The organism is Staphylococcus sp. SA22 (assembly GCF_054165785.1).
This window is the reverse complement of record NZ_JBSZQY010000002.1, coordinates 240,913-298,583: the sequence shown is the minus strand read 5'-3', so window position 1 is coordinate 298,583 and position 57,671 is coordinate 240,913. Positions and strand designations below refer to the sequence as shown.

Below are 57,671 nucleotides of genomic sequence, written 5' to 3'. Positions count from 1 at the left end.
CTAATGAGAGTAACAACATCACAAAGTAATGTAATAACGTCGTATTTAGACCACTCATTCTACTAAACGTTGGATCGAATGTAGAAATCATTAATGGACGATAGAAAATAATGATTAGAATAAGGACGATTGAACCAATCACAATAGTAGTTAAAAATGCACTATTTGTGATTGCCAGTAAATTACCAAACAGAATATGGTACAAATCTGTCGTAGTGTTTATTAAGCTAATAATAATAATCCCCGAAGCTAAGAAAGCGGTAAAACTAATTCCAATAGCGGCGTCAGGTTTCGTTTTACTACTAGATGTGATATAACCGATAAAAATACTTGCGATCATACCAGTTATAAGTGCGCCTATAAACATTGGAATACCAAATAAGAATGATAGGGCAACACCAGGTAATACTGCGTGACTCATTGCATCTCCCATTAATGAAAGACCACGTAATACAATTAAACTACCAACTGTACCACAAACTATCCCTACAATAATTGAAGTTATCAATGCTCGATTCAAGAATTGATATGTAAATAAATGTTCGACAAACTCTAACATGTTATATTGCTCCTTTGACTAGGGTCACTACAGTCAGTGCTACTCATAAATGTTTCGTTTAAGCGAGTGACACTCATAGCCTCTTCACTATCACCAAAGTATCGTAATGTTTGATTTAATAGAATAATGCGATCAAAGTATTGCTTTGCTTTTGATAAATCATGGTGGATGATAAGAATAAGTTTTCCTTGTTGTTTTAAGTTCTCGATTTTTGTCATGATTAATTTTTCGCTACTAAAATCAATTCCGACAAACGGCTCATCTAGAAAATAAACTTCACTTTCGGACATCAATGCTCTTGCTACTAGCACACGTTGTAATTGTCCACCACTTAATTCTGAAATTTGTCGATGACGTAAAGATTCTAATTCTAAATCGCTTAATAACTGTTTGAGTTTATCCCTTGCTGATTTATTAGGTCGTCTAAACCATCCAATTTCTTTGTAGCAACCTGATAAAATCACTTGTTCCACACTTATAGGAAAATCTAAATCAATATGTGCTTTTTGTGGAATATATGTAATATGTTGCAGTTGTTGTTGTATAGGTTTGTTATATAACAATTTAGTACCGGTAGCATTAAATTCACCAATTAAAGACTTGATAAGGGAAGATTTACCAGCACCATTCGGGCCCATGATACCAATTATTTCGCCGCGTACTGGTATCGATAAGGAAATGTTTTTAAGTACATGCTTATTACCTAAAAACAGATTTAAATCTTTTGTTTCTAACAAACGTTTATACCTCCTAATTAAAAGTTTAGGCTAACCTAATTAATTGTATAATAAACTGAGAATATTTATCATGTCAAGTAAATTCGTGATATAATATAGACAATGTATGTGAGGTGAAAGTATGTTAACTGAAGAAAAAGAAGACTATTTAAAGGCAATCCTTACGAATAATGGCGATAAAAACTTTGTAACAAATAAAATCTTATCTCAATTTTTAAATATTAAGCCTCCATCTGTAAGTGAAATGGTAGGACGTCTCGAAAAAGCAGGCTATGTTGAAACAAAACCGTACAAAGGTGTTAGATTAACAGAGGATGGTTTAACGCATACGCTTGATATTATTAAGAGACATCGACTATTAGAATTATTTTTAATAGAAATATTGAAATATAATTGGGAAGAAGTACATCAAGAAGCAGAAATTTTAGAACATCGAATTTCAGATTTATTTGTTGAAAGGCTGGATAGCTTGTTAAATTTCCCAGAAACTTGCCCGCACGGCGGTGTGATTCCTAGAAATAATGAATATAAAGAGAAATATATAACAACGATATTGAATTATGAACCTGGCGATATCGTTACAATTAAACGTGTGAGAGATAAGACTGATTTGCTAATATATTTGTCTAGTAAAGATATCTCTATTGGTAATGAAGTGGAAATTGTATCGAAAGATGAAATGAATAAAGTTATTATCATCAAACGTAATGATAATGTAATTATTGTCAGTTACGAAAATGCAATGAACATGTTTGCTGAAAAATAAAATAAAGAAGCCATAAAGATATCCATGATTGTACTGATAAAGACATATGAATAATTGCTTTAGGCTTCTTTTTTATTAGTTAATTTATCAAGTGAGTATATTTGAGTAAAATATTCACTGCATAAAGATTGAAGATAATCCAGATTGTACTATAAATGAAGATAGGTACATGACTGAGTTCTTTAAGTGCACTACCATCCCACTGTGGACTTGGACGCTGGAAAGTCAATTTAGCAATCGTCCAACTAGATTGTAGAACTTCGCCTAATAATACGCCTAAAATATATTGATAACTCATTGTGACAAGTAGTTGAATTTCTCCTATATTTTCATCTTTTAATATAAAATACAACATGATAGAAATTAAAGTTATAACAACAATGGGTGAGCCTTTTCTAGATGTTAATATTAAAAAATAAATAAATATCAATAAATAGGTAAATATAAAGAAACTAGGTATCTGATAATGGCTCGACGCTAAACCTATCAATAACATAATAGGTGGCATAAAATAACCACCAATCGTTGTAAGCCATTGGCCTGCTAGATGTCTAGATTGTGTAATTGCGAATCCTTGTTGTAATGTCTGTTGTCGCTCTCGTGGACTTGTTACAATGACTAAATCTTTTGCACGGCCACCAGCGAGTTTATTAAACAGTACATGACCAAATTCATGTGTTAAAACAGGGATATAGTTTAAAATGACATCTAAATAGTTCAAAACAGGCTTATGTCTATATTGATGAATAGCAATATAACAAGCTGCAACAATAACGATAATGTATATATTAAGTTGAATTGTCGTATTAAAAAAGTTTGATAAATAATTCATTGTTAACCTCATATAAGATAGTAATTTAAAGTTTGCTTATCATTTATTATAAATGATATTGGCATCAATAGCGTTAGACTTTAGACTTACCTTAGTTAAACTAATTTTAATTTTTGAAAAGGTGAATATGTGTTAAAATAAAGCAAAATCATTTCGATATAAATAGGATGAATATAAATACTGTTAATATTGATTACACTAACATAATAATGAAATAAGATAGGAGATTCCTGTTATGACTGTTGAAGAAAGATCCAATACAGCCAAAGTTGACATTTTAGGGGTCGACTTTGATAATACAACAATGTTGCAAATGGTTGAAAATATTAAAACCTTTTTTGCAAATCAATCAACGAATAATCTTTTTATAGTAACAGCCAACCCTGAAATAGTGAATTACGCGACGACACATCAAGCGTATTTAGAGTTAATAAATCAAGCGAGCTATATTGTTGCTGATGGGACAGGAGTAGTCAAAGCTTCGCATCGTTTAAAGCAACCTCTAGCGCATCGTATACCTGGTATTGAGTTGATGGATGAATGTTTGAAAATTGCTCATGTAAATCATCAAAAAGTATTTTTGTTAGGGGCAACTAATGAAGTTGTAGAAGCGGCACAATATGCATTGCAACAAAGATATCCAAACATATCGTTTGCACATCATCACGGTTATATTGATTTACAAGATGAGACGGTAGTGAAACGAATTGAACTGTTTAAACCTGATTACATATTTGTAGGTATGGGATTCCCTAAACAAGAAGAATGGATTATGACACATGAAAATCAATTTGAATCTACAGTGATGATGGGCGTAGGTGGTTCTCTTGAAGTATTTGCTGGGGCTAAAAAGAGAGCGCCTTATATCTTTAGAAAATTAAACATTGAATGGATTTATAGAGCATTAATAGATTGGAAACGTATTGGTAGATTGAAGAGTATTCCTATATTTATGTATAAAATAGCCAAAGCAAAAAGAAAAATAAAAAAGGCGAAATAGTCATGATGACAAAAATAAAACCGAGGAAATCCTTAAATGGAGATTCTCGGTTTTCTCGGTTTATTTAATAACGAAGCGGGACTCATCGAGTTTGTTTCTAAATTCTTTTTGTTCGGCTTTGGATTTCTTTTTAAAATCGTTTAGGAAAGCTTCATATTTAGGTAATACATCATCAAGTTCACCGTAATCTTTTAACTTTCCGCCTTCAATCCAAGCAATCTTAGTACAAAATTGTCTCACTTGGCCTAAGTTATGACTAACGAAAAAGATGGTTTTGTTTTGCTCTTTAAACTCGTAAATTTTATCTAAACATTTTTGTGCAAAAGTTTGGTCACCTACAGATAAAGCTTCGTCAATGACTAAGATATCTGGATTAACTGTGATATTAATTGAAAAACCAAGTTTTGCACGCATACCACTTGAATACTTTTTAACTGGTTGATAAATAAACTCACCAAGTTCACTAAATTCAATAATCTTAGGTGTCATCGCTTTAATTTCTTTACGCTTAAAGCCCATACATAACATTTTAAATTCGATATTTTCAATCCCTGTAAGTTGTCCGCTCAAGCCAGCACTAATTGCGATAACGCTGACTTCACCATTACGATCCACTTTTCCAACAGTAGGCGACAAAGAACCGCCAATGATATTACTCAACGTTGATTTGCCGGAACCATTGATGCCAACAAGCCCTATGACGTCACCTTCATATGCTTTTAAACTAATGTCATCTAAAGCGAAAAATGTTTTGTTTTTATGTTTGGGAATGAGCGCATCTTTCATACGTTCTTTATTTGTACGATAAATACGATATTCTTTTGTTACATTTTTAATGTTTACCGAAACGTTCATTTGTAGACCTTCCTTATTCACATTTATCTAGATTATAATATACTACTCAACAGTTGTTAAATTTTAAAACCTGTTGTAAAGTGTATAGAAGATTTTGTTATTATCAGAGTTAGTGTTTTGACACAAAATGTTAATCATCAATGATAACAATGATATTTAAAAACTAAACTTATTTCAACTTACATGATTGTATACTATAATGTATTTGTAATAAACTAATATTTTAAAGAACTAGACAATAATTTTGATAGCATCCATGTATAGTGATAGTATTTACAACAATTATTATAATACTATTTAGTTAAGTAGAGAAATAGTTAAACATTTGAAAGTGTGGTTTAATGGAATGTCAGCAATAGGAACAGTTTTTAAAGAACATGTAAAGAACTTTTATTTAATTCAAAGACTGGCTCAGTTTCAAGTTAAAATTATCAATCATAGTAACTATTTAGGTGTGGCATGGGAATTAATTAACCCTGTTATGCAAATTATGGTTTACTGGATGGTTTTTGGATTAGGAATAAGAAGTAATGCACCAATTCATGGTGTACCTTTTGTTTATTGGTTATTGGTTGGTATCAGTATGTGGTTCTTCATCAACCAAGGTATTTTAGAAGGTACTAAAGCAATTACACAAAAGTTTAATCAAGTATCGAAAATGAACTTCCCGTTATCGATAATACCGACATATATTGTGACAAGTAGATTTTATGGACATTTAGGCTTACTTTTACTTGTGATAATTGCATGTATGTTTACTGGTATTTATCCATCAATACATATCATTCAATTATTGATATATGTACCGTTTTGTTTTTTCTTAACTGCCTCGGTGACGTTATTAACATCAACACTCGGTGTGTTAGTTAGAGATACACAAATGTTAATGCAAGCAATATTAAGAATATTATTTTACTTTTCACCAATTTTGTGGCTACCAAAGAACCATGGTATCAGTGGTTTAATTCATGAAATGATGAAATATAATCCAGTTTACTTTATTGCTGAATCATACCGTGCAGCAATTTTATATCACGAATGGTATTTCATGGATCATTGGAAATTAATGTTATACAATTTCGGTATTGTTGCCATTTTCTTTGCAATTGGTGCATACTTACACATGAAATATAGAGATCAATTTGCAGACTTCTTGTAATATATTTATATGACGAAACCCCGCTGACCATTAATAAATGGAAGTGGGGTTCATTTTTGTTTATAATTTAAGTAAATAACATATTAAGTTGGTGTATTATGAACGTTTTAATAAAGAAATTTTATCATTTGGTAGTTCGAATACTTTCTAAAATGATTACGCCTCAAGTGATTGATAAACCGCATATCGTATTTATGATGACTTTTCCAGAAGATATTAAGCCTATCATCAAAGCATTAAATAATTCGTTGTATCAGAAAACTGTTTTAACAACACCAAAACAAGCGCCTTATTTATCTGAACTTAGCGACGATGTTGATGTGATAGAAATGACTAATCGAACATTGGTAAAACAAATTAAGGCTTTGAAAAGCGCGCAGATGATTATTATCGATAATTATTACCTATTACTAGGTGGATATAATAAGACTTCTAATCAACGCATTGTTCAAACGTGGCATGCAAGTGGTGCATTAAAAAACTTTGGCTTAACAGATCATCAAGTCGATGTGTCTGACAAGGTAATGGTTCAGCAGTATCGTAAAGTTTATCAAGCGACGGATTTTTACTTAGTGGGTTGTGAACAAATGTCACAATGTTTTAAACAGTCTTTAGGTGCAACAGAAGAGCAAATGTTGTATTTTGGGCTTCCGAGAATTAATAAATATTACACAGCTGATAGAGCAACGGTTAAGGCAGAGTTAAAGGATAAATATGGAATTACAAATAAGTTGGCATTATATGTACCAACATATAGAGAAGATAAAGCAGATAATAGGGCTATTGATAAAGCTTATTTTGAAAAATGTTTACCAGGATATACACTGATTAATAAATTACATCCATCAATTGAACATTCAGACATTGATGACGTATCTTCAATCGACACGTCTACATTAATGTTAATGTCAGATATAATTATTAGCGACTATAGTTCGCTGCCAATAGAGGCTAGCTTGTTAGATATTCCAACTATATTTTATGTGTATGATGAAGGAACATATGATAAGGTGAGAGGCCTGAATCAATTTTACAAAGCAATACCGGATAGCTACAAAGTGTATACTGAAGAAGATTTAATAATGACGATACAAGAAAAAGAACATCTATTAAGTCCGTTATTTAAAGATTGGCATAAGTATAATACTGATAAAAGTTTACATCAGCTCACAGAATATATAGATAAGATGGTGACAAAATGAGGCTTACGATAATCATACCTACATGTAATAATGAGGCAACAATTCGACAATTGTTAATATCTATTGAGAGTAAAGAACACTATAGAATCCTTTGTATTGATGGTGGTTCTACTGATCAAACAATTCCTATGATTGAACGGTTACAAAGAGAACTCAAGCATATTTCATTAATACAATTACAAAATGCTTCGATAGCTACGTGTATTAATAAAGGTTTGATGGATATCAAAATGACAGATTCTCATGATAGTGACGCATTTATGGTCATAAATCCAACATCAATCGTATTGCCAGGTAAATTAGATAGGCTAACTGCAGCATTCAAAAATAATGATAATATTGATATGGTAATAGGGCAGCGAGCTTACAATTACCATGGTGAATGGAAATTGAAAAGTGCTGATGAGTTTATTAAAGACAATCGAATCGTTACATTAACGGAACAACCAGATTTGTTAACAATGATGTCTTTTGACGGAAAGTTATTCAGTGCTAAATTTGCTGAATTACAGTGTGACGAAACTTTAGCTAACACATACAATCACGCAATACTTGTCAAGGCGATGCAAAAAGCTACGGATATACATTTAGTTTCACAGATGATTGTCGGAGATAATGATATAGTTCCACATGCTACAAGTAACAATGAAGATTTTAATAGATATATCACAGAAATTATGAAAATAAGACAACGAGTCATGGAAATGTTACTATTACCTGAACAAAGGCTATTATATAGTGATATGGTTGATCGTATTTTATTCAATAATTCATTAAAGTATTATATGAATGAACACCCAGCAGTAACGCACACGACAATTCAACTCGTAAAAGACTATATTATGTGTATGCAGCATTCTGATTATGTATCACAAAATATGTTTGACATTATAAATACAGTTGAATTTATTGGTGAGAATTGGGATAGAGAAATATACGAATTGTGGCGACAAACATTAATTCAAGTGGGCATTAATAGGCCGACTTATAAAAGATTCTTGATACAACTTAAAGGGAGAAAGTTTGCACATCGAACAAAATCAATGTTAAAACGATAACGTGTACATTGATGACCATAAACTGCAATCCTATGATGTGACAATATGAGGAGGATAACTTAATGAAACGTGTAATAACATATGGCACATATGACTTACTTCACTATGGTCATATCGAATTGCTTCGTCGTGCAAGAGAGATGGGCGATTATTTAATAGTAGCATTATCAACAGATGAATTTAATCAAATTAAACATAAAAAATCTTATTATGATTATGAACAACGAAAAATGATGCTTGAATCAATACGCTATGTCGATTTAGTCATTCCAGAAAAGGGCTGGGGACAAAAAGAAGACGATGTCGAAAAATTTGATGTAGATGTTTTTGTTATGGGACATGACTGGGAAGGTGAATTCGACTTCTTAAAGGATAAATGTGAAGTCATTTATTTAAAACGTACAGAAGGCATTTCGACGACTAAAATCAAACAAGAATTATATGGTAAAGATGCTAAATAAATTATATAGAACTATCGATACTAAACGATAAATTAACTTAGGTTATTATAAAATAAATATAAAACGGACAAGTTTCGCAGCTTTATAATGTGCAACTTGTCCGTTTTTAGTATGTTTTATTTTCTTTTTCTAAATAAACGATTGATTATCATATGAACAATTAGTGCTAATCCAGCGACAAGGCATGCACCACCAATGATAGTGAATAATGGATGTTCTGCCCACATACTTTTAGCAACAGTATTTGCCTTTTGAATAATTGGCTGATGAACTTCTACAGTTGGAGGCCCATAATCTTTATTAATAAATTCTCTTGGATAGTCCGCGTGTACTTTACCATCTTCGACTACAAGTTTATAATCTTTTTTACTAAAATCACTTGGTAAAACATCGTAAAGATCATTTTCAACATAATATTTCTTACCATTTATCCTTTGCTCACCTTTAGACAATATTTTTACATATTTATACTGATCAAATGAACGTTCCATTAATGCATTCCCCATCATATTACGTTGCTTCTCGCCACCAAGGTTTTTATAGTCTCCTGCACCCATGATAACTTGATTAATTCTAAATTTACCTCGTTTGGTAGTAATCGTATGGTTGTAATTTGCTGTATCACTTGATCCAGTTTTTAAACCATCTGTACCAGGCAAACTCATTTTTGCACCTTCTAATGAAAAGTTGAATGTGTAATACGTAACTGCATGCGTTGTTGGTGCTAACTGCTTTGTAAAGTCTAATATTTTAGGTGTCTCTTTAATCACGTGTAAATCTAAAATGGCATAGTCTCTAGCAGTTGTTACAGTACGTTCTTGGTCTTTATACTTTGTTGGTGCAAATGTACGTAATCTTGAATTTTCAGCACCTGTTGGATTGACGAAATGTGTATTTTTCATTCCGATAGCTTTAGCTTTGTTATTCATTAAATCAACGAAATCGCTGGTGTTTTTTGATACCTTCTTAGCTAAAATTAATGCCGCGGCATTGCTAGAATTAGATACTGTAATTTGTAATAGGTCTGCGATTGTCCATACTTGTCCAGGATATAGCTTCGTATTACTCAGCTCAGGTAGTGTAGACATAATATATTCTTTGTTCGTCATTGTGACAGTGTCATCAAGTGAAAGCTGCCCCTTATTTACAGCTTCCAATGTTAAGTACATTGTCATTAATTTAGTCATAGACGCTGGATTCCACTTAGTATCGATATTGTATTGATACAGTAATTGTCCAGTTTGACTTACATTAACAGCACTCGTTGGTTCGTATGCAGCCGACAAACCTGCATAACCATATTGATTTCCTGCTTGTACAGGGGTTACGTCACTGTTAGCAGCTTGTGCATATGGTGTCATAATACTTAATGTTAAACATAAAATGATGATAATAGATATTAAATTTTTCATAAAGCGTTAATCTTCCCTTTTCCAATTCTTAAATATTCCCTAAAAGCAATGGTCATTCCTACTTACGGAAATCATTGCTAATTCACTTCACCTTAATTAAATTGTTGAAAATAAAGTTTTCTGCAGTTAATTTGAAAAATAATGCAAATATATTACGTGCGTAGCTAAAGGTGTTATAATGTTTGTACGAAGAGCAAACTTACTCAAAAGCGATTAATTATCATGTTTTAATATAAAGACTTTGAGAAGTTATTACAAAAAATGCAATAGAAATATTCTATCATATAAATGTTATGAGCGGTATTTTGGGGCAATACTTTATTTGATTTTTAAAGTTTTGTTGGGAGAAAGTATATGATAGAAATGCATGTATCTATCTAAATGAATTAACTATAAATTTCAAACAGAAGAGGTAAAACTATGAAACGAGAAAATCCATTGTTTTTCTTATTTAAAAAACTAACATGGCCAGTGGGTCTTATCGTTGCAGCTATCACTATTTCATCACTAGGGAGCTTAAGTGGACTATTAGTGCCACTGTTTACTGGACGAATTGTAGATAAATTTTCCGTGAGCCATATCAATTGGAACCTAATCGCATTATTTGGTGGTATCTTTGTCATCAATGCTTTATTAAGCGGATTAGGTTTATATTTATTAAGTAAAATTGGTGAAAAAATTATTTATGCGATACGCTCAGTTTTATGGGAGCATATCATACAATTAAAAATGCCATTCTTTGACAAAAATGAAAGTGGTCAATTAATGAGTCGATTAACTGATGATACGAAAGTGATAAATGAATTTATTTCACAAAAGCTACCTAACTTATTACCATCAATCGTTACATTAGTTGGGTCACTAATCATGTTATTTATTTTAGATTGGAAAATGACATTATTAACATTTATAACGATACCGATATTTGTTTTAATTATGATTCCTCTAGGACGTATTATGCAAAAGATATCGACAAGTACACAATCTGAAATTGCAAACTTCAGTGGTTTGTTAGGGCGTGTCCTAACTGAAATGCGTCTTGTTAAAATATCAAATACAGAGCGACTTGAATTAGATAATGCACATAAAAATTTGAATGAAATATATAAATTAGGTTTAAAACAGGCTAAAATTGCGGCAGTTGTACAACCAATTTCAGGTATTGTTATGTTGCTAACAATTGCAATTATTTTAGGTTTTGGTGCATTAGAAATTGCGACTGGTGCAATCACTGCAGGTACATTAATTGCAATGATATTTTATGTTATTCAATTATCGATGCCTTTAATCAATCTTTCAACGTTAGTTACAGATTATAAAAAGGCAGTTGGTGCAAGTAGTAGAATATACGAAATCATGCAAGAACCTATTGAACCGACAGAAGCTCTTGAAGATTCTGAAAATGTATTAATTGATGACGGTGTGTTGTCATTTGAACATGTAGACTTTAAATATGATGTGAAGAAAATATTAGATGATGTGTCATTCCAAATCCCACAAGGGCAAGTGAGTGCTTTTGTAGGTCCTTCTGGATCTGGTAAAAGTACGATATTTAATCTGATAGAACGTATGTATGAAATTGAGTCAGGTGATATTAAATATGGCCTTGAAAGTGTCTATGATATCCCGTTATCTAAGTGGCGACGTAAAATTGGATATGTTATGCAATCAAATTCGATGATGAGTGGTACAATTAGAGACAATATTTTATACGGAATTAATCGTCATGTTTCAGATGAAGAACTTATTAATTATGCTAAATTAGCTAACTGTCATGATTTTATCATGCAATTTGATGAAGGATATGACACGCTTGTAGGTGAACGAGGATTGAAACTGTCTGGCGGACAACGTCAACGTATTGATATTGCTAGAAGTTTTGTTAAAAATCCTGATATTTTGTTACTTGATGAAGCAACAGCTAATCTCGATAGTGAAAGTGAATTGAAAATTCAAGAAGCTTTAGAAACATTGATGGAAGGTAGAACAACGATTGTCATTGCGCATCGTTTGTCTACAATTAAAAAAGCCGGTCAAATTATATTCTTAGACAAAGGACAGGTAACAGGTAAAGGTACGCATTCAGAACTGATGGCATCACATGCGAAGTATAAAAATTTTGTAGTGTCTCAAAAATTAACAGATTAATTTTATATATATAAGTAAGCTTGGAGCAAATACACATATACCATCGAGGAAATTAAAGTGTGGCACATTGATGGATATAGATGTTAATAAATTGCTTCAAGCTTTTGTCTATTTTAAATCATTTGAGAAGTTACGACATAATAATTCTTAAATTAATGAAATCGATATTTTAAGAAAAAAATGCTCATGGTATAATACAAGTTATAAGCAAACATACATATATTAAATACTGTAGCCACGAGTCATAATTCTTCATATTTTACATAGCAATTTAACTGATTTTAGAGTCCACGGTACAGAAGTTTGATATTTCAATGTTTCTAAATTTTTAAAAAATTAAATCATAGGTGGGTGCCAAATGTTTTTATTAATCAACATTATTGGTCTAATTGTATTTCTTGGTATTGCGGTATTATTTTCAAGAGATCGCAAAAATATCCAATGGCAATCAATTGGGATCTTAGTTGTTTTAAACCTGTTTTTAGCATGGTTCTTTATTTATTTTGATTGGGGTCAAAAAGCAGTAAGAGGAGCAGCCAATGGTATCGCTTGGGTAGTTCAGTCAGCGCATGCTGGTACAGGTTTTGCATTTGCAAGTTTGATAAATGTTAAAATGATGGATATGGCTGTTGCAGCCTTATTCCCAATTTTATTAATAGTGCCATTATTTGATATCTTAATGTACTTTAATATTTTACCGAAAATTATTGGAGGTATTGGTTGGTTACTAGCTAAAGTAACAAGACAACCTAAATTCGAGTCATTCTTTGGGATAGAAATGATGTTTTTAGGAAATACTGAAGCATTAGCCGTATCAAGTGAGCAACTAAAACGTATGAATGAAATGCGTGTATTAACAATCGCAATGATGTCAATGAGCTCTGTATCGGGAGCTATTGTAGGTGCGTATGTGCAAATGGTACCAGGAGAACTGGTACTAACGGCAATTCCACTAAATATCGTTAACGCGATTATTGTGTCATGCTTGTTGAATCCAGTAAGTGTTGAAGAGAAAGAAGATATTATTTACAGTCTTAAAAACAATGAAGTTGAACGTCAACCATTCTTCTCATTCCTTGGAGATTCTGTATTAGCAGCAGGTAAATTAGTATTAATCATCATCGCATTTGTTATTAGTTTTGTAGCGTTAGCTGATCTATTTGATCGTTTTATCAATTTGATTACAGGATTGATAGCAGGATGGATAGGCATAAAAGGTAGTTTCGGTTTAAACCAAATTTTAGGTGTGTTTATGTATCCATTTGCGCTATTACTCGGTTTACCTTATGATGAAGCGTGGTTGGTAGCACAACAAATGGCTAAGAAAATTGTTACAAATGAATTTGTTGTTATGGGTGAAATTTCTAAAGATATTGCATCTTATACACCACACCATCGTGCGGTTATTACAACATTCTTAATTTCATTTGCAAACTTCTCAACGATTGGTATGATTATCGGTACATTGAAAGGAATTGTTGATAAAAAGACATCAGACTTTGTATCTAAATATGTGCCTATGATGCTATTATCAGGTATCCTAGTTTCATTATTAACAGCAGCTTTCGTTGGTTTATTTGCATGGTAATATGTCGAAGAGAGACTATGATAATACATTTTAACTAATAAATAGGTTCAAGCATGTCGTCTATTGATATAGGTGAGATGCTTGGACTTTTTTATTATTGATATAAAGATATTTAAATATTTTTAAAGTTACCGAAATTGAAGCATTATAAAAACCAAGTGCACATGGTAATACACTTGGCTTTTATGGGAAATGAATATTATTGTACATATGACAGTAAGGACTAGGTACAGTCATAGTACTTCGAGCAAAATTTGTTTTGTTATTATAAACAACACAAAGGAGATAACTTCTCTATTGAAGAAGTTAAAAACATTATAGCAGACAATGAAATGAAAGTAAATTAAAAATTCAGAATATTTTTAATTATTGTATTGTGAGTGATATTTATTAGGGAAAGTTATTCTTCATATAAATTAGTTAAATAGTAAATCTTTGTTAGAACTCTTTCCATAGAGTTGTGACAGTATTTTTGTTATGCTACTATTTTTATAGTCTAATAAATATATAAAGGGGATGGTTTCGTGAATAAAACGGTTAAAGATTTAATACTAGTTGTCTTAGGTTCATTTATCTTTGCTGCAGGTGTAAATGCATTTATTATTTCTGGTAACTTAGGTGAAGGCGGGGTTACAGGTTTAGCAATTATTTTATATTATGCGTTTCATATTTCACCAGCCATCACTAACTTCTTGGTCAACGCAGTATTGATTGCCATAGGTTATAAATTTTTGAGTAAGAGAAGTATGTACTTAACTATTCTTGTAACAATTCTTATTTCAATATTTTTGAGTTTAACAGAATCATGGCAAGTAGAAACTGGAAACAGTATTGTGAATGCCATTTTTGGTGGTGTAAGCGTTGGACTAGGAATCGGAGTAATTATCCTTGCAGGCGGTACAACAGCAGGTACAACAATTTTGGCGAGAATTGCAACGAAATACCTCGATGTAAGCACGCCATATGCTTTGCTTTTCTTCGATATGATCGTTGTTGCAATTTCACTTACAGTTATTCCACTTGATAAAGTATTAGTAACAGTAATATCACTTTATATAGGAACAAAAGTGATGGAATATGTCATAGAAGGTTTAAACACTAAAAAAGCTATGACGATTATTTCAACTAATCCCGACAAACTTGCCAAAGCAATAGACGAGCAAATTGGAAGAGGTTTAACCATTTTAAACGGACATGGTTATTATACGCGTGAAGAAAAAGATGTCTTATACGTTGTTATTTCTAAAACACAAGTTTCCAAAGCAAAGCGATTAATTAAACAAATCGATAAAGATGCATTCCTCGTAATTCATGATGTAAGAGATGTCTATGGTAATGGCTTTTTTGCAGATGAATAAATAAATGGTATGAGCACACATACTTAAATAGAAGTCCACGGACAAGTTTTTGAATTATGAAGACTTATCTGTGGGCGTTTTTAATTTTATAAAAGTAATATACAAGACATAACAAATCGAGCTATCTAATTTAAAAAGTAATGTTAGTCAATAAGATTGAAAAATGTTATAATGATGTTCGTGATAATCATTATCAATTGGGATGCCTTTGAAAATTGATAATTTAAAAATAGAAATTATTTTTTATAAACAGAAAGAATTTTATTGAAAGTAGGGAAATTATGAATCGTTTGCATGGACAACAAGTTAAAATTGGTTACGGGGATAACACGATTATAAATAAATTAGATGTTGAAATACCAGATGGCAAAGTGACGTCAATCATTGGTCCTAACGGCTGCGGGAAATCTACTTTGCTAAAGGCATTGTCACGTTTATTGGCAGTTAAAGAAGGTGAAGTATTTTTAGATGGTGAAAATATTCATACACAATCTACGAAAGAGATTGCAAAAAAAATAGCTATTTTACCTCAATCACCTGAAGTAGCAGATGGCTTAACTGTTGGAGAATTAGTTTCATATGGTCGTTTTCCACATCAAAAAGGATTTGGTAGATTAACTGCTGAGGATAAGAAAGAAATTGATTGGGCAATGGAAGTTACAGGAACTGATACATTCCGACACCGTTCAATCAATGATTTAAGTGGTGGTCAAAGACAACGTGTTTGGATTGCAATGGCATTAGCACAAAGAACTGATATTATCTTTTTAGACGAACCAACAACATATTTAGATATCTGTCATCAATTAGAAATACTAGAATTAGTTCAGAAGCTAAATCAGGAACAAGGTTGTACAATTGTCATGGTTCTTCATGATATCAACCAAGCGATTCGTTTCTCAGATCATCTTATTGCGATGAAAGAAGGCGATATCATCGCTACAGGTTCAACAGAAGACGTATTAACACAGGAAATTTTAGAAAAAGTTTTTAATATTGATGTTGTTTTAAGTAAAGATCCTAAGACTGGAAAACCGTTACTGGTAACTTATGACTTATGTCGCAGAGCTTATTCTTAATTAAGTAAGTTAATATGATAAAAAGGACAATTAACATGACAAATAGAGAGAATCCAACGCCATTGAAGTTTTTATCCTATATTATAGGTTTAAGTATGATACTACTAATCACACTATTTATTTCTACATTAATAGGTGACGCCAAAATTCAAGCCTCTACAATTATAGAGGCTATTTTTAATTATAATCCTAGCAATCAACAGCAAAACATCATCAATGAGATTAGGATTCCCAGAAATATAGCAGCAGTAATTGTGGGTATGGCGCTTGCAGTTTCTGGTGCGATTATACAAGGTGTTACTCGTAATGGTCTTGCTGATCCGGCGCTCATAGGTTTAAATTCAGGTGCTTCATTTGCTTTAGCATTAACATATGCAGTTTTACCAAACACTTCATTTTTAATATTGATGTTTGCTGGATTTTTAGGTGCTATTCTAGGAGGTGCTATTGTATTAATGATAGGCCGATCTAGACGTGATGGATTTAATCCGATGCGTATTATTTTAGCGGGTGCAGCAGTAAGTGCTATGTTAACAGCGCTAAGTCAAGGTATTGCATTAACTTTTAGACTAAATCAAACAGTAACATTTTGGACTGCTGGAGGCGTTTCAGGCACAACGTGGTCACACCTTAAGTGGGCAATTCCATTAATTGGTATTGCGTTATTCTTTATATTAACAATTAGTAAACAACTTACCATTTTAAATCTTGGTGAATCATTAGCTAAAGGTTTAGGTCAAAATGTAACAATAATCAGAGGCATATGTTTAATTATTGCTATGATTCTAGCAGGTATAGCAGTTGCTATCGCTGGACAAGTTGCATTTGTAGGTTTGATGGTGCCTCATATAGCAAGATTTTTAATTGGAACTGATTATGCTAAAATTCTACCATTAACAGCCTTGTTAGGTGGGATACTCGTGCTTGTTGCCGATATGATAGCACGATATTTAGGAGAAGCGCCTGTTGGTGCAATCATTTCATTTATTGGTGTTCCTTACTTTTTATATTTAGTTAAAAAAGGAGGACGCACAATATGATTAGTTCAAATAATAAACGCAGACAATGGATAGCACTGGCTGTTTTTAGCATTCTACTATTTCTAGGTTGTACTTGGAGTATTACCTCAGGTGAATACAACATACCTGTAGAAAGATTTTTCAAAACTTTAATTGGACAAGGTGATGCCATTGATGAGTTAATCTTATTAGATTTCAGATTACCTCGGATGATGATTACTATTTTGGCTGGCGCAGCGCTTAGTATTAGTGGTGCAATAGTGCAAAGTGTCACGAAAAATCCAATAGCTGAACCAGGTATATTAGGTATTAACGCAGGCGGCGGATTTGCAATCGCATTATTTATTGCAATTGGTAAAATTAATGCTGACAACTTTGTTTATGTACTGCCGTTAATAAGTATACTAGGTGGTATCACCACTGCATTGATTATTTTTATTTTCAGTTTTAATAAAAATGAAGGTGTTACACCTGCGAGTATGGTATTAATAGGTGTAGGTTTACAAACAGCATTATATGGTGGCTCAATTACAATTATGTCAAAATTTGATGATAAGCAATCTGATTTCATCGCTGCTTGGTTTGCAGGTAATATTTGGGGTGACGAATGGCCATTTGTCATTGCATTTTTACCGTGGGTGTTGATTATTATTCCTTACTTACTATTTAAATCGAATACACTAAATATTATTCATACAGGTGATAATATTGCACGAGGTCTAGGTGTAAGGTTAAGCAGAGAACGTTTAATATTATTCTTTATCGCAGTGATGTTATCATCTGCTGCTGTAGCAGTAGCAGGTTCAATTTCGTTTATCGGATTAATGGGCCCGCATATTGCCAAACGTATCGTTGGACCACGTCACCAGTTGTTTTTACCAATTGCCATTTTAGTAGGGGCATGTTTACTTGTTATAGCTGATACAATTGGCAAAATTATATTACAACCAGGTGGGGTTCCAGCAGGTATAGTCGTAGCAATTATTGGTGCACCGTATTTCTTATATTTAATGTACAAAACGAAAAATGTATAGTGTCAAAGGACACAACTTATTGCTATGAAAGGCACTTTATTATAAGGCTTTTCATAGCATTTTTTATTTAATGAGCCACTCGATACTATTTATTTTTTCAATAATGAACCATTAAGTCATCAAGACGGTCTGATCAAAAATATATTTGATAACGGTATCAGGTTAATTCTTTATGATAGCGCATTCATTTATTCTGTTTTATACTATGACTGATAATACCAAGGAGGTACAACATGATGAAAAAGTTAATCAATAAAAAAGAAACATTTTTAACTGATATGCTTGAAGGATTGTTAATTGCGCACCCAGAGTTAGATCTGATTGCTAATACAGTTATTGTAAAAAAAGCTAAGAAAGAACATGGTGTAGCAATAGTCTCTGGAGGTGGAAGCGGACATGAACCTGCGCATGCCGGTTTTGTTGCAGAAGGTATGCTAGATGCAGCGGTTTGTGGCGAAGTATTTACATCACCTACACCAGATAAAATATTAGAAGCTATTAAAGCAGTAGATACTGGTGACGGTGTATTACTAGTTGTAAAAAACTATGCAGGTGACGTGATGAATTTCGAAATGGCACAAGAGCTTGCAGAAATGGAAGGTATAAATGTTGAAACTGTTATTGTTCGTGACGACATTGCTGTGACAAACGAAGCACAACGTCGTGGTGTTGCAGGAACGGTGTTTGTTCATAAGCTTGCCGGTTATCTTGCTGAAAAAGGTTATTCATTAACAGAGATTAAATCGCGTGTAGAAGCGTTGTTACCTGAAATTAAAAGTATTGGTATGGCAATTGAACCACCGCTTGTTCCAACTACTGGAAAATATGGCTTTGATATTGAAGACGACAAAATGGAAATCGGTATTGGTATACATGGTGAAAAAGGTATTCATAGGGAAGAAGTAAAGGATATTGATCATATTGTTGGAACATTGTTAGACGAATTGTATAAAGAAGTTACTGCCAATGATGTCATATTAATGGTAAATGGTATGGGTGGTACGCCGTTATCTGAATTAAATATCGTAACTAAATATATTCAACAAAATTTGGCTGCAAGAACGGTTAATGTTGCTAAATGGTTTGTTGGTGATTATATGACATCTTTAGACATGCAAGGTTTTTCTATAACTATCGTGCCTAATAAACCAGAATATTTGGAAGCATTTTTAGCACCAACAACAAGTCAATACTTTAAATAAGAAGTGAATATGAATAAATATACATTTATGAGGTGACACAAATGAAAGTGAATGATATGAAAGCACGTTTATTAAATTTAGAAGAAACATTTAAAAAACATGAATCTGAATTAACTGAATTAGATCGAGCAATTGGTGATGGTGACCACGGGGTTAACATGGTTCGTGGGTTTAGTAGTCTTAAAGACAAACTTGATGATAGCTCAATGCAATCATTGTTCAAATCGACTGGTATGGCATTGATGTCAAATGTTGGGGGTGCATCAGGACCACTGTATGGCTTTAGCTTTGTTAAAATGTCTGCAGTCGCCAAAGATGATATGCATAATCAAGATTTCATTACACTAATTCAGGCATTTGCCGAAGCGGTTGAATCACGTGGTAAAGTTACTTTAAATGAAAAGACAATGTATGATGTAGTAGCGCGAGCAGCAGAGAAGCTTAAAAATGGTGAAACTTTAACATTCAATGATTTACAGCAATTAGCAGATAATACAAAAGATATGGTAGCAACGAAAGGTAGAGCTGCATATTTTGGAGAAGAATCAAAAGGTTATATAGATCCAGGTGCTCAAAGTATGGTTTATATTTTAAACGCTTTGATTGGAGATGAAGATAATGACTAAAATTATACTTGTTAGCCACAGTAAAGAAATTGCAAGTGGTACAAAATCTTTGTTAAAGCAAATGGCTGGTGACGTTGATATTATACCAATAGGGGGATTACCAGATGGTTCAATTGGAACTTCATTTGATATCATCCAAGAAGTTTTGACTAAATTAGAGGATGATGCATTGTGTTTTTACGATATTGGATCTTCAGAAATGAATGTAGATATGGCAATTGAAATGTATGATGGGAATTATCGTGTGTTAAAAGTTGATGCACCAATTGTTGAAGGCAGTTTTATTGCAGCAGTAAAACTGTCAATCGGCGGTTCAATTGATGATGCATTAGCAGAAATCAAACAATCATTTTAGTTAAAATTTACTAATAATGAAAAATGTAAACCTTTTTCAAATGAAACTTTATAAAAAATATGATAGTATATATGTAAATGTTTAATAAAATCTGGAGAAATAGGAGGACATTGCCATGCAACACCTTATAAAAAAACATGTATTGAATGGCGAGTTTGATTTAGTACGACAATTGATGTCCGAAACAGATTTTATGGAATTTGAAGAAGCATATATTTCAAGTGCGCATGAAGTAGAAAGTATGATGTTTTATACATGTATTTTAGATATGATTAAGTACGAAGAATCATCTGAAATGCATGACTTAGCATTTTTATTGCTTGTGTATCCACTAAGTGAATATGAAGGTGCTTTGGATTCTGCTTATTATCATGCAGACGCTTCCATAAAACTTACTGACGGCAAAGAAGTTAAAAGTTTGTTACAAATGTTATTATTGCATGCGATACCAACACCTGTTATTTCAGATAAGAAGGCTTTTGATATCGCCAAGCAAATTTTAAAATTAGATCCTAATAATAATGTTGCTCGTAACGTCTTAAAAGACACTGCCAAACGTATGGACAACGTTGTTGTTGATATAAATGAATTACACCAACGTAATGCACGTTAATTACATTTCAATTATATTAGCTTAATAATAGTTTTAACATTTGGTTGGGTTGGGACATATGTTCCAGCCTTTTTTAATACTTAAAAACTAACGAAGTAAACTTGTGTGCACAAATGTTTTTTATACAACATTTTATAAATTTATACATTTTAATAAAGAACATACGATAGATAGTTTAAACCTTTTTAACTGAGAAATTTTGATATGTATTTTTCGAAATTTAACTAAAAATACGTAAGTCAAGAAGCACAATTATTAATCATTTTTCCTATACAAAAGTTCGTATGACTGCATTATAAAAGCATAAATTTATAATTTTTTTAAATGTCATTGAACGTGATAATGTGAATGGATTGAGCAATTTTGAAAAAGTGAAAAATAACCTATGCGACTTGCAATTAATTTTCAGTACGTTATAATGCACACTGTGCAAAATTAAGGAGGTCTATTATTCACATGATGATGAATAAAGAAGCAACAAAAATTGGATTTGCCTACGTCGGCATTGTAGTGGGCGCAGGATTTTCAACAGGACAAGAAGTTATGCAATTTTTCACTAAATATGGCTTGTGGGCTTATTTAGGTGTCATTATATCTGGTTTTATTTTAGCTTTTATTGGGCGCCAAGTAGCAAAAATTGGTACTGCCTTTGAAGCGACAAACCATGAATCAACATTACAATACGTATTCGGTGAAAAGTTTAGTAAAGTCTTTGATTATATTTTAATCTTCTTCTTATTTGGTATAGCTGTAACCATGATAGCAGGTGCAGGCGCAACATTTGAAGAAAGTTATAACATACCTACATGGCTAGGTGCATTAATTATGACATTAGCAATTTATGTAACATTGCTATTAGACTTTAATAAAATAGTACGTGCCCTTGGTGTCGTTACACCATTTTTAATTGTTTTAGTTGTATTAATCGCTGGCGTTTATTTATTTAAAGGTCATGTTTCATTAGCAGAAGTTAACCAAGTAGTGCCTGAAGCAAGTATCTGGAAGGGAATCTGGTTTGGTACAATATATGGTGGATTAGCTTTTTCTGTAGGTTTTAGTACCATCGTAGCAATCGGTGGGGATACTGAAAAGCGTACAGTGTCAGGTGCAGGCGCGATGTATGGTGGTATTATCTACACTGTATTACTAGCATTGATCAACTTTGCATTGCAAAGTGAATATCCAACTATTAAAAATGCCTCAATTCCAACATTGACGTTAGCAAATAATATCCATCCTTTAATAGCAACAGTGTTATCTGTTATTATGCTGGCGGTTATGTATAATACTATTCTAGGACTAATGTATTCATTTGCAGCACGTTTTACAGAACCATACAGTAAAAAATATCATATCTTTATTATTATAATGATGGTAGCAGGTTATTTATTAAGTTTCGTAGGATTTGCTGAATTAATTAATAAGTTATATACAATTATGGGATATGTAGGCTTATTTATTGTAGTAGCTGTAATTATTAAATATTTCAAACGTAAAAATGCGGATAAAAAACATATTGCTTAATATCATATGATGGATATCCGAAACTTTACAATTGAATCACTTTGTTTTAACCTTAAAAGCAATTCGTCTCTACTCTTATCGGGCGAATTGCTTTTTATATTTATTCAGTCTTTTAATATGAGCGTCTAACAAATAGAGAGGTACGATGTAATGAATAAAGATAATAAATGGACGATGATAACTGCGCTTTTTATAACTGTAATCAGTGTATTGTTAGCATTTCATCTGAAACAACATTATGACCAAACTACAAATGAGAACCATGCTAATAAAGACAAAATTAATATTAAAAATAAAAATGTGCGTATTTATCAAAACCTTACATACAATAGAGTTTTCCCTAACAGTAAATTAGATATTATTACACCTGTTGATATGTCTTCTAATGCCAAACTGCCAGTTATTTTTTGGATGCACGGTGGTGGTTATATTGCGGGTGATAAGCAGTATAAAAACCCATTATTAGCGAAAATTGCTGAACAAGGGTACATTGTTGTGAATGTAAATTATGCATTGGCGCCACAATATAAATATCCCACTCCATTAATTCAAATGAATCAAGCAACTCAATTCATTAAAGAAAATAAAATGAATTTACCTATTGATTTTAATCAAGTAATTATTGGCGGTGATTCTGCAGGTGCTCAATTAGCTAGCCAATTTACTGCAATACAGACAAACAATCAATTAAGAGAAGCCATGAAATTTGATCAGTCATTCAAACCATCGCAAATTAAAGGTGCTATACTATTTGGTGGTTTTTATAATATGCAAACAGTTAGAGAAACTGAGTTTCCAAGAATACAGTTATTTATGAAAAGTTATACTGGCGAAGAAGATTGGGAAAAGAGTTTTAAAAATATTTCACAAATGTCGACAGTAAAACAATCGACAAAAAATTATCCACCAACATTTTTATCTGTTGGAGATAGCGATCCATTCGAAAGTCAAAATATAGAATTCAGTAAGAAATTACAAGAATTGAATGTACCAGTAGATACTTTGTTTTATGATGGTACGCATCATTTACATCATCAGTATCAATTTCACCTTAATAAACCTGAATCGATAGATAATATCAAAAAAGTGTTACTTTTCTTAAGTCGTAATACATCTTCTAGTGGTATTCAAACTGAAGAGAAACCACAAATAGAAAATCCGAGTAATGAATTACCGTTAAATCCTTTAAACTAATGATAAACAGTAGTAATTTATTACTTAAGTAACATTTAAGATCTTCAAATTGAAAACGAAGAATTTAAAACATGTGGGGCTAATGTGTAAGAGTCTGAGATATAATAAATTGTTAGCGGTTCTTTATCATTTCTATCTCACCCTATTATGATGTGACATTTATTTTACAAACTAATTTGTTTTGAACCTGAAAATAACTTTTTACAACTAAATTGTCGAAAAACAGTGTGTACATGATATAATAAATTTATAAATTGAAAAGAATTCAAAAGAAAAATTAAAATATAGATTGAGCACGAAGTGATTTGAAATAAGGTTGTGAAAGGGAATGACAAGGTCAGCATTAAAACCATTTAAAAATAAACGCGTTATGGTTACTGGACGTATACAACGTGTTTTGTTTAAAAATTATTTAGATAGACATAGCACATTTAAGCCGAATGTAAGGATATTATTAAAAGATGTATTTGTTTCAGGTGTATCAATAGATCATTTATGGTTATATGAGACAAATAAATACTATGCATTGGCAATGGAACTTATTCATCAACGAGTAAAATTTAGTGCGAATGTTGTACCATATTACAAAATAAATAGAAATAATAATTTATTCGTACAAGATTATGGAATTAAGCGTAAAAGTAGGTTAATTACTGAAGAAGCTTACAATCAAAACAATCAGTATCAGGATAAGATATATGAAAAATTACCGGATATAGATTTTAGACTCGAAGATTTTTATAGTAAGGAAAACTAAACAACATATATAAAGCACCACTAATCGTAGTTGATAGTTAATCAATTACACATTAGTGGTGTTTTATTTTGAATTTAAATTTGATAAATGAATAAGAGTGCACGTATTTATTTGAGATTAGATAACATTGATAAGTATGAGTAATGTATTAGGTAACCATTAAATTCGTTGTTATACGATTCTGATACAAGATTATGATAAAATAGCTTTAATTAAGAATTTTAGCCATCATATAGTCATCATAATATTTACCATCGATAAATAACTTATCTTTTAAAACGCCTTCGATTTGAAAATCGGCACTTTTAAAAAGCTCGAGGGCAGGTTGGTTATTGAGTGGTACATTTGCTTCAATTCGGTGTATTTGATTATTTAAACACCAAGCCATAATGGCATCAAGAAGTGCTTGGCCAATTCCACGATGTTGATATAATTTCTTTACACCTAAATCAATTTTAGCAACATGTTTAATGCGTTGAAATGGTGTCGTATTAACAAAGGCAAAGCCAACGAGTTGTTCATCACTTTCAGCAACAAAGATGACTTTATGTGGAGAAGTGATATATTCTTCTAATTGTTTACTAGCTGATGTGACGCTAGGATCATATTCTCCTGGTGTGTAGAACATATACGGAGATTCATCGTATATTTTCGCTAACATTGAAATGAAATTTTCTACATCTTTGATACTAACTCTACGTATAATATGGGCCATAAAAAGCCTCCAGTATTTTGAAATTTTAAAACATTTGCTACTATTATAATATATATGTAACTAAAAGGTGGAGTAATATGTTTTTTGGTTACAGTTTAAAGGAGTATTTTAGATGAAACCTAAAGTTTTATTAGCAGGTGGAACAGGATATATTGGTAAGTATTTAAGTGAAGTGATTGAAAATGATGCTGAACTTTTTGCTATATCAAAATATCCAGACAATAAAAAAACAGATGATGTTGAAATGACTTGGATTCAGTGTGATATATTTCATTACGAACAGGTTGTTGCCGCAATGAATCAAATAGATATTGCTGTATTCTTTATCGACCCAACAAAGAATTCTGCCAAAATAACACAATCATCAGCAAGAGATTTAACATTAATCGCAGCAGATAATTTTGGTCGAGCAGCGGCTATCAATCAAGTAAAAAAAGTAATCTACATACCTGGGAGTCGTTATGATAATGAAACAATTGAACGCCTAGGTGCATATGGTACAACTGTAGAAACAACAAATTTAGTTTTTAAACGTTCTTTAGTTAATGTAGAATTACAAGTTTCAAAGTATGATGATGTTAGATCAACGATGAAGGTAGTTTTACCAAAGGGATGGACATTAAAGAACGTTGTAAACCACTTTATTGCATGGATGGGTTATACTAAAGGAACTTTTGTGAAAACAGAAAAATCACATGATCAATTTAAGATATATATTAAGAATAAGGTACGACCGCTCGCAGTATTTAAAATAGTAGAAACAGCTGATGGAATAATAACTTTAATTTTATTGAGTGGAAGTTTAGTGAAAAAATATACAGTTAATCAAGGGAAGTTAGAATTTAGATTAATCAAAGAGTCGGCAGTCGTTTATATACATCTATACGATTATATCCCTCGATTATTTTGGCCGATTTATTACTTTATACAAGCACCAATGCAAAAAATGATGATTCATGGCTTTGAAGTTGACTGCCGGATTAAAGATTTTCAAAGTCGATTAAAATCAGGAGAAAATATGAAATATACTAAATGATATTGGGTGATATGGATGCAAATACTACTAGTAGAAGATGACAATACTTTGTTTCAAGAATTGAAAAAAGAATTAGAACAATGGGATTTTAATGTTGCTGGTATTGAAGATTTCGGCAAAGTAATGGATACATTTGAAAGTTTTAATCCTGAAATTGTTATATTGGATGTTCAATTACCTAAATATGATGGGTTTTATTGGTGCAGAAAAATGAGAGAAGTTTCCAACGTACCAATATTATTTTTATCATCTCGTGATAATCCAATGGATCAAGTGATGAGTATGGAACTTGGCGCAGATGATTATATGCAAAAGCCTTTTTATACAAATGTATTAATTGCTAAATTACAAGCGATTTATCGACGAGTGTATGAATTTACTGCTGAAGAAAAACGCACGTTAACATGGCAAGATGCCATTATAGATCTATCAAAAGATAGTATACAAAAAGGTGATCAGACGATTTTCCTGTCTAAAACAGAAATGATTATATTAGAAATTCTTATTACCAAAAAAAATCAAATCGTTTCGAGAGATACAATTATCACTGCATTATGGGATGATGAAGCATTTGTTAGTGATAATACGTTAACAGTAAATGTGAATCGTTTACGAAAAAAATTATCTGAAATAAGTATGGATAGTGCAATCGAAACAAAAGTAGGAAAAGGATATATGGCTCATGAATAATTTGAAATGGGTAGCTTATTTTTTGAAATCTCGCATGAACTGGATATTTTGGATATTGTTTTTAAACTTGCTTATGTTAGGCATTAGTCTAATCGATTATGATTTTCCAATAGACAGTTTATTTTATATTGTTTCTTTGAATTTAAGTTTAACAATGATTTTTCTTATATTGACATATTTTAAAGAAGTAAAATTATATAAGCATTTTGACAAAGATAAAGAAATAGAAGAAATTAAACATAAAGATTTAGCGGAAACGCCATTTCAACGTCATACAGTTGATTATTTATATCGTCAAATCTCAGCGCACAAAGAAAAGGTTGTTGAGCAACAGTTACAATTGAACATGCATGAACAAACCATTACAGAATTTGTGCACGACATAAAAACACCTGTGACAGCCATGAAATTATTAATTGATCAAGAAGAAAATCAAGAAAGAAAACAGGCATTACTATATGAATGGTCTCGTATAAACTCGATGCTAGATACACAACTGTATATTACTAGATTAGAATCTCAGCGCAAAGATATGTATTTTGATTACGTGTCACTTAAACGCATGGTCATTGATGAAATACAATTAACAAGACATATTAGTCAGGTTAAAGGTATTGGTTTTGATGTTGACTTTAAAGTGGATGATTATGTTTATACAGATATAAAATGGTGCCGTATGATTATTAGACAAATTTTGTCAAACGCACTGAAATATAGTGAGAATTTTAATATTGAAATTGGGACAGAATTAAATGATCAACATGTTTCGTTATATATTAAAGACTATGGCAGAGGTATTAGTAAAAAAGATATGCCACGAATATTTGAACGAGGATTTACGTCAACGGCTAACAGAAATGAAACGACGTCTTCAGGTATGGGTTTATATTTAGTAAATAGTGTAAAGGATCAATTAGGTATTCATCTGCAAGTCACGTCGACTGTTGGTAAGGGGACAACTGTCAAATTGATTTTCCCATTACAAAATGAAATTGTTGAACGCATGTCGGAAGTGACAAATTTGTCATTTTAAACATGCGTTTTGTTACTTAGAATTGATACATCAATGCAGCTTCAACGTTATAATAAGATAGATGTTAGTCATATGTTAAATTGAAGATACAAGTGCCAAAGCCTAAAGGAAATGAAGTTAAGATAAATTATAGGAGTGTTAAAGTGGCAATTTTAGAAGTAAAACAATTAACAAAAATATATGGAACTAAAAAAATGGCACAAGAAGTGTTGCGAGATATCAATATGTCTATTGAAGAAGGCGAGTTTATTGCTATTATGGGTCCCTCTGGATCTGGGAAAACGACATTATTAAATGTTTTAAGTTCAATTGATTATATTTCACAAGGTTCTATTACATTAAAAGGAAAAAAATTAGAAAAGCTTTCAAACAAAGAATTATCTGATATACGCAAGCATGATATTGGTTTTATTTTTCAAGAGTATAATTTACTGCATACATTGACTGTTAAAGAAAACATAATGTTACCACTAACGGTACAGAAGTTAGATAAAGAACACATGTTAAATCGTTATGAAAAAGTAGCAGAAGCATTAAATATATTGGATATTAGTGATAAATATCCTTCTGAATTGTCTGGTGGACAAAGACAACGAACATCTGCTGCAAGAGCGTTTATTACATTACCTTCTATTATATTTGCTGACGAACCAACAGGTGCACTGGATTCTAAAAGTACTCAAGATTTATTAAAACGATTAACAAGAATGAATGAAGCATTTAAGTCTACAATTATTATGGTAACGCATGATCCTGTTGCAGCAAGTTATGCCAATAGAGTAGTGATGCTAAAAGATGGTCAAATTTTCACTGAATTATACCAAGGGGATGACGATAAACATACCTTTTTCAAAGAAATAATACGTGTACAAAGTGTTTTAGGTGGCGTTAATTATGACCTTTAACGAGATAATATTTAAAAATTTCCGTCAAAATTTATCGCATTATGCCATCTATCTTTTTTCATTAATTACGAGTGTAGTATTGTATTTTAGCTTTGTAGCATTAAAATACGCTCATAAACTAAACATGACAGAGTCATATCCAATTATAAAGGAAGGCTCACAAGTCGGAAGCTACTTCCTATTTTTCATCATAATTGCATTTTTGTTATATGCCAATGTGTTATTTATTAAACGACGAAGTTATGAGCTTGCATTATATCAAACATTAGGTTTATCTAAATTCAACATTATTTATATACTAATGCTCGAACAATTACTAATATTTATAATTACGGCAATATTAGGTATTATTATTGGTATTTTTGGTTCGAAACTGTTATTAATGATTGTCTTTACATTATTAGGAATTAAAGAAAAGGTTCCAATTATTTTTAGTTTGAGGGCGGTATTTGAAACATTAATGTTAATCGGTGTCGCTTATTTTTTAACATCTGCTCAAAATTTTATATTAGTGTTCAAACAATCTATTTCACAGATGTCAAAGAATAACCAGGTTAAAGAAACAAATCATAATAAAATTACATTTGAAGAGGTTGTTTTAGGCATCTTAGGTATAGTATTGATTACCACAGGATACTATCTATCTTTGAACATTGTTCAATATTATGATTCTATCGGTACACTTATGTTTATTTTATTGTCAACTGTGATTGGGGCATACTTATTTTTTAAAAGCTCTGTTTCTCTAGTTTTTAAAATGGTGAAGAAGTTTAGAAAAGGTGTTATAAGTGTAAATGATGTCATGTTCTCATCATCTATTATGTATCGTATTAAGAAAAATGCTTTTTCACTTACGGTCATGGCAATCATTTCAGCGATTACTGTTTCAGTTCTTTGCTTTGCTGCTATAAGTAGAGCGTCCTTATCAAGTGAAATAAAATATACTGCACCACACGACGTTACAATTAAAGACCAACAAAAAGCTAATCAATTAGCAAGTGAATTAAACAATCAAAAAATTCCTCATTTTTATAATTATAAAGAAGTAATTCATACGAAATTGTATAAAGATAATTTATTTGATGTAAAAGCGAAAGAACCATACAATGTAACAATTACTAGTGATAAATACATCCCTAATACTGATTTGAAACGTGGGCAAGCTGATTTGTTTGTAGCGGAAGGTTCTATCAAAGATTTAGTGAAACATAAGAAGCATGGTAAAGCGGTTATAGGAACGAAAAAGCACCATGTGAATATTAAGTTACGTAAAGATATTAATAAAATCTATTTTATGACAGATGTTGATTTAGGTGGACCAACGTTTGTCTTAAATGATAAAGACTATCAAGAAATAAGAAAATATACAAAGGCAAAGCATATCGTCTCTCAATTTGGATTCGATTTGAAACATAAAAAAGATGCTTTAGCATTAGAAAAAGCGAAAAATAAAGTTGATAAATCTATTAAAACAAGAAGTGAAGCGATAAGCTCAATATCAAGTTTAACCGGAATATTATTATTTGTAACATCATTTTTAGGTATTACATTCTTGATTGCTGTATGTTGCATTATATACATTAAGCAAATAGATGAAACCGAAGATGAATTAGAGAATTATAGTATATTGAGAAAGCTTGGATTTACACAAAAAGATATGGCAAGGGGACTAAAGTTTAAAATTATGTTTAATTTTGGGTTACCTTTAGTTATTGCACTATCACATGCATATTTTACATCATTAGCATATATGAAATTAATGGGTACAACGAATCAAATACCGGTTTTCATAGTAATGGGATTATACATTTGTATGTATGCTGTTTTTGCAGTGACGGCTTATAATCATTCCAAGCGAACAATTAGACATTCCATATAAAATATACAGATGGCTTTCAGTAGAGTAGTGGATTCGGATTCACGAACTATACTGGGAGCTTTTTATTATAAATGAAGAGAAGTTATATTTTTAGCATGTATAGTTGAATACTGGGTTAAAATACCATATTAATAATGAAGTAAAGGTATGAGTGATTATGAAAGTGTTTTGAATGAAATATATTTAATTGGTGATGCTTTTAATTGAAAAGATTAACAGGATTCAACTTTGTAAATTGTATTAAATGTGAGAAAATAAAAGTATATTCATTGAGAGATATATGAGTCAATGATCGTTTTAAACAAGATAAGTGTATTTTAATATGTAAAAGTTATGTAATAAATATTGTATCGTTGCAAATTTCCCAACTATATTCATTTACAATTTTTAGAGTTGTATAGATAAAAAATTGCCTATACAATAACTTTTTCAAAACAAATGCCTACTACTATTTAAATTTTATGTAAAAGTTAAGTTTCGGAATTGTTAAAAATTTGTAAATTGAATTGTGGGATTGTAAATTTTGTGCTATTTTCATATAAGGGCAAATACAGTAAATTGTTTACTGTGAGGCATTTTTGAAATTAATATCAGTACACTAAAATTATACTGACGATTGATAATAACAAATTTGTATCATTAGTTTGTAAATTCACTTGTCTTAATTTGAAACAAATTATAACTGAATGTGATTGGTGACAATCGCTTAAATGGAGGATTTTAAATGTTTAGTAAGAAAAAAGATAAGTTTATGGTTCAATTAGAAGAGATGGTTTTCAATCTGGATCGTGCTGCTATTGAATTCGGTAAAATGGATTTCAATACTCATTTAGATTTAAAAGCATACTCAGACAACATTAAAACTTATGAGTCACATGGTGACGAATTAGTACATCAAGTAATTACTGATTTAAATCAAACATTTATCACACCAATTGAACGTGAAGATATTTTATCATTATGTGATGCAATTGATGATGTTTTAGATGCAATTGAAGAAACGGCAGCTATGTTTGAAATGTATTCAATCGAATACACAGATGAATATATGGCTGAGTTTGTTGATAACATTCAAAAAGCAGTTGCAGAAATGAAACTTGCTGTCGGCTTATTAGTCGATAAAAAATTATCACATATGCGTATTCATTCAATTAATATTAAAGAATTTGAAACAAACTGTGATGGTATTTTAAGACAGTCAATTAAACATATTTTCAATAGCGAAACAGATCCAATCACATTAATTAAAATAAAAGATATTTATGAAAGCATGGAAGAAATTGCTGATAAATGTCAAATCGTAGCAAATAATTTTGAAACTATTATTATGAAAAATAGCTAAGGGGAGTATATATTTATGTCATATATAATCATCGTCACTATAGCTGTAGTTATTTTCTCGCTGATATTTGACTTTATCAATGGATTCCATGATACAGCCAATGCAGTAGCTACTGCTGTATCTACTAGAGCGTTAACGCCTAAAACGGCAATTTTAATGGCAGCAGTGATGAACTTTATAGGTGCTTTAACATTTACGGGCGTTGCAGGCACCATTACTAAAGACATTGTCGATCCATTTAAATTGGAAAATGGATTAGTTGTTGTGTTAGCTGCTATACTTGCGGCTATTATTTGGAATTTAGCTACTTGGTTTTACGGAATTCCAAGTTCGTCTTCACATGCACTTATAGGTTCAATTGCGGGTGCAGCAATCGCATCTGAAGGCTCATTTGGAGTGTTACATTACCAAGGTTTCACAAAAATTATTATTGTATTAATCGTTTCACCGATTATCGCATTTTGTGTTGGTTTCTTGATGTATTCAATTTTTAAAGTTATCTTTAAAAATGCAAATTTAACAAGAGCGAATCGTAACTTTAGATTTTTCCAAATTTTCACAGCAGCGTTACAATCATTCTCTCACGGTACGAATGATGCGCAAAAATCAATGGGTATTATTACGTTGGCATTGATTGTTGCTAATGTACAGAATGATGGTAGCGTTGAACCACAGCTATGGGTAAAATTTGCCTGTGCGACAGCAATGGGGCTTGGTACTGCAATTGGTGGCTGGAAAATTATCAAAACTGTAGGTGGTAATATTATGAAAATACGTCCTGCAAATGGTGCAGCGGCCGATTTATCATCTGCATTAACAATTTTTGTTGCGTCATCGCTACATTTCCCATTATCAACAACTCACGTTGTGTCATCATCAATCTTAGGTGTTGGTGCTTCTAACCGAGCTAAAGGTGTAAAATGGAGTACTGCACAACGAATGATCATTACATGGGTGATTACATTACCTATTTCAGCATTGTTAGCAGGTTTATTATTCTATATACTTAACTTATTTTTCTAATTGAAAATAAAACTAAACTGAACTTCAGTATCACAAAAATATGGTGGTATTGAAGTTCATTTTTTATGTAAATAGATAACATATTTTATAGAATTTACATAGAATGACCAAGACAAAGCATTTTAATTTGAGGCTATGTTATAAATGTATTCCATGGAACATAATCAGTTAGGTCATTAAATCATATGTAAGAGCAAAATAATGATTTAATAGTTTATATTCTTCAATGAATGAATAATTAAATAGCTATCAACTTGTTTAATTAACCTAAATTGTATTGGACTTTATTTAATATAAATTTGTATATGTAGACGAAAAAGCGTAAAATACTGGTATAACAAATTAAATCATTATATAGTCAGCTTAGTTGCATTATTTTGATTTTTAATATATTATGCATTTAATTTAATCAAATAGGTGGGTTATTATTTTTTACCTAACTACCATTCATACAAAATATAAATAAGTATGATAGGGAAGGGTGAGATAATTTTTTGTACCAAAATGAAAATTTTTTTCAAAAATAAAAAACTAGCAATCTCACATGATGTGAATTGCTAGTATATATCAGTACAATTTATTTAATTAATGGATGAATGCATAGCTAGAAACTTCTGAAGCTGGAATAGTACGATAGTTCATATTGTATGGACCATATGTGTAATTCATTTCAGAAATCAAGATACTACCATCACCATTGACACGTTCAACATAAGCAACATGACCATATGGACCAGGTGTGCTTTGCATAATTGAACCAACTGATGGTGTGTTGTTTACTTGGTAACCATCATTAGCTGCGTTACCAGCCCAATACTTAGCGTCTGACCAATATGTGCTAATTGGACTACCAGCTTGAGCACGACGGTCAAATACGTACCATGTACATTGACCAGCAGTGTATAAATTTTGGTGATTAAAAGATGATGCATTGCCATTGCTACCTGTTGTAGCTGTTGGTGTTGTACCACCTGATCCACCATTAGGAATTTGTAATGTTTGGTTAGGCATAATTAAATAACCACGTAAGTTATTGGCTGCCATTAATTGATCAACTGAAACACCATATCTGCTAGCAATGATATTTAATGATTCACCAGCTTGTACAGTATGAGATGATGCTGAACCAGCTTGTGGAGAAGTGTTTGACGTATTTTGAGCATCACTTCCACCTACTGAGATAACTTGACCAGGGAATACCAAGTTGTTATCTAATTGGTTATTTTGTTTAATACTCTCTACCGAAGTGTTGTATTTTTGAGCAATACTCCATAATGATTCACCAGATTGTACTGTATGTTGTGTAGAAGCTTGTGCATCATGATGCGTTAAAAATGCAGCTGCACCAGATGTTGCTGTTATTGCAAATGCTAATTTTTTCAAAGGGACTCCTCCTTAAAATTAAGATTTACTACTTTTAAAAATTATTAAGACAATTTATATAGTAAATTAAGTTTTCGTTTTATATTACGCTTTCCATATTATCAAAAATAAGTAGCTTTGTGTGGTTTGTTATTATCTTGTAATATTATTAACATTTTAGGATATCGGTTCATATTTTTATAAATGTTGATTTGATAGTGTATAAAAGCGTTTTAGTGATTTTAACTAATTATAAAAAATTATATTTTGTAACATTGTAAAATGTAAAATCACTATACTTGTTAAAGGTTATTTCTTTTGATGAAGCAAAATTTACTGTAAAATTTGACGCATAAAACGACAGTAGAAGGAGGAATTATTTTGTCGCAAAATACAAATCATTCATATTATCATCAAAACCAACATGCTCAATCAATAAGTAAAGTGTGGCTTTATTTTATGTATTACTGGATTATATTTGGTATAGGATGCTATCTAGGTCAGTTTTTACCATTAAGTTGGCGACAACCCTTGTCATTTGGATTACTGATTATTATTTTAGCAACACTTGTTTTTGAAAGAGCGAGACGGTTCGGTTTAATTATTTCACATATTTACGCTGTAGTAATTGGCTTATTGTCATACGCAACGTTTACCACGTATTTACAAAATTTAGGACCAGATATTTTCTATAAAAATATCGCATTAGCAATTTTTGCATTTATAGCATTTGGTATTATTGGTTATTTCTTCGTTGGAGATGCATCGAGTATAGGCAAGTATTTATTCGTTACATTAATAACATTAATTATTGCGAGTCTAATTGGTATTTTTCTTCAAAATCCTATTTTTTATACTATTATTACCGTCGTTAGTCTGTTGTTATTTCTACTTTATACTTTGTATGATTTTAATCGTTTAAAAAGAGGTGACTATTCACCAAGAGAAATGGGATTTAATCTATTTATTAATTTGTTGAATATTATTAAGGATATACTTTATCTTGCTAATATGTTCAGAAGATAAACAGTTAAATTAATAAAGAAATTTGTATAAAGTTTTGGAATAATCAATAATGAATATCAACCTTAATTTGGAGCGATTGTCATAATTTAGAAATTTAGATAGAGATTTTACTGATAAAGCAATAAAAATATATTACCTTAAATTGTAAAAATATTATTAATCATTGAAATGATTAACTGCTATAGTTCTAAAGTAAACAAATCTTAGAAGATAAACTTTAAACAGGTGTACTTGCCTTTCTAATTACACTTTTATTAGAAAAGTAAAGTATAGCTACGTATTAATTTTAAAATCGAAATATTAATAGGAATAAGTATAGATAATATAAACAATTTAATGTTAGTTTGAGCTCATCTCAAAAGTAGAATGTGATTTAAATAAGTGTTTATTTTTAAATTGAAAATGAATATAAAACTAACAAAAGATAATAGTAATACGTTGTAGATGTGGTCATTTAAAATTATTTTGAAAATACTAAAAAGTAGTGTGTTTTCAATTGGATAGTTTAATTAAACTGGCTACATCTATTTTTGTAATATTTAAATGATTGATATATAAGTTTAAAAATTACCCATTATATAGTTTTATTTATTTTTGATTTGGTATTCGTATTGTGTTAAATTTACGTTTAATTAAATAAGTTAAATATTATAGGGAATGATAAAAGTGGTACTTAAATATAGAAAGAGGTAAAGTTATGGCAAAATCATGCTTGCATATACTTACTAATAATGAATATGCGACAACGCGTTGCCAAGATGGCATAGTCTTATTTTGGCCAATTGACGGGGAAATCGAACTACAAAAATTTCGTAAAAGTAAAATAATTGAAGATGATATATATATTATTAATCATCTGGATGTATTTAGTATTAAGAATAATAAAAAAACGATCATGTTGTATTTGAGTAGCGATTGGTTTGCGGAATTAGGCTTTACTTTCTTTAATTACCACTATACAGCAAAGTTAATTAAATCATCCTATAATTTGAAATGTCTACTATTAAAATTGACTTATCGATACCTTGATAATCAACCTCTCAATGACGCTGATGTTAGAAAATTACAGGATATTATTAAAATTATTGCAAAAGAAGCAAGTATGGATAAAAAGATTGCGCAAAATCAATATCGATATGCCTATTATGGTGATTTGCGTGACGAGCTCGAATATATTTATCAAAATGTAAATCAACGATTGACATTAAAAAGTGTCGCTGATAAATTATTTGTTTCAAAGTCAAATTTGTCATCACAATTCCACTTACTTATGGGCATGGGTTTTAAAAAATATATTGATACTTTGAAAATTGGTAAATCGATTGAAATACTACTTACTACTGATAGTACTATTAGCAACATAAGTGAACATTTAGGTTTTAGTAGTAGCTCCACTTACTCTAAAATGTTTAAAAGTTATATGGATATAACACCGAATGAATATCGTAATTTATCAAAATATAATAAATGTTTAATGCTAAAGCCAGAACCACTAGTAGGCAAAATGGTGCAAGAAGTAAAAGAAATCATATTGAATTATATTGAACATTATAAAAACCACCTAACTGATGTTATACATATTGATGAAGACAAATTTGAAACACCTAAATTGTTTCAAACGGTTATTCAAATAAATACTTTTACAGAAATGAAATTAGTTTTCTTAGAAGGAATCTTTAAAACCTTATTGAATAAGAACAGTCAAGTTGTCTTTTTCATCATGCCATCGATTTTAAAAAGTAAAAATACCATGTCAGAAGAAGAAAAATTCGCAATCATTAAAACAATAATTGAAAGTGATTTAAAGATAGCATTTAATATAAATGATATTGAAACAACTTATTATGTTGAAGAAGCTTTTATGAGTGTTTTCAGACAAATATCTCCAAACGAATTAAGTAATCATAATAATTACGAAGTGCATTTTGTTTTTGATTTATCATTGATGGAAATTAGAACAATTTATCGAATGATATTAAAATTACATAACATCATGTTGAATGTAAAATTAGGATTGAATATTACCTGTTTATTTGAAAAACCTTCAGTTTTTAAATCACTAGTATCACAAATAAAGCGACTTAAATTCGATTCGTTAATAATAGATAATGCAAATTTAAGTAGCCCTTATTTGATGGGGGAAAGTGATGAGTTACTATTGAAAAATATTTTGCATTTTAAAAATTTAAAACAAGTAATTAATGAATTGGATATTGAACAAGAAAAGCTGATTTTTTTAAATGTTGAAAATCATAAACTGATTAATAATAAAGAACGAGATTTAAGTAATAGTGCCCCATTGATTTATAAGACATTAAGTGCGCTGTATCACAACTTTGATGGGTTTGGATTGAACATTTTTGACAATCATCAAGCATTTAATGCGATGCATCTATATGACAAAAATGGATTTAAGACAACACTAGGTCTTATATTGGAAAAATTTATCGAATATGTCTCGAAACCAAAATATGAAAACAGTTATTATTCTATTTTTGATATAGAGAATTATTATTGTCTTGTTATTTATGATTGGCGAGTGATAGAGAGCGAGACAATTATGAGTAATTTTGAGGATAGTCAAGTTTATATAAATTTTAAAAACAATGTTTTAAACGATAAATATCTAATTGTAATAGAAACATTGGACGAAAATAGTGGCAACATTAATCATTTGATTTCTAAAGAATTAAGAGATAAATATGAATGGAACCCTAGTTTACTATCTAAAATTGACAACTACCTTAAACCAGCAATCGAGATTAAAGAGCATAACTTTAGTAATAATTCCTTAAATATTAACGTTACTTTTAATGCGTTATACATAATTAAAATAGGAAAAAAATAACACCTTGATATGTATTGCAAAATTTAATTTGCATTTGTTGGTAATTTTGACAACGTATTAAAAACAAATGAGAAAGACAATGGCAGAAAAATTTAAGATAATAATGACAGAAGCATTGTCTTTATATATTTGGGGGTGCAACATTTTGAATACTGAGAAATTAGAAACATTGCTTGGCTTCTATAAACAATATAAAGCATTATCTGAATATATTGATAAAAAATATAAGTTGTCGCTAAATGATTTAGCAGTCTTAGATTTAACGATGAAGCATTGCAAAGATGAGAAAGTACTTATGCAATCATTTTTAAAAACTGCAATGGATGAGCTAGATTTAAGTAGGACAAAATTATTAGTTTCTATAAGAAGACTAATTGAAAAAGAAAGACTTAGTAAAGTTAGATCATCTAAAGATGAGCGTAAAATTTATATTTATTTAAATGATGATGATATATCTAAATTTAATGCTTTATTTGAAGATGTAGAACAATTTTTAAATATTTAATTGAAATTGAGTGTCGAAAGCATAGAAATTGCTTATCGGCACATTTTTTATATATACATATTTTAAAACTAAGTAACAGATTGAAGAAATCGTAATTCAATAATGTTAATTGTGAAAATGTATATAATCATAAAAAAATCATGTATAATATATGTTGTTAATTAAACAGTTCGAAAGCGAGATGACATTATGGGACGTAAATGGAATAACATTAAAGAAAAAAAGGCCCAAAAAGATAAAAACACAAGTAGAATATATGCGAAATTTGGTAAGGAGATTTATGTTGCAGCAAAATCTGGTGAACCCAATCCAGAATCTAACCAAGCTTTAAGGTTGGTGCTTGAACGCGCTAAGACATATTCAGTGCCGAATCATATTATTGAAAAAGCAATAGATAAAGCTAAGGGTGCTGGAGACGAAAACTTTGATCACCTAAGATATGAAGGATTTGGACCTAGCGGATCAATGCTAATTGTTGATGCGTTAACAAACAATGTAAATCGTACTGCATCTGATGTGCGTGCTGCTTTTGGTAAAAACGGCGGTAATATGGGTGTATCTGGATCAGTTGCTTATATGTTTGACCATGTGGCAACATTTGGTATTGAAGGAAAGTCTGTTGACGAAATACTTGAAACATTAATGGAACAAGATGTAGATGTAAATGATGTGATTGACGATAATGGATTGACAATAGTCTATGCTGAACCAGATCAATTTGCAGTCGTTCAAGATGCGCTTCGTGCAGCAGGTGTTGAAGAATTTAAAGTTGCTGAATTTGAAATGTTACCTCAAACAGATATTGAACTTTCTGAAGCGGACCAAGTAACATTTGAAAAATTAATCGATGCATTAGAAGATTTAGAAGATGTACAAAACGTATTCCATAATGTGGATTTGAAATAATGAAATCAGCAGAACAATGGATTGATGAATTGCAACTTGAATCACATCCTGAAGGTGGTTTCTATAGAGAGACAATCCGAGAAGTATTGAAAGATGGACGCAGAGCGCCGTTTAGTAGTATTTATTTTTTACTTACAGATGACAATATTTCGCATTTTCATCGAATTGATGCTGATGAAGTATGGTACTATCATGCTGGTGATTCTCTAACAATTCATATGATAAATCTGGATGGGGAATATACGACTGCAACATTGGGTACTGATATCCAAAATGGAGATGTATTGCAATATGTAGTGCCTAAAGGAACAATTTTTGCTTCTTCAATCGAAATTTCAAATACTTATAGTTTAGTAGGTTGTATGTGTCAACCGGCATTTGAGTTTAAGCAGTTTGAATTGTTTAAGCAATCTGAATTAATTACACAATATCCGCATCTTAAATCAGTGATTGAAAAATATGCTTTAAAATAAAAATGATCAATGAAGTGGTTTGAAGGTTGTTAATAAACCTTTGAGTCACTTCATTTTTGTATGTATTCTTGATTGAATCAGAATAGAATTGATGCTACAGCTTTTTCTAATGAAATTAACATTAAATGATTTTGAAAACGATAAGACCATATTATTTATAATTTTGAAAAATCATTGTTATGAAGAAGTATGTGTACTATCTAATTAATATTGTCTATTTTAAGTAAATTGAAGCGAGTTGTAGTAAAATAATAATAAATATTTTCATATGATTAACAAAAACTATAAAACTGTATCATGACATGACATCATTCATGTAGTTTTATATAATAATGACAAGGAGTTGGTGACTGTGAAAGTAAAGTATATAGATAAACGTCACTGGCGTCGCCTAATTGATAGGGAATACACAGAGGTAAAAGTTAATAATAATAGGTTCAAGGGTATTATAGGCTTAGTCACGATGAAAAAGGTTCGTGATCCTTTAGAGGTGACGGTAGTTGGACAAAATATTATTGTCGCAGATGACAATTATAAATGGTTGCAAATACTACCTGAAAAGAAACGTTATAGTATAACTGTAATGTTTGATAATAAAGGCAATCCATTAGAATATTATTTTGATATAAATATCAAAAATATAACGCAAAAAGGTAATGCACGTACAGTAGATTTATGTTTAGATGTTTTAGCATTACCAAGTGGTGAATATGAGTTAGTAGATGAAGATGATTTAATGTTTGCATTAGAAAGTGAGCAAATTACAAAAAAGCAATTTCATGAAGCATATATGATTGCGCATCAAATTATGGCAGAGTTAGAAAATGATTTTAAAGGATTCCAAAAGAAAATCATGTACTGCTTTAATAAAATTAATGCAAAGGCTCAAAAAAAATCATCAAAAGCCACAAAATAAAACTAATTTTGAAAAAAGCAAACAAATAAAACCTAAGCAATATAATCAAACTAAAAATCACCAACAACAAAAGAAAAAATAAGTAATTCAAGCTGCAGCCATACCAATAAAATTGGTGAAATTATTCGTTAGTAATGAACTCTTGAATGCTCGTAGTCATGAAAGTTCAATAATTGAATAATTTATGGGGGGAAATTATGAAGATTGAAGACTATCGTTTACTAATAACATTAGACGAAACGAAAACGTTACGTAAAGCGGCTGAAATTTTATATATATCTCAACCTGCTGTTACACAAAGACTAAAAGCTATTGAAAATGCTTTTGGAGTAGATATTTTTATCAGAACAAAAAAACAATTGATTACAACAACTGAAGGAACAATGATTATTGAGCATGCCCGTGACATGTTGAAAAGAGAGCGATTATTTTTTGACAAAATGCAGGCACATATTGGTGAAGTGAATGGAACAATATCAATAGGGTGTTCTTCATTGATTGGACAAACCTTACTTCCTGAAGTTTTGAGCCTATATAATGCCCAATTTCCTAATGTTGAAATTCAAGTACAAGTTGGTTCAACTGAACAAATTAAAGCAAACCATAGAGACTATCATGTTATGATAACTCGTGGAAATAAGGTAATGAATTTAGCTAACACACATTTATTTAATGATGATCATTATTTTATTTTTCCAAAAAATAGACGAGACGATGTTACAAAGTTGCCATTCATAGAGTTTCAAGCTGACCCGATTTATATAAATCAAATAAAGCAATGGTATAACGATAATTTAGAGCAAGATTATCATGCAACTATTACAGTGGATCAAGTGGCAACTTGTAAAGAAATGTTGATTAGTGGTGTAGGTGTTACAATCTTGCCAGAAATTATGATGAAAAATATCAGCAAAGAACAATTTGAGTTTGAAAAAGTAGAAATTGATAATGAACCGCTGATTCGTTCAACGTTTATGAGTTATGATCCGAGTATGTTGCAATTGCCACAAGTTGATTCTTTTGTAAATCTTATGGCGAGCTTTGTTGAACAACCAAAGGCGTAGTCTTAGACTAATTTAAGGTGTTAGTATTTAATTTTAAACTATTCGGTTAAATTGAACGCAGTTAGTTGCTAATGCACCAACTGCATAAGAGCCCCTAATTAATAAATTAAAAGGGAACGAAGAAATACAGTTGGTTGCTAACGCACCAACTGCATAAGAGCCCCTAATTAATAAATTAAAAGGGGACGAAGGAATACAGTTGGTTGCTAATGCACCAACTGCATAAGAGCCCCTAATTAATAAATTAAAAGGGGGACTAAAGGAATACAGTTGGTTGCTAATGCACCAACTGCATAAGAGCCCCTAATTAATAAATTAAAAGGGGGACTAAAGGAATACAGTTGGTTGCTAATGCACCAACTGCATAAGAGCCCCTAATTAATAAATTAAAAGGGGACAAAGGAATACAGTTGGTTGCTAATGCACCAACTGCATAAGAGCCCCTAATTAATAAATTAAAAGGGGACAAAGGAATACAGTTGGTTGCTAATGCACCAACTGCATAAGAGCCCCTAATTAATAAATTAAAAGGGGACAAAGGAACGCAGTTGATTGCTAATGCATCAACTGCATAAGAGCCCCTAATTAATAAATTAAAAGGGGCTCTAAGAAGCGGGGTTATGGATATGTTTGCAGCGTTATTACAAATAAAGAATTATAAACTCTTTGTTGTTAATATGTTTCTACTAGGTATGGGTATTGCGGTTACGGTCCCATATCTTGTTCTTTTTGCAACTAAAGATTTAGGTATGACAACAAATCAGTATGGATTACTTCTAGCATCTGCAGCGATTAGCCAGTTTACAGTAAATTCAATTATTGCTAGATTTTCGGATACGCATCACTTTAATAGAAAAATTATTATTATTCTCGCATTATTAATGGGTGCGCTTGGTTTTTCAATATACTTTTTTGTAGATACAATCTGGTTATTCATATTACTATATGCGATTTTCCAAGGATTATTTGCACCAGCAATGCCCCAACTTTACGCATCTGCTAGAGAATCTATCAATGTTTCAAGCTCTAAAGATAGAGCTCAATTTGCCAACACAGTATTACGTTCAATGTTCTCATTGGGCTTTTTATTTGGTCCATTTATTGGTGCGCAATTAATCGGATTAAAAGGCTATGCTGGATTGTTTGGTGGAACAATAAGTATCATTTTATTTACTTTAGTACTTCAAGTGTTTTTCTATAAGGATTTAAACATTAAACAACCTATTAGTACGCAACAACATGTTGAAAAAATTGCTCCTAATATGTTTAAAGACAAAACGCTTTTATTACCATTTATTGCATTTATTTTATTACACATTGGACAATGGATGTATACGATGAATATGCCTTTATTTGTTACTGATTATTTAAAAGAAAATGAGCAACATGTCGGTTATTTAGCTAGTTTATGTGCTGGTTTAGAAGTGCCATTTATGATCATTCTTGGCGTTTTATCATCTAGATTACAGACTCGAACATTGTTGATTTATGGAGCGATTTTTGGTAGTTTATTCTACTTCAGCATAGGGGTATTTAAAAACTTCTATATGATGTTAGCAGGACAGGTATTTTTAGCTATTTTCTTAGCGGTTCTTTTAGGAATTGGCATTAGTTATTTCCAAGATATCTTACCAGATTTCCCAGGCTACGCCTCAACACTATTTTCTAATGCAATGGTTATTGGACAGTTAGGCGGTAACTTATTAGGTGGTGCTATGAGTCACTGGGTAGGTTTGGAAAATGTATTTTTTGTATCAGCAGCATCAATCATGTTAGGTATGATACTTATATTCTTTACTAAAAATCAAAAAATTACAAAAGAGGATGTGATATCAACATGACAATTATTTTATGGCTACTTATCATCGCTGCCTTCATGTTAGCATTTGTTGGGTTGATTAAGCCGGTTATTCCTTCTGTTTTAGTGTTATGGGTTGGCTTTCTAATCTATCAATTTGGCTTTCATAATCAGCATTTATCATGGGTGTTTTATGTATCTATGGCATTGCTAACAATATTAATTTTATGTGCGGACTTTTTAGCTAATAAATATTTTGTGAATCGCTTCGGTGGTTCTAAGTTTGGAGAGTATGCAGCTTTAATTGGTGTTGTTATTGGATGTTTTGTATTACCGCCATTTGGAATTATTATTATACCTTTTATTTTGGTATTCATAGTTGAATTAATACAAGGCTATTCATTTGAAAGAGCAGTTAAAGTAAGTATAGGTTCAATCGTAGCATTTTTAACAAGTAGTATAGCTCAAGCAATCATTATGTTTATAATGATTGTATGGTTCTTTATAGATGCTTTATTGATTAATTAATAAAAAGCTTATTGCAAAATATGTTTTTCGGTAACTGTAATTTAGTGATTTTATCATTAACAGTACCAAATTAGCATATGATGTAATAAGCTTTTTGTTTATAAAAATGTATGAGAATGTTTTTTCGAAATATTTCTTTCAATGCGTAATCCAATAGGCATAACTATAAATGAAAATATAATAAATACCCAATTGCTTACCTGAATATATGGTCTAAAGGCAAGTAATGATTGTGGAATAAAGAATACATAGAAAAATCCTACAATTAGTAGAATGATTGCCAAATAGGTGAATATCCATATCCAATTTGAATTGTTAAAACACTGCAGTTGTATTGTTTTAAAACTAAACCATATAAATAAAAAGACAATAAAGAATCCAACGACTACTGAAAACGGAAATGAAACAAAATATAAATTACTTCCACTTTTTTCCATGAAAAATCCTAAAAATCCTTTGAGAAAACTAACAATCCCAATTAATAGAACGATGTGCTGATATATATATTTAAAAATATTTTTAAATGTCTCATTAGGCATCGCTTTTAGTTCTTTTATTGCATGTGCTTTTGGGTCGTGATTGAAAAAATCTAAGGCTAATAAACCATGTTGTTCTGCGCTTAATAATTGTTTAAGTATACGGTTAATAATTAACTCTGTATCATGAGGATTGACGCGAAAGTCAGAGCGCATATAAGTCATATAATTCTCGAAGATTTCTCTATCAGTATTGCTTAATCTTAATGATTTAACATTATTTTCTTTTGTTAATTGCGCAGTACTTTTCATTGTTACTTAAGCGCTCCTTTAAAAATGTTTAATTCCAAATTAAAATGGAAATGATTTTATAGTATTAATAAGGTCAATCATATCATATTAAACGCATAAATATAACGATTAATATTGGAGAGGAAAATGAGGACACTTAATAAAGATGAACATAATTATATCAAGCAAATAGCTAATATACATGAGACATTATTGTCGCAAGCAGAATCCAACTATAAATGTACTAAACTGAGTATTGCTCTTAGGTACGAGATGATATGTTCAAGATTAGAACATACAAATGATAAAATTTATATATATGAAAATGAAGGTCAATTAATAGCGTTTATTTGGGGACATTTTAGTAATGAAAAAAGTATGGTTAACATTGAACTGCTATATGTTGAACCACAATTTCGCAAACTGGGAATAGCTACGCAACTGAAGATTGCGCTTGAAAAATGGGCTAAAACTATGAATGCAAAGCGAATAAGCAGTACAATTCATAAAAGTAATTTGCCAATGATATCTTTGAATAAAGATTTAGGTTATCAAGTGAGTCATGTGAAAATGTATAAAGATATTGATTAGAATTAGGATTATGTTGCTAATTCATGTTAAAATTAAAAAAGATTTAATGACGTTAAGGAGTTTTATATGAAGAAATTAATCATCAGTATTATGGCGGTCATGCTATTTTTAACAGGTTGCGGTAAAAGCGAAGAAAAAGCATCTCTTGAAAAAGATATCGATAAGTTAGAAAAAGAAAATAAAGAATTAAAAGATAAAAAAGAAAAGCTAAAACAAGAAAAAGAAAAATTAGCAGATAAGCAAAAAGACCTTGAAAAAGAAGTGAAAGATTTAAAACCTTCTAAAGAAGATAACAAGGATGATAAAAAAGACGAAGACAAAAATAAAGATAAAGAGGCATCACAAGATAAGCAATCAGAAGATCAAACTAAGTCATCGGATAAAGATAATCACAAAAAGCCTACATCAACAGATAAAGATCAAAAAGCTAATGACAAACACCAATCATAATTGAATTGCTTACTTGTTATAGATGAAAGGTACAGCGTTTTAAACCTTATTTTAAGGGTATGTATTAATTAAAATGTGGTCATGATTGAAACAGAACGTAAAAATAGACAACGTAATTAATAAAGGAGAGAAACGGCATGCATGAACAAGATTTTAGAATTTTAGAGGGTCAAGATATTACTTTGCCAGAATTAGGTAGAGAATTAGAAAATATTACAGGGCGCACGATTGCTGATTCTACTGGCGAAATTAAGCGTGTAATTGCACATTTACCAAACTTTGAGTCCGATACAGATACTTTTGTTGCTACATATCGTTTAAACCATCAACAAGATTTTATAGATGCAACTTTTACTGCGCTGAAATCAGATAGAGCACGTTTAAAAGAAGTGCCAGTTCATGTTGAACTTATAAGCTATATTTCTAAATCAAAATAAACTGCTATCTAAAACGCAAAGTTGATCAAAATATCGATTTTGTGTTTTTTATTGAGAAATTATATAGGAGTGTCAATCGATGATTTATTGTGAAACAGAGCGTTTAATATTAAGAGACTGGCATGAAGATGATCTGTTACCTTTTCAAAAAATGAATGCGAATTATGACGTACGTAAATATTTTCCAAGTTTATTGAGTTATCGTCGTTCAGAATTAGATATGAGAACTATGGATGCGGTTATTAAAGATTATGGCATTGGATTATTTGCTGTAGAAGATAAAGAGTCCCATCAATGGATAGGCTTTATAGGTTTGAATTATATTCCAGAAACAAGCGATTATCCATTTAAAGAATTACCGCTTTATGAAATAGGTTGGCGCTTGTTGCCAGAATTTTGGGGAAAAGGATTAGCAACTGAAGGCGCAAAGGCAACGTTGAAGTTAGCAGAAGAACATCAAATATACGATGTCTATAGTTTTACAGCAGAAGCAAATAAAGCTTCACAACGTGTAATGGAAAAAATTGGCATGACAGTGTATGATCATTTCGAATTACCCAATCTAAGTAAGTATCATTTATTAAAAAGGCAAGTGCGCTATTACATTAATCTTCGAAAGTGAAAAATTTATACATAAGCGTAACAAACACCCCTAACATTGTTTAGCTGATGATAACAATATTAGGGGTGTTTGTTTATTTTTTAACCTTAGAATGATTAATCGTATGAACGAGTACCTAGAGGTTTGAAATTTAATATTGATTCTATTAATGATTCCTTAGTGTCGCATAACGGTGCAAGTGCACGATACTTTGGATCAATAAAACCTTCCTCAATCATATGGTCAATCATTGTTTGTAGTGGATTGAAAAAGCCATTAATATTATAAATGGCAATAGGCTTTTCATGGATACCTATTTGAGCCCAACTATACATTTCGAAAAATTCTTCTAGTGAACCTGCGCCACCAGGAGCCATGACAAATGCATCTGCAAGTTCTGCCATTTTATTTTTACGTTCATGCATAGAATCAACTAAAATTAATTCAGTTAAACGTTGGCTTGTGATTTCATGTTCATCTAACATTTTAGGCATGACGCCAATAGCTTTGCCGCCATGATCTAATACACCATCTTGAATGGCACCCATAATACCAATTGACCCTGCACCAAATACTAATTCATAACCTTGTTCAGCAAAATATTTACCTAAATCGTATGCTTTTTGTACATATGAAGGGTCATGACCTTTGCTTGCACCACAATAAACTGCGATTCGCTTCATATTAATCCAGCTCCTTAATTCGATGAATGACTTTTAATAGTGATTGTTCAAACACTTTTTGATCTTGCTTTGTAAAAGGTGGGGGACCTTTGTGGCGACCACCTTGTTTTCTAATTTGTGCATTCATATATCGTTTATCTAATAGTTGTTGAATATTTTTGGAATTGTATATCTTCCCATTATGATGCATGACAATTAAGACTTTGTCGACTAATAAACTTGCGAGTCCATAATCTTGAGTGATTACGATATCATCTTTCGTTGATAATTGAACAATTTTGTAATCAACTGCATCTGGTCCATCATCAACATATAATGTTGATACATGTGGGGGATATAATTGGTTCGAAAAATGGCTGAAGCTCCGAATAATTGTCACAAAAATGCCTGTCTCAGTTGTTAAATCTATAATAGAATCAACAACAGGACAAGCATCTCCATCAATAATAATATGTGTCACAATTATGCCTCTGTATTGTTTTCTTTATTTTGTTGAGAGGCGCTTTTGGCAACATAATCTTTATATTTTTTAAATGACTTGATGCGTGCTTTATCAGCTTCTTGTTGGCGTTTTTGTTCTTCTTTGTGTCGTTTTTCAATATTTTTTTGTAACTTTTTATTCATTTTAGCGATTTCTTTGCGATTTTTTTCAGCTAGTTTATCGCCTTTTTTCTCAGTTTTCTCATCTAATTTATTAGGTGTTAAGCCTGCTTTTACTTCGTATTTTTGTGACTTTTTCATATCTTTAATACGTTGTATTTCATTCTTTTCGCGGGCTTTTTGCTCTTCTTTATGACGCTTTTCGATATTTTTTTGAAGTATTTTATTCATTTTATCAGCGTCTTTACGATTTTGTTTAGCTAATTTTTCGCCTTTTTTCTCAATATAGGCAGGATCGTGTTCTCTAGCAAACTTTTTAAGTTCACGCTTATTTTCAAAATCTTGCTTTTTATCGCCGACATATTCTTTAACATCACTCGCTGTGTTACTGATTGCTGCAGATGTTTTTGAAGCAACTTTACTTGTAGCATCTGTAACTTTTTGTACGTCCGGATGTTGTTTGATACGTTTACGTTCAACAATTAACGGTACCAATACAATTGGTAATACATTAATCATAAATTTGATGACTTTTTTCTTATCCATAGATCTTGCCTCCATAATTACTTTATTAATTTTACATACCCTATGATACATCAATATAAACGATGAGAGTAGTGAATCACTTATAAGTATTTAAGATGTTTTTAAAAGAAGACAATAAAAACTGCCAATCAAGCGGTTCCTTAATTGACAGTATATATTTTAAAAGGAAATTAAATACCTTTACCAATGCCAAATCCGAAGTAAAGTATAGCAATAAAGATTACTAAGACAATTCTGTAAATGGCAAATGGAATTAATTTGATTTTGTTAATTAGATGCAAGAATGTTTTGATTGCAATTAGTCCAACAGTAAATGCAGCTAAAAAGCCTAAAATATAAAAAGGTATATCAGCAATCTGAATATCTTGATAATGTTTTAATAAAGATAAACCACTAGCTGCTAACATAATTGGAACAGCCATAATAAATGTGAAGTCCGATGCTGCTTTATGATTTAATTTCATTAATACACCAGTTGAAATTGTTGAGCCTGAACGGCTGAAACCAGGCCACATAGCTACTGCTTGAGAGATACCAATTACAAACGCTTGGAAATAATTGATTTGATCCACTGTTTGTGGGTTTTTAACTTTAACTGAATACTTATCAGCGATAATCATATAGATAGCACCTACGAATAAGCCAATCATAACAGTTGGCACACTAAATAAATGTTCTTCGATGAAATCATCAAATAGTAAGCCTAAAATACCTGCTGGAACCATACCCACTAATACATGTAATAAATTTAAACGTCTTGGCTTTGAACGTCTTTGTTGATCGTTTTGTCCTTCAACATGTTTGTGTTTACCAATATGTAAAATCTCTAAGAAGCGTTCGCGGAACACCCATGCTGCTGCAAAGACGGATCCTAATTGGATGACAATTTTAAATGTAAATGCTGATTGAGAACCTAAAAATTCAGATGATTTTAACCACATATCATCAACTAGAATCATATGTCCAGTAGAGGAAACAGGTGCAAATTCTGTTAATCCTTCGACGACCCCTAAGATAATACCTTTTATTAATTCAATGATAAACATAATGTACCCACTTTCATTACTCATTTTAATTTATTTAAATATCAAAATTACCATATCATGATAGCATATTCATTTAAAGACATGCTAGTTATAGTTATAATACTAGACTAAAGATGTATATATTCATTTTCTTTTACATGTAAAACTACAATATTTTATTGAGCTATTTAATTTGATTTTAAGGAAAACCTTTTATAATAGGTTTAGGTGATATAATTGTGAAAAAATTAACAACAATACTGTTTCAATATAAAATTTTTCCGGTACTCATGTTCTTGGTCAGTACTGGTCTCGGCATACTCGTTATAACGCAAAATATTTTAATAGCAGATTTTTTAGCTAAAATTATAAGACATCAATTTCAAGGTTTATGGATTGTATTATTTATTTTATTAGGTGTTTTACTTTTAAGAGCAACTGTGCAATTTCTAAATCAATGGTTAGGTGATACATTAGCATTTAAAGTTAAGCATATGCTTAGACAGCGGGTTATTTATAAAAATAATGGTCATCCAATCGGTGAACAAATGACTATACTCACAGAAAACATTGACGGTCTAGCACCTTTTTATAAGAGTTATTTGCCTCAAGTGTTCAAATCAATGATGGTTCCGCTCATCATAATCATTGCAATGTTTTTCATCCATTTCAATACTGCATTAATTATGTTAATAACTGCACCATTTATTCCTTTGTTTTATATTATTTTCGGTTTGAAAACGCGAGATGAGTCAAAAGATCAAATGACTTATTTGAATCAATTTAGTCAACGGTTTTTAAATATTGCTAAAGGTTTAGTGACGTTAAAGCTATTTAATCGTACAGAGCAAACAGAGAAGCATATTTACGACGATAGTACTCAGTTTAGAACTTTAACAATGCGCATTTTACGCAGTGCTTTTTTATCGGGATTAATGCTCGAATTTATAAGTATGTTAGGTATTGGATTGGTTGCATTGGAAGCAACGCTAAGCTTAGTAGTATTTCATAATATTGATTTTAAAACTGCGGCAATTGCGATTATTTTAGCGCCTGAATTTTATAATGCAATTAAGGACTTAGGACAAGCGTTCCATACTGGAAAACAAAGTGAAGGTGCCAGTGACGTTGTGTTTGAGTTTTTAGAACAACCGAACAATAATAATGAATTTCTATTAAAGTATGAGGAAAATCAAAAGCCATTTATTCAGTTAACAGACATATCATTTCGATATGATGATTCTGATAGATTGGTATTAAGTGATTTAAATTTGGAAATATTTAAAGGTGATCAAATTGCACTTGTAGGTCCAAGCGGGGCAGGTAAATCCACTTTGACACATCTTATTGCAGGTGTTTATCATCCAACAATAGGTACTATAAGTACAAACCAGCGTGATTTAAATATAGGAATACTTAGTCAACAGCCATATATTTTCAGTGCTTCTATAAAAGAGAATATTACGATGTTTAAAGATATAGAAAATAATATTGTTGAAGAAGTGCTAGACGAAGTAGGTTTATTAGACAAAGTTCAATCTTTCACAAAAGGCATTAATACAATAATAGGTGAAGGAGGCGAAATGTTATCTGGTGGACAGATGAGACGCATAGAACTTTGCCGTCTTTTAGTTATGAAGCCAGATCTCGTTATATTTGATGAGCCTGCAACTGGTTTAGATATTCAAACAGAACACATGATTCAGAACGTTCTGTTTCAACATTTTAAAGACACAACGATGATTGTCATTGCACATAGAGATAATACAATTCGCCATTTACAACGACGTTTGTATATAGAAAATGGAAGACTGATTGCTGATGATCGCAATATTTCAGTAAATATAACAGAAAATGGTGATGACTTATGAAAACACGACTAAAATTTCAAGTAGATAAGGATTTATTGTTAGCTATAGTTGTTGGTGTTTGTGGAAGTTTAGTTGCGCTCGCCATGTTTTTCTTAAGTGGTTATATGGTGACACAAAGTGCACTTGGTGCGCCACTATACGCTCTGATGATTTTAGTCGTTACAGTAAAATTGTTTGGGTTTTTAAGAGCTATTACTCGATACGTAGAGCGCCTTATTTCTCATAAAGCTACATTTACAATGCTACGTGATATTCGGGTACAGTTTTTCGGTAAATTAGTAAATGTCATTCCTAATGTTTACCGTAAACTGAGTTCTAGTGATTTAATTTCACGTATGATTAGTCGTGTTGAGGCGTTACAAAATATTTATTTACGTGTTTATTATCCACCAGTCGTCATCGGTTTGACAGCGTTAGTTACAGTAATAGTATTGGCGTTCATTTCAATCGGCCATGCGCTATTGATTATGGTTAGCATGTTGTTTACTTTACTCATCGTTCCTTGGTTAAGCTCAAAAAAAGCACGTACTTTAAAGAAACATGCAGCTAATGAACAGGCTCGATTTTTAAATCATTTTTATGATTATAAAGCTGGTATGGATGAACTACGTCGATTTAATCAAATTAATCATTATCGAGATAATTTGATGGATAAATTAAATCATTTTGATAAATTACAACTTAAAGAGCAACGCTTTTTAACGATTTATGATTTTATATTAAATATTATTGCTATGCTTTCGATTTTTGGTAGTTTAGTTCTGGGATTAATTCAAATTAATGAAGGCCAACTCAATATTATTTATATGACGAGTATAGTTTTAATGATCTTAACTTTATTTGAACAAGCTGTACCAATGACAAATGTCGCGTATTATAAAGCGGATACTGACCAAGCATTGCACGATATTAATGAAGTGATATCTGTACCTTCTACTAATGGAAAAAACCGCCTTAATGATAAGTATGATGCAACGAACATTTATGAAGTTAAGGACGCTAGTTTTAAGTATTGGAACCAGCAAACGTATGTGTTATCGGATATTAATTTTAATGTTAATAGAGGCGAAAAGATTGCGATTGTGGGTCCTTCTGGTTCAGGAAAAAGTACATTACTACAAATTATGGCAGGGTTATATCAATTAGATAGTGGCTCTATTCGTTTCGAAAATATGGATATGTTTAAAATAGATGACAAAGATAAGTTTGAATCGCTGAATGTCTTGCTACAATCTCAACAATTATTTGATGGTACAATACGTCAAAATTTATTTACCGATGAAAAAGATGAAGCGGTGCAAGCAATATTTAAGCAATTAGATTTAGAACATTTGGCACTAGAACGTCAAATTGACTTAGATGGTCATACATTATCTGGCGGAGAAATTCAGCGTTTAGCGATTGCGAGGATGTTATTAAAAGATACTGCATCAACATGGATTTTAGATGAACCAACAACGGCATTAGATAAACAAAATAGTTTAAAAGTTATGGATTTAATTGAAGCACATGCAGAAACATTAATTGTTGCTACACACGATTTAACTTTATTGTCACGTTTTGAGACCATCATTGTGATGATAAATGGTAAAATAGTTGAAAAGGGAAACTATCAACAATTACTCGCTAATCAAGGTGCTTTATGGAATATGGTTCAATATAATGCATAAAAAAACTGCTTGATAGGCTAAGAAACCTTTCAAGCAGTTTTTTAACTAACAAGCTTACGCGTGCTAATTGTTTTTCTATTCTTAATAAATTCTAAACATTACTTTAATTGTCATGACAAAAGTTAATTATTTTTCCTTTGTTTCATCAAATGCATGAATGACTTTACCTAATAAGCGATTAAGTTCTTTAACTTCATCTTGAGATAAAGAAGAAGCTGAAGCGACTTTGTCAGATGCATTACTTAATTCTGGTCTAATAGTTTCACTTTTGTCAGTCAAGTGAATAAATACTTCACGTTGATCGACTTCGGAACGTTCACGCTTAATTAAGTCTACTTGTTCCATTCGTTTTAATAATGGTGATACTGTACCAGTATCGAGTGCTAATTCAGTTACGACTTTCTTGACGTTTACAGGAGATTCATCCCATAAAATAGTTAAGACAAGAAATTGTGGGTATGTTAGATTGTACTTCTTAAAAACTTTGTTAGAGTAGTAGCGATTAACTTGTCTTTGAGCATTGTACAAACTAAAGCATAGCTGTTCTTTTAAATTATGTTGATCAGACATTAAAGTTCTCCTCCAGACATACTATCCGTTTTTTTCTCTTTTCGGATTGGTAATCATTAAAAAGTTGATTGTTTATTAATTCACAACTTTCTTTGATTCAATGCCATGCTAAAATTAAAGTATGTTTAAAGTTTAGAAGATATTTTTAATTAAATCAAGCAAAAAGATAATTTAATATATATGTTATCATTTTTAAAAATAACTGTAATAGAAAAGAGAATATAAAATGAAAAATAATAAAGATGAAAAAATAAGAATATCCATAATTAACGGATTTTTGGGTAGTGGTAAAACCACGTTACTGACACATTATATTAGTGAATTATTAAAAAATGATGAGAAAATTAAAATCATCATGAATGAATTCGGTACTTTTGATATTGATAGCAATAGTATTTCGAATGAAATTGAAGTCCATTCATTGATTAATGGTTGTGTTTGTTGCGATCTTAAACAAGAACTTGTCTATGAACTAAAAGCCATTGCTTTAAAAGGGGACGTTAATCATGTCATCATAGAAGCGACAGGCATTGCGCATCCTTTAGAATTACTAGTTGCATGTCAAGATCCGCAAATCGTTAATTTCTTTGAAAAGCCAATTATTTATGGTGTATTAGATGCGACTCGATTTTTGGAACGTCATCAATATACCGAAAATACAGTTTCGCTGATGGAAAATCAGTTGAAACTAAGTGACATGATTATTATTAATAAAATTGATCTTGTAACTGATGACAGTCTTAAGAAAATTGATAAGCAATTAAGTATGATTTGTGCAAGTATTCCAACTTATAAAACAACCTATGGACAAGTTTCGTTGGAAGAATTGGACTTACTTGGTAAAGACAGAGAGATATCGTCTCATCATCACCATCATCATGGGATTAAAAGTATGACTTACACATTTACAGGTCCGATTGATCGTCAATTGTTTTATCAATTCATAATGAAATTACCGGAATCTGTTCTACGTTTGAAAGGTTATGTATCATTTAGAGATCAACCAAATGCAATTTATGAATTTCAATATGCATATGGTTTACCAGACTATGGAATAATTGGCATGCAATTACCATTAACGATTGTTATTATTGGTGAAACTTTAGATACAAATCACATACGTAATCAATTGGATATGCTACAATTTACGTAAATCAGAAAATGTGTTGTTTCAATTTAACGGAAATAGCACATTAATTTCTTAATACTTTTATTGTGAATATTTTGTGACATTGAGGGATGGAGTGGATGAGATATGGAACAAATAATGATTAATCACTATGTTCATTTTTCTAGGCTTGTACAAGGTTTTTGGCGTGCAAATGAATGGAAGATGACTGCGAAAGAGTTAAATTATTTTATAAACGAATTAGTTGAACGTGGGATTACAACGATGGATCATGCTGATATTTATGGGGATTATCAATGTGAAACACTGTTTGGTAATGCTTTGGATTTATCACCCGAATTAAGAAATAAAATTCAAATTGTTACGAAATGTGGTATCATTTTGCCTTCTAAGCAATTTGATTTTACAAATGGACATCGTTATGATTTGAGTAGTAAGCACATCGTGAAATCTGTTGAACAGTCATTAATCAATTTGAATGTAGATTATTTAGATAGTCTACTCATTCATCGTCCTTCACCATTGATGGATCCAGAACAAGTTGCTGATGCATTAACTAAACTTGTTAAACAAGGTAAGTTGAAGTCATTCGGGGTGTCGAATTTTAATCATTCTCAATACCAATTGTTAAATCAATATATTATGAAAGAAAGACTACATATTAGCATCAATCAATTAGAATTATCGCCATATCACGTTGATAGTTTACAAGATGGAACAATGGATTCAATGTATCAAAACCATGTTCAAATCATGGCTTGGAGTCCTTTTGCAGGCGGTAAAATTTTCGACAAGGAAGATATTAAAGCGCAACGTATTATGAAAGTTATTCAATCAATAGCTGACAAATATGGTGTGAGTGACACAGCTGTGATGATAGCATGGTTAGTAAAAATACCGCATCGTATCATGCCGATACTTGGAACAAGTCAGTTAAAGCGTATTGATCAAGCAATCGAAGGGCTGCAACTAAATTTAGATGATCAGTCGTGGTTTGACATTTACACCGCTATTATCGGACAAGATATTCCGTAAACTTATTTACTTTTAAATCATAAAGGAGCATATCATGACAAACGAAGATAAACGTTTCGAACAATTAAGATTTGAACGCAAATTTATAGTTATTCCGTATGTAATTTATGCAGTCATTGTATTACTATTAAATATTTTCTATTCTGATTTGAAAATAACAATGACATTATTCGGACTTTTCTTTGCGTATAATGTAGTCATTTTGTTCATAGCATTTATTAAACATTATAAACGCACATTGTTACTAAGTCTTATATTAACAGTGCTTAGTGGCGCGGCATTCTTTGGAATTATTTATGTTTATGGCATTAATCATTTTTAAATATTAAAAAGAGACTATCTACAATAATCTCATTTGCATTTTATCTAACTAAGTTTAACTTTTGCTTAGAAAAATGATGCTATGAGGATATTCAGTAGATAGTTTTTTTATGTTCTAATATTTAAACTTAGATATCTTTTTGTAATTAACCGAGATAACTCATCACCTAGCAATATTATTTACAAAATATTTCGATAAAATTGTGTATTTTGCATTAATTAAAAATGTATGTTTTAAAAAATTGTTATAATTAAATTAAGATTAAACAAAGGGGTGACTGTTATGTCAGAAGAAAAAAAGGTAGTTAAACATGAACGACAAAAGAATGAAAAGACAAAAAAGCAATACAAGCCATTTTGGATTGTTATGAGTTTTATAATACTTATAGTTGTACTATTACTCCCAGCACCTTCAAGTCTGCCAATAATGGCTAAGGCAGTACTAGCTATTTTAGCTTTTGCAGTTATTATGTGGGTAACGGAAGCTGTATCATATCCGGTGTCAGCAACTTTAATTATTGGCTTAATGATATTACTTTTAGGATTTAGCCCGGTTCAAAATTTAGGAGAAAAGCTGGGTAACCCGAAAAGTGGTAGTGCTGTTTTAACTGGAAGTGATCTTCTAGGAACAAATCATGCATTATCATTAGCGTTTAGTGGATTTGCAACATCAGCTGTAGCTCTCGTTGCAGCCGCATTATTTTTGGCTGCTGCTATGCAAGAAACGAATTTGCATAAAAGACTAGCTCTTATAGTGCTATCAATTGTTGGTAATAAAACTAGAAATA

General features: G+C 31.1%; 59 protein-coding genes and 1 pseudogene (2 of these 60 only partly in view). 47 read left to right on the top strand and 13 right to left on the bottom strand.

The genetic code is table 11. The annotated features are described in order from the left end of the window. Both ACXQH5_RS03615 and ACXQH5_RS03610 read right to left on the bottom strand, forming a co-directional pair. Window positions 1-559 carry the 5' portion of a metal ABC transporter permease gene (locus ACXQH5_RS03615; RefSeq protein WP_000889250.1) on the bottom strand. 278 nt of this gene lie to the left of the window's left edge, so 559 of the gene's 837 nt are visible here — the first part of the coding sequence; its start codon is at window positions 557-559; its stop codon lies off the left edge, out of view. Further along, window positions 553-1,296, bottom strand: a complete 744-nt coding sequence (locus tag ACXQH5_RS03610; protein ID WP_000894464.1) for a metal ABC transporter ATP-binding protein — start codon at window positions 1,294-1,296, stop codon at window positions 553-555. The genes ACXQH5_RS03615 and ACXQH5_RS03610 overlap by 7 nt, the downstream gene beginning before the upstream one ends. A 121-nt stretch (window positions 1,297-1,417) precedes the next feature. Here ACXQH5_RS03610 and ACXQH5_RS03605 point away from each other — a divergent pair, with 121 nt between their 5' ends. Further along, window positions 1,418-2,062, top strand: a complete 645-nt coding sequence (locus ACXQH5_RS03605; RefSeq protein ID WP_000954654.1) for a metal-dependent transcriptional regulator — start codon at window positions 1,418-1,420, stop codon at window positions 2,060-2,062. Window positions 2,063-2,141: 79 nt separating this feature from the next. On the opposite strand, the gene ACXQH5_RS03600 is transcribed toward ACXQH5_RS03605, so the two are convergent. Then, a complete protein-coding gene (locus ACXQH5_RS03600) occupies window positions 2,142-2,894 on the bottom strand; it encodes a M50 family metallopeptidase (protein ID WP_001108544.1) in 753 nt (250 codons plus the stop codon). 235 nt (window positions 2,895-3,129) lie between these two features. On the opposite strand from ACXQH5_RS03600, the gene tarA reads away from it, so the two are divergent. Beyond that, window positions 3,130-3,894: an N-acetylglucosaminyldiphosphoundecaprenol N-acetyl-beta-D-mannosaminyltransferase TarA gene (gene tarA / locus ACXQH5_RS03595; RefSeq protein WP_000215392.1), complete on the top strand. Its 765-nt coding sequence runs from the start codon at window positions 3,130-3,132 to the stop codon at window positions 3,892-3,894. A 60-nt stretch (window positions 3,895-3,954) separates the two neighbouring features. Here the strand turns inward: tarA and tagH are convergent, their stop codons facing one another. After that, the gene (tagH, locus tag ACXQH5_RS03590; RefSeq protein WP_001103232.1) at window positions 3,955-4,749 is read right to left on the bottom strand and encodes a teichoic acids export ABC transporter ATP-binding subunit TagH; all 795 of its coding nucleotides are present in this window, start codon (window positions 4,747-4,749) and stop codon (window positions 3,955-3,957) included. Between the two features lie 346 nt (window positions 4,750-5,095). Here tagH and tagG point away from each other — a divergent pair, with 346 nt between their 5' ends. From tagG to tagD, 4 genes are all read left to right on the top strand, one after another. Then, entirely contained in the window at window positions 5,096-5,908 is an 813-nt protein-coding gene (gene tagG, locus ACXQH5_RS03585) for a teichoic acids export ABC transporter permease subunit TagG (protein ID WP_001273058.1), read from the top strand. A 98-nt stretch (window positions 5,909-6,006) separates the two neighbouring features. Then, window positions 6,007-7,110 (top strand): teichoic acid glycerol-phosphate primase TarB, encoded by a 1,104-nt coding sequence (tarB, locus tag ACXQH5_RS03580; RefSeq protein WP_001101590.1) that lies wholly within the window; start codon window positions 6,007-6,009, stop codon window positions 7,108-7,110. Beyond that, entirely contained in the window at window positions 7,107-8,168 is a 1,062-nt protein-coding gene (locus ACXQH5_RS03575; RefSeq protein ID WP_001241195.1) for a glycosyltransferase family 2 protein, read from the top strand. The genes tarB and ACXQH5_RS03575 overlap by 4 nt, the downstream gene beginning before the upstream one ends. 62 nt (window positions 8,169-8,230) lie before the next feature. Further along, window positions 8,231-8,629, top strand: coding sequence for a glycerol-3-phosphate cytidylyltransferase (gene tagD, locus ACXQH5_RS03570; RefSeq protein ID WP_000832260.1), 399 nt, complete (start codon window positions 8,231-8,233; stop codon window positions 8,627-8,629). A 116-nt stretch (window positions 8,630-8,745) separates the two neighbouring features. On the opposite strand, the gene pbp4 is transcribed toward tagD, so the two are convergent. Beyond that, window positions 8,746-10,041 carry a penicillin-binding protein PBP4 gene (gene pbp4, locus ACXQH5_RS03565; RefSeq protein WP_000793062.1) on the bottom strand — a complete coding sequence of 432 codons (1,296 nt, stop codon included), beginning with the start codon at window positions 10,039-10,041 and terminating at the stop codon, window positions 8,746-8,748. A gap of 420 nt (window positions 10,042-10,461) precedes the next feature. On the opposite strand from pbp4, the gene ACXQH5_RS03560 reads away from it, so the two are divergent. From ACXQH5_RS03560 to ACXQH5_RS03495, 14 genes are all read left to right on the top strand, one after another. Next, window positions 10,462-12,189, top strand: a complete 1,728-nt coding sequence (locus ACXQH5_RS03560; RefSeq protein ID WP_000817960.1) for an ABC transporter ATP-binding protein — start codon at window positions 10,462-10,464, stop codon at window positions 12,187-12,189. A 358-nt stretch (window positions 12,190-12,547) separates the two neighbouring features. Further along, window positions 12,548-13,777: a NupC/NupG family nucleoside CNT transporter gene (locus tag ACXQH5_RS03555; RefSeq protein WP_000479272.1), complete on the top strand. Its 1,230-nt coding sequence runs from the start codon at window positions 12,548-12,550 to the stop codon at window positions 13,775-13,777. A gap of 254 nt (window positions 13,778-14,031) precedes the next feature. Continuing rightward, window positions 14,032-14,124, top strand: a complete 93-nt coding sequence (locus tag ACXQH5_RS03550) for a hypothetical protein (RefSeq protein WP_001788321.1) — start codon at window positions 14,032-14,034, stop codon at window positions 14,122-14,124. Between the two features lie 177 nt (window positions 14,125-14,301). Further along, window positions 14,302-15,135 (top strand): YitT family protein, encoded by an 834-nt coding sequence (locus ACXQH5_RS03545; RefSeq protein ID WP_001044661.1) that lies wholly within the window; start codon window positions 14,302-14,304, stop codon window positions 15,133-15,135. A gap of 281 nt (window positions 15,136-15,416) precedes the next feature. Then, a complete protein-coding gene (locus tag ACXQH5_RS03540) occupies window positions 15,417-16,214 on the top strand; it encodes an ABC transporter ATP-binding protein (RefSeq protein WP_001080809.1) in 798 nt (265 codons plus the stop codon). Between the two features lie 35 nt (window positions 16,215-16,249). Beyond that, entirely contained in the window at window positions 16,250-17,254 is a 1,005-nt protein-coding gene (locus ACXQH5_RS03535; protein ID WP_000184745.1) for a FecCD family ABC transporter permease, read from the top strand. Next, window positions 17,251-18,267 (top strand): FecCD family ABC transporter permease, encoded by a 1,017-nt coding sequence (locus ACXQH5_RS03530; protein ID WP_000625892.1) that lies wholly within the window; start codon window positions 17,251-17,253, stop codon window positions 18,265-18,267. Before ACXQH5_RS03535 ends, ACXQH5_RS03530 begins: the two co-directional genes overlap by 4 nt. A gap of 233 nt (window positions 18,268-18,500) precedes the next feature. Then, the gene (gene dhaK / locus ACXQH5_RS03525) at window positions 18,501-19,469 is read left to right on the top strand and encodes a dihydroxyacetone kinase subunit DhaK (protein WP_000976261.1); all 969 of its coding nucleotides are present in this window, start codon (window positions 18,501-18,503) and stop codon (window positions 19,467-19,469) included. A gap of 41 nt (window positions 19,470-19,510) precedes the next feature. Continuing rightward, window positions 19,511-20,095 carry a dihydroxyacetone kinase subunit DhaL gene (dhaL, locus tag ACXQH5_RS03520; protein ID WP_000867196.1) on the top strand — a complete coding sequence of 195 codons (585 nt, stop codon included), beginning with the start codon at window positions 19,511-19,513 and terminating at the stop codon, window positions 20,093-20,095. Beyond that, a complete protein-coding gene (dhaM, locus tag ACXQH5_RS03515) occupies window positions 20,088-20,450 on the top strand; it encodes a dihydroxyacetone kinase phosphoryl donor subunit DhaM (RefSeq protein WP_000161319.1) in 363 nt (120 codons plus the stop codon). The genes dhaL and dhaM overlap by 8 nt, the downstream gene beginning before the upstream one ends. Before the next feature lie 115 nt (window positions 20,451-20,565). Further along, window positions 20,566-21,063 carry a hypothetical protein gene (locus tag ACXQH5_RS03510; RefSeq protein WP_001164085.1) on the top strand — a complete coding sequence of 166 codons (498 nt, stop codon included), beginning with the start codon at window positions 20,566-20,568 and terminating at the stop codon, window positions 21,061-21,063. A gap of 456 nt (window positions 21,064-21,519) precedes the next feature. Continuing rightward, window positions 21,520-22,587 (top strand): YkvI family membrane protein, encoded by a 1,068-nt coding sequence (locus tag ACXQH5_RS03505; protein ID WP_000980139.1) that lies wholly within the window; start codon window positions 21,520-21,522, stop codon window positions 22,585-22,587. A 150-nt stretch (window positions 22,588-22,737) separates the two neighbouring features. Next, on the top strand, window positions 22,738-23,781 hold the full coding sequence (locus tag ACXQH5_RS03500; protein WP_001030774.1) for an alpha/beta hydrolase: 1,044 nt from the start codon (window positions 22,738-22,740) through the stop codon (window positions 23,779-23,781). A 328-nt stretch (window positions 23,782-24,109) separates the two neighbouring features. Beyond that, window positions 24,110-24,538, top strand: a complete 429-nt coding sequence (locus ACXQH5_RS03495; RefSeq protein ID WP_000198505.1) for a hypothetical protein — start codon at window positions 24,110-24,112, stop codon at window positions 24,536-24,538. Window positions 24,539-24,746: 208 nt separating this feature from the next. Here the strand turns inward: ACXQH5_RS03495 and ACXQH5_RS03490 are convergent, their stop codons facing one another. Then, the gene (locus ACXQH5_RS03490) at window positions 24,747-25,253 is read right to left on the bottom strand and encodes a GNAT family N-acetyltransferase (protein ID WP_000940129.1); all 507 of its coding nucleotides are present in this window, start codon (window positions 25,251-25,253) and stop codon (window positions 24,747-24,749) included. 112 nt (window positions 25,254-25,365) lie between these two features. Here ACXQH5_RS03490 and graX point away from each other — a divergent pair, with 112 nt between their 5' ends. From graX to ACXQH5_RS03455, 7 genes are all read left to right on the top strand, one after another. Beyond that, window positions 25,366-26,289, top strand: a complete 924-nt coding sequence (gene graX / locus ACXQH5_RS03485) for an auxiliary protein GraX/ApsX (protein WP_000802948.1) — start codon at window positions 25,366-25,368, stop codon at window positions 26,287-26,289. A gap of 15 nt (window positions 26,290-26,304) precedes the next feature. Continuing rightward, on the top strand, window positions 26,305-26,979 hold the full coding sequence (gene graR, locus ACXQH5_RS03480; protein ID WP_001166497.1) for a response regulator transcription factor GraR/ApsR: 675 nt from the start codon (window positions 26,305-26,307) through the stop codon (window positions 26,977-26,979). Continuing rightward, window positions 26,972-28,012: a histidine kinase GraS/ApsS gene (gene graS / locus ACXQH5_RS03475; protein WP_001061260.1), complete on the top strand. Its 1,041-nt coding sequence runs from the start codon at window positions 26,972-26,974 to the stop codon at window positions 28,010-28,012. The genes graR and graS overlap by 8 nt, the downstream gene beginning before the upstream one ends. A 143-nt stretch (window positions 28,013-28,155) precedes the next feature. Continuing rightward, window positions 28,156-28,917 (top strand): ABC transporter ATP-binding protein VraF, encoded by a 762-nt coding sequence (vraF, locus tag ACXQH5_RS03470; protein WP_000985996.1) that lies wholly within the window; start codon window positions 28,156-28,158, stop codon window positions 28,915-28,917. Next, complete coding sequence (gene vraG / locus ACXQH5_RS03465) at window positions 28,907-30,796, top strand: ABC transporter permease VraG (RefSeq protein ID WP_000143626.1); 1,890 nt, start codon at window positions 28,907-28,909, stop codon at window positions 30,794-30,796. The genes vraF and vraG overlap by 11 nt, the downstream gene beginning before the upstream one ends. A gap of 724 nt (window positions 30,797-31,520) precedes the next feature. Continuing rightward, a complete protein-coding gene (locus tag ACXQH5_RS03460) occupies window positions 31,521-32,138 on the top strand; it encodes a DUF47 domain-containing protein (RefSeq protein ID WP_000491755.1) in 618 nt (205 codons plus the stop codon). Between the two features lie 15 nt (window positions 32,139-32,153). Continuing rightward, on the top strand, window positions 32,154-33,161 hold the full coding sequence (locus ACXQH5_RS03455) for an inorganic phosphate transporter (RefSeq protein WP_000120368.1): 1,008 nt from the start codon (window positions 32,154-32,156) through the stop codon (window positions 33,159-33,161). A 585-nt stretch (window positions 33,162-33,746) separates the two neighbouring features. Here ACXQH5_RS03455 and ACXQH5_RS03450 read toward each other — a convergent pair. Continuing rightward, window positions 33,747-34,544: a LysM peptidoglycan-binding domain-containing protein gene (locus ACXQH5_RS03450; RefSeq protein ID WP_000731644.1), complete on the bottom strand. Its 798-nt coding sequence runs from the start codon at window positions 34,542-34,544 to the stop codon at window positions 33,747-33,749. Between the two features lie 360 nt (window positions 34,545-34,904). Here ACXQH5_RS03450 and ACXQH5_RS03445 point away from each other — a divergent pair, with 360 nt between their 5' ends. From ACXQH5_RS03445 to ACXQH5_RS03400, 10 genes and pseudogenes are all read left to right on the top strand, one after another. Further along, entirely contained in the window at window positions 34,905-35,549 is a 645-nt protein-coding gene (locus ACXQH5_RS03445; protein WP_000081602.1) for a Bax inhibitor-1/YccA family protein, read from the top strand. Window positions 35,550-36,246: 697 nt separating this feature from the next. After that, entirely contained in the window at window positions 36,247-38,397 is a 2,151-nt protein-coding gene (locus tag ACXQH5_RS03440; RefSeq protein WP_001129761.1) for a helix-turn-helix transcriptional regulator, read from the top strand. A gap of 145 nt (window positions 38,398-38,542) precedes the next feature. Continuing rightward, window positions 38,543-38,902: an HTH-type transcriptional regulator SarX gene (gene sarX / locus ACXQH5_RS03435; protein WP_001090984.1), complete on the top strand. Its 360-nt coding sequence runs from the start codon at window positions 38,543-38,545 to the stop codon at window positions 38,900-38,902. Between the two features lie 189 nt (window positions 38,903-39,091). Next, complete coding sequence (locus ACXQH5_RS03430) at window positions 39,092-39,808, top strand: YebC/PmpR family DNA-binding transcriptional regulator (RefSeq protein ID WP_000532966.1); 717 nt, start codon at window positions 39,092-39,094, stop codon at window positions 39,806-39,808. Continuing rightward, window positions 39,808-40,281 carry a cupin domain-containing protein gene (locus tag ACXQH5_RS03425; protein ID WP_000833479.1) on the top strand — a complete coding sequence of 158 codons (474 nt, stop codon included), beginning with the start codon at window positions 39,808-39,810 and terminating at the stop codon, window positions 40,279-40,281. The genes ACXQH5_RS03430 and ACXQH5_RS03425 overlap by 1 nt, the downstream gene beginning before the upstream one ends. A gap of 91 nt (window positions 40,282-40,372) precedes the next feature. Continuing rightward, complete coding sequence (locus ACXQH5_RS03420) at window positions 40,373-40,489, top strand: hypothetical protein (RefSeq protein WP_014532581.1); 117 nt, start codon at window positions 40,373-40,375, stop codon at window positions 40,487-40,489. A 144-nt stretch (window positions 40,490-40,633) separates the two neighbouring features. Beyond that, a pseudogene (locus ACXQH5_RS03415) lies at window positions 40,634-41,279 on the top strand (DUF402 domain-containing protein). 115 nt (window positions 41,280-41,394) lie between these two features. Further along, on the top strand, window positions 41,395-42,261 hold the full coding sequence (locus ACXQH5_RS03410) for a LysR family transcriptional regulator (RefSeq protein ID WP_000687412.1): 867 nt from the start codon (window positions 41,395-41,397) through the stop codon (window positions 42,259-42,261). Window positions 42,262-42,881: 620 nt separating this feature from the next. Further along, window positions 42,882-44,102 (top strand): sugar efflux transporter, encoded by a 1,221-nt coding sequence (locus ACXQH5_RS03405; RefSeq protein WP_000367070.1) that lies wholly within the window; start codon window positions 42,882-42,884, stop codon window positions 44,100-44,102. Beyond that, the gene (locus ACXQH5_RS03400) at window positions 44,099-44,587 is read left to right on the top strand and encodes a DUF456 domain-containing protein (protein WP_000152586.1); all 489 of its coding nucleotides are present in this window, start codon (window positions 44,099-44,101) and stop codon (window positions 44,585-44,587) included. The genes ACXQH5_RS03405 and ACXQH5_RS03400 overlap by 4 nt, the downstream gene beginning before the upstream one ends. Window positions 44,588-44,685: 98 nt before the next feature. Here ACXQH5_RS03400 and ACXQH5_RS03395 read toward each other — a convergent pair whose 3' ends face one another. Further along, window positions 44,686-45,375: a DUF1129 domain-containing protein gene (locus ACXQH5_RS03395; protein WP_303261927.1), complete on the bottom strand. Its 690-nt coding sequence runs from the start codon at window positions 45,373-45,375 to the stop codon at window positions 44,686-44,688. A 126-nt stretch (window positions 45,376-45,501) separates the two neighbouring features. Here ACXQH5_RS03395 and ACXQH5_RS03390 point away from each other — a divergent pair, with 126 nt between their 5' ends. The 4 genes from ACXQH5_RS03390 (at window position 45,502) to ACXQH5_RS03375 (ending at window position 47,454) form a co-directional block, all read left to right on the top strand. Further along, complete coding sequence (locus ACXQH5_RS03390) at window positions 45,502-45,945, top strand: GNAT family N-acetyltransferase (RefSeq protein WP_001259673.1); 444 nt, start codon at window positions 45,502-45,504, stop codon at window positions 45,943-45,945. 66 nt (window positions 45,946-46,011) lie between these two features. After that, a complete protein-coding gene (locus ACXQH5_RS03385; protein ID WP_000733429.1) occupies window positions 46,012-46,395 on the top strand; it encodes an SA0632 family lipoprotein in 384 nt (127 codons plus the stop codon). 137 nt (window positions 46,396-46,532) lie between these two features. Continuing rightward, window positions 46,533-46,832, top strand: a complete 300-nt coding sequence (locus tag ACXQH5_RS03380) for a hypothetical protein (RefSeq protein ID WP_000545116.1) — start codon at window positions 46,533-46,535, stop codon at window positions 46,830-46,832. Between the two features lie 79 nt (window positions 46,833-46,911). Further along, the gene (locus ACXQH5_RS03375) at window positions 46,912-47,454 is read left to right on the top strand and encodes a GNAT family N-acetyltransferase (RefSeq protein WP_000638613.1); all 543 of its coding nucleotides are present in this window, start codon (window positions 46,912-46,914) and stop codon (window positions 47,452-47,454) included. A gap of 95 nt (window positions 47,455-47,549) precedes the next feature. Here ACXQH5_RS03375 and ACXQH5_RS03370 read toward each other — a convergent pair whose 3' ends face one another. The 4 genes from ACXQH5_RS03370 to ACXQH5_RS03355 all read right to left on the bottom strand — a co-directional run bounded on the left by ACXQH5_RS03370 (window position 47,550) and on the right by ACXQH5_RS03355 (window position 50,308). After that, window positions 47,550-48,116: an LOG family protein gene (locus ACXQH5_RS03370; protein ID WP_000820892.1), complete on the bottom strand. Its 567-nt coding sequence runs from the start codon at window positions 48,114-48,116 to the stop codon at window positions 47,550-47,552. A gap of 1 nt (window position 48,117) precedes the next feature. Then, on the bottom strand, window positions 48,118-48,576 hold the full coding sequence (locus tag ACXQH5_RS03365) for a YaiI/YqxD family protein (protein WP_000148822.1): 459 nt from the start codon (window positions 48,574-48,576) through the stop codon (window positions 48,118-48,120). A 2-nt stretch (window positions 48,577-48,578) separates the two neighbouring features. Beyond that, the gene (locus ACXQH5_RS03360) at window positions 48,579-49,262 is read right to left on the bottom strand and encodes a hypothetical protein (protein WP_000358501.1); all 684 of its coding nucleotides are present in this window, start codon (window positions 49,260-49,262) and stop codon (window positions 48,579-48,581) included. Window positions 49,263-49,432: 170 nt separating this feature from the next. Next, window positions 49,433-50,308, bottom strand: a complete 876-nt coding sequence (locus ACXQH5_RS03355) for an undecaprenyl-diphosphate phosphatase (RefSeq protein WP_000469897.1) — start codon at window positions 50,306-50,308, stop codon at window positions 49,433-49,435. A gap of 218 nt (window positions 50,309-50,526) precedes the next feature. On the opposite strand from ACXQH5_RS03355, the gene ACXQH5_RS03350 reads away from it, so the two are divergent. Further along, window positions 50,527-52,158 (top strand): ABC transporter ATP-binding protein/permease, encoded by a 1,632-nt coding sequence (locus ACXQH5_RS03350; RefSeq protein WP_000737156.1) that lies wholly within the window; start codon window positions 50,527-50,529, stop codon window positions 52,156-52,158. Further along, window positions 52,155-53,828 (top strand): amino acid ABC transporter ATP-binding/permease protein, encoded by a 1,674-nt coding sequence (locus ACXQH5_RS03345; protein ID WP_000857614.1) that lies wholly within the window; start codon window positions 52,155-52,157, stop codon window positions 53,826-53,828. Before ACXQH5_RS03350 ends, ACXQH5_RS03345 begins: the two co-directional genes overlap by 4 nt. 126 nt (window positions 53,829-53,954) lie before the next feature. Here ACXQH5_RS03345 and mgrA read toward each other — a convergent pair whose 3' ends face one another. Continuing rightward, window positions 53,955-54,398: an HTH-type transcriptional regulator MgrA gene (gene mgrA, locus ACXQH5_RS03340; RefSeq protein ID WP_001283444.1), complete on the bottom strand. Its 444-nt coding sequence runs from the start codon at window positions 54,396-54,398 to the stop codon at window positions 53,955-53,957. Between the two features lie 226 nt (window positions 54,399-54,624). On the opposite strand from mgrA, the gene ACXQH5_RS03335 reads away from it, so the two are divergent. The 4 genes from ACXQH5_RS03335 to ACXQH5_RS03320 all read left to right on the top strand — a co-directional run. Then, window positions 54,625-55,551, top strand: a complete 927-nt coding sequence (locus ACXQH5_RS03335) for a CobW family GTP-binding protein (protein ID WP_000794420.1) — start codon at window positions 54,625-54,627, stop codon at window positions 55,549-55,551. Window positions 55,552-55,653: 102 nt separating this feature from the next. Beyond that, window positions 55,654-56,562: an aldo/keto reductase gene (locus ACXQH5_RS03330; protein WP_000435117.1), complete on the top strand. Its 909-nt coding sequence runs from the start codon at window positions 55,654-55,656 to the stop codon at window positions 56,560-56,562. A 34-nt stretch (window positions 56,563-56,596) separates the two neighbouring features. Beyond that, window positions 56,597-56,884 (top strand): hypothetical protein, encoded by a 288-nt coding sequence (locus ACXQH5_RS03325; protein ID WP_000180420.1) that lies wholly within the window; start codon window positions 56,597-56,599, stop codon window positions 56,882-56,884. 282 nt (window positions 56,885-57,166) lie between these two features. Continuing rightward, window positions 57,167-57,671, top strand: the 5' portion of a protein-coding gene (locus ACXQH5_RS03320; protein WP_001288103.1) for an SLC13 family permease. It continues 1,049 nt past the right edge of the window; 505 of the gene's 1,554 nt are visible here — the first part of the coding sequence; the start codon lies at window positions 57,167-57,169; its stop codon lies beyond the right edge, outside the window.

Bases quoted from the DNA above. Each gene is read 5' to 3' on its own strand.
- ACXQH5_RS03330 (WP_000435117.1), top strand. From the start codon at position 55,654: ATGGAACAAATAATGATTAATCACTATGTTCATTTTTCTAGGCTTGTA.
- ACXQH5_RS03425 (WP_000833479.1), top strand. From the start codon at position 39,808: ATGAAATCAGCAGAACAATGGATTGATGAATTGCAACTTGAATCACAT.
- tarA (WP_000215392.1), top strand. From the start codon at position 3,130: ATGACTGTTGAAGAAAGATCCAATACAGCCAAAGTTGACATTTTAGGG.
- ACXQH5_RS03325 (WP_000180420.1), top strand. From the start codon at position 56,597: ATGACAAACGAAGATAAACGTTTCGAACAATTAAGATTTGAACGCAAA.
- ACXQH5_RS03380 (WP_000545116.1), top strand. From the start codon at position 46,533: ATGCATGAACAAGATTTTAGAATTTTAGAGGGTCAAGATATTACTTTG.
- ACXQH5_RS03495 (WP_000198505.1), top strand. From the start codon at position 24,110: ATGACAAGGTCAGCATTAAAACCATTTAAAAATAAACGCGTTATGGTT.
- ACXQH5_RS03430 (WP_000532966.1), top strand. From the start codon at position 39,092: ATGGGACGTAAATGGAATAACATTAAAGAAAAAAAGGCCCAAAAAGAT.
- dhaL (WP_000867196.1), top strand. From the start codon at position 19,511: ATGAAAGTGAATGATATGAAAGCACGTTTATTAAATTTAGAAGAAACA.
- tagG (WP_001273058.1), top strand. From the start codon at position 5,096: ATGTCAGCAATAGGAACAGTTTTTAAAGAACATGTAAAGAACTTTTAT.
- graR (WP_001166497.1), top strand. From the start codon at position 26,305: ATGCAAATACTACTAGTAGAAGATGACAATACTTTGTTTCAAGAATTG.
- vraG (WP_000143626.1), top strand. From the start codon at position 28,907: ATGACCTTTAACGAGATAATATTTAAAAATTTCCGTCAAAATTTATCG.
- ACXQH5_RS03505 (WP_000980139.1), top strand. From the start codon at position 21,520: ATGATGATGAATAAAGAAGCAACAAAAATTGGATTTGCCTACGTCGGC.
- dhaK (WP_000976261.1), top strand. From the start codon at position 18,501: ATGATGAAAAAGTTAATCAATAAAAAAGAAACATTTTTAACTGATATG.
- ACXQH5_RS03395 (WP_303261927.1), bottom strand. From the start codon at position 45,375: ATGAAAAGTACTGCGCAATTAACAAAAGAAAATAATGTTAAATCATTA.
- ACXQH5_RS03335 (WP_000794420.1), top strand. From the start codon at position 54,625: ATGAAAAATAATAAAGATGAAAAAATAAGAATATCCATAATTAACGGA.
- tagD (WP_000832260.1), top strand. From the start codon at position 8,231: ATGAAACGTGTAATAACATATGGCACATATGACTTACTTCACTATGGT.
- ACXQH5_RS03440 (WP_001129761.1), top strand. From the start codon at position 36,247: ATGGCAAAATCATGCTTGCATATACTTACTAATAATGAATATGCGACA.
- ACXQH5_RS03555 (WP_000479272.1), top strand. From the start codon at position 12,548: ATGTTTTTATTAATCAACATTATTGGTCTAATTGTATTTCTTGGTATT.
- mgrA (WP_001283444.1), bottom strand. From the start codon at position 54,398: ATGTCTGATCAACATAATTTAAAAGAACAGCTATGCTTTAGTTTGTAC.
- ACXQH5_RS03370 (WP_000820892.1), bottom strand. From the start codon at position 48,116: ATGAAGCGAATCGCAGTTTATTGTGGTGCAAGCAAAGGTCATGACCCT.
- ACXQH5_RS03490 (WP_000940129.1), bottom strand. From the start codon at position 25,253: ATGGCCCATATTATACGTAGAGTTAGTATCAAAGATGTAGAAAATTTC.
- ACXQH5_RS03390 (WP_001259673.1), top strand. From the start codon at position 45,502: ATGAGGACACTTAATAAAGATGAACATAATTATATCAAGCAAATAGCT.
- ACXQH5_RS03540 (WP_001080809.1), top strand. From the start codon at position 15,417: ATGAATCGTTTGCATGGACAACAAGTTAAAATTGGTTACGGGGATAAC.
- ACXQH5_RS03410 (WP_000687412.1), top strand. From the start codon at position 41,395: ATGAAGATTGAAGACTATCGTTTACTAATAACATTAGACGAAACGAAA.
- ACXQH5_RS03355 (WP_000469897.1), bottom strand. From the start codon at position 50,308: ATGTTTATCATTGAATTAATAAAAGGTATTATCTTAGGGGTCGTCGAA.
- ACXQH5_RS03400 (WP_000152586.1), top strand. From the start codon at position 44,099: ATGACAATTATTTTATGGCTACTTATCATCGCTGCCTTCATGTTAGCA.
- ACXQH5_RS03460 (WP_000491755.1), top strand. From the start codon at position 31,521: ATGTTTAGTAAGAAAAAAGATAAGTTTATGGTTCAATTAGAAGAGATG.
- ACXQH5_RS03375 (WP_000638613.1), top strand. From the start codon at position 46,912: ATGATTTATTGTGAAACAGAGCGTTTAATATTAAGAGACTGGCATGAA.
- ACXQH5_RS03455 (WP_000120368.1), top strand. From the start codon at position 32,154: ATGTCATATATAATCATCGTCACTATAGCTGTAGTTATTTTCTCGCTG.
- ACXQH5_RS03500 (WP_001030774.1), top strand. From the start codon at position 22,738: ATGAATAAAGATAATAAATGGACGATGATAACTGCGCTTTTTATAACT.
- ACXQH5_RS03385 (WP_000733429.1), top strand. From the start codon at position 46,012: ATGAAGAAATTAATCATCAGTATTATGGCGGTCATGCTATTTTTAACA.
- ACXQH5_RS03405 (WP_000367070.1), top strand. From the start codon at position 42,882: ATGGATATGTTTGCAGCGTTATTACAAATAAAGAATTATAAACTCTTT.
- ACXQH5_RS03600 (WP_001108544.1), bottom strand. From the start codon at position 2,894: ATGAATTATTTATCAAACTTTTTTAATACGACAATTCAACTTAATATA.
- ACXQH5_RS03560 (WP_000817960.1), top strand. From the start codon at position 10,462: ATGAAACGAGAAAATCCATTGTTTTTCTTATTTAAAAAACTAACATGG.
- ACXQH5_RS03530 (WP_000625892.1), top strand. From the start codon at position 17,251: ATGATTAGTTCAAATAATAAACGCAGACAATGGATAGCACTGGCTGTT.
- pbp4 (WP_000793062.1), bottom strand. From the start codon at position 10,041: ATGAAAAATTTAATATCTATTATCATCATTTTATGTTTAACATTAAGT.
- ACXQH5_RS03575 (WP_001241195.1), top strand. From the start codon at position 7,107: ATGAGGCTTACGATAATCATACCTACATGTAATAATGAGGCAACAATT.
- tarB (WP_001101590.1), top strand. From the start codon at position 6,007: ATGAACGTTTTAATAAAGAAATTTTATCATTTGGTAGTTCGAATACTT.
- ACXQH5_RS03420 (WP_014532581.1), top strand. From the start codon at position 40,373: ATGCTACAGCTTTTTCTAATGAAATTAACATTAAATGATTTTGAAAAC.
- ACXQH5_RS03345 (WP_000857614.1), top strand. From the start codon at position 52,155: ATGAAAACACGACTAAAATTTCAAGTAGATAAGGATTTATTGTTAGCT.
- dhaM (WP_000161319.1), top strand. From the start codon at position 20,088: ATGACTAAAATTATACTTGTTAGCCACAGTAAAGAAATTGCAAGTGGT.
- tagH (WP_001103232.1), bottom strand. From the start codon at position 4,749: ATGAACGTTTCGGTAAACATTAAAAATGTAACAAAAGAATATCGTATT.
- graX (WP_000802948.1), top strand. From the start codon at position 25,366: ATGAAACCTAAAGTTTTATTAGCAGGTGGAACAGGATATATTGGTAAG.
- graS (WP_001061260.1), top strand. From the start codon at position 26,972: ATGAATAATTTGAAATGGGTAGCTTATTTTTTGAAATCTCGCATGAAC.
- ACXQH5_RS03535 (WP_000184745.1), top strand. From the start codon at position 16,250: ATGACAAATAGAGAGAATCCAACGCCATTGAAGTTTTTATCCTATATT.
- ACXQH5_RS03605 (WP_000954654.1), top strand. From the start codon at position 1,418: ATGTTAACTGAAGAAAAAGAAGACTATTTAAAGGCAATCCTTACGAAT.
- ACXQH5_RS03510 (WP_001164085.1), top strand. From the start codon at position 20,566: ATGCAACACCTTATAAAAAAACATGTATTGAATGGCGAGTTTGATTTA.
- ACXQH5_RS03360 (WP_000358501.1), bottom strand. From the start codon at position 49,262: ATGGATAAGAAAAAAGTCATCAAATTTATGATTAATGTATTACCAATT.